At 28.4% G+C, this 52,033-nt stretch carries 51 protein-coding genes, 1 tRNA gene and 1 pseudogene; 24 read left to right on the top strand and 29 right to left on the bottom strand.

What is annotated here, in order from left to right; all coding sequences use genetic code 11:
- The 7 genes from BM335_RS15780 to BM335_RS14945 all read left to right on the top strand — a co-directional run.
- The coding region (locus BM335_RS15780) for a hypothetical protein (RefSeq protein WP_218157825.1) at nucleotides 1-369 on the top strand (369 nt) is incomplete at its 5' end.
- Between the two features lie 70 nt (nucleotides 370-439).
- On the top strand, nucleotides 440-1,543 hold the full coding sequence (gene carA / locus BM335_RS14920; RefSeq protein ID WP_090230401.1) for a glutamine-hydrolyzing carbamoyl-phosphate synthase small subunit: 1,104 nt from the start codon (nucleotides 440-442) through the stop codon (nucleotides 1,541-1,543).
- A gap of 153 nt (nucleotides 1,544-1,696) precedes the next feature.
- Entirely contained in the window at nucleotides 1,697-2,986 is a 1,290-nt protein-coding gene (eno, locus tag BM335_RS14925) for a phosphopyruvate hydratase (protein WP_090230405.1), read from the top strand.
- 177 nt (nucleotides 2,987-3,163) lie between these two features.
- Nucleotides 3,164-4,450 carry a citrate synthase gene (locus BM335_RS14930; RefSeq protein WP_090230410.1) on the top strand — a complete coding sequence of 429 codons (1,287 nt, stop codon included), beginning with the start codon at nucleotides 3,164-3,166 and terminating at the stop codon, nucleotides 4,448-4,450.
- 82 nt (nucleotides 4,451-4,532) lie between these two features.
- Nucleotides 4,533-5,447, top strand: a complete 915-nt coding sequence (locus BM335_RS14935) for a dimethylarginine dimethylaminohydrolase family protein (protein WP_090230413.1) — start codon at nucleotides 4,533-4,535, stop codon at nucleotides 5,445-5,447.
- Nucleotides 5,448-5,451: 4 nt separating this feature from the next.
- The gene (ctlX, locus tag BM335_RS14940; RefSeq protein WP_090230417.1) at nucleotides 5,452-6,390 is read left to right on the top strand and encodes a citrulline utilization hydrolase CtlX; all 939 of its coding nucleotides are present in this window, start codon (nucleotides 5,452-5,454) and stop codon (nucleotides 6,388-6,390) included.
- A 27-nt stretch (nucleotides 6,391-6,417) separates the two neighbouring features.
- Complete coding sequence (locus BM335_RS14945; RefSeq protein WP_090230419.1) at nucleotides 6,418-6,834, top strand: RrF2 family transcriptional regulator; 417 nt, start codon at nucleotides 6,418-6,420, stop codon at nucleotides 6,832-6,834.
- A 19-nt stretch (nucleotides 6,835-6,853) separates the two neighbouring features.
- Here BM335_RS14945 and BM335_RS14950 read toward each other — a convergent pair whose 3' ends face one another.
- From BM335_RS14950 to BM335_RS14975, 6 genes are all read right to left on the bottom strand, one after another.
- Nucleotides 6,854-7,045, bottom strand: coding sequence for a hypothetical protein (locus tag BM335_RS14950; RefSeq protein WP_090230423.1), 192 nt, complete (start codon nucleotides 7,043-7,045; stop codon nucleotides 6,854-6,856).
- 391 nt (nucleotides 7,046-7,436) lie between these two features.
- Nucleotides 7,437-9,245, bottom strand: coding sequence for a hypothetical protein (locus tag BM335_RS14955; protein WP_090230428.1), 1,809 nt, complete (start codon nucleotides 9,243-9,245; stop codon nucleotides 7,437-7,439).
- Between the two features lie 158 nt (nucleotides 9,246-9,403).
- Entirely contained in the window at nucleotides 9,404-10,126 is a 723-nt protein-coding gene (locus tag BM335_RS14960; RefSeq protein WP_090230433.1) for a head GIN domain-containing protein, read from the bottom strand.
- Between the two features lie 96 nt (nucleotides 10,127-10,222).
- Complete coding sequence (locus BM335_RS14965) at nucleotides 10,223-11,971, bottom strand: PspC domain-containing protein (protein WP_090230438.1); 1,749 nt, start codon at nucleotides 11,969-11,971, stop codon at nucleotides 10,223-10,225.
- Nucleotides 11,968-12,309 (bottom strand): PadR family transcriptional regulator, encoded by a 342-nt coding sequence (locus BM335_RS14970; protein WP_090230443.1) that lies wholly within the window; start codon nucleotides 12,307-12,309, stop codon nucleotides 11,968-11,970. Before BM335_RS14970 ends, BM335_RS14965 begins: the two co-directional genes overlap by 4 nt.
- 25 nt (nucleotides 12,310-12,334) lie before the next feature.
- Nucleotides 12,335-12,706, bottom strand: coding sequence for a DUF4870 domain-containing protein (locus BM335_RS14975; protein ID WP_090230448.1), 372 nt, complete (start codon nucleotides 12,704-12,706; stop codon nucleotides 12,335-12,337).
- Nucleotides 12,707-12,963: 257 nt separating this feature from the next.
- Between BM335_RS14975 and BM335_RS14980 the strand changes: the two genes are divergently transcribed.
- The 4 genes from BM335_RS14980 (at nucleotide 12,964) to BM335_RS14995 (ending at nucleotide 18,109) form a co-directional block, all read left to right on the top strand.
- Complete coding sequence (locus BM335_RS14980; RefSeq protein ID WP_090230452.1) at nucleotides 12,964-15,672, top strand: ATP-binding protein; 2,709 nt, start codon at nucleotides 12,964-12,966, stop codon at nucleotides 15,670-15,672.
- Nucleotides 15,673-15,676: 4 nt separating this feature from the next.
- Nucleotides 15,677-16,780 (top strand): hybrid sensor histidine kinase/response regulator, encoded by a 1,104-nt coding sequence (locus BM335_RS14985; protein ID WP_090230455.1) that lies wholly within the window; start codon nucleotides 15,677-15,679, stop codon nucleotides 16,778-16,780.
- 65 nt (nucleotides 16,781-16,845) lie between these two features.
- Nucleotides 16,846-17,298: a DUF4442 domain-containing protein gene (locus BM335_RS14990; protein WP_090230459.1), complete on the top strand. Its 453-nt coding sequence runs from the start codon at nucleotides 16,846-16,848 to the stop codon at nucleotides 17,296-17,298.
- Nucleotides 17,299-17,308: 10 nt separating this feature from the next.
- Entirely contained in the window at nucleotides 17,309-18,109 is an 801-nt protein-coding gene (locus BM335_RS14995; RefSeq protein ID WP_090230464.1) for a TIGR00266 family protein, read from the top strand.
- A 55-nt stretch (nucleotides 18,110-18,164) separates the two neighbouring features.
- Here the strand turns inward: BM335_RS14995 and BM335_RS15000 are convergent, their stop codons facing one another.
- The 4 genes from BM335_RS15000 to BM335_RS15015 all read right to left on the bottom strand — a co-directional run bounded on the left by BM335_RS15000 (nucleotide 18,165) and on the right by BM335_RS15015 (nucleotide 21,451).
- Nucleotides 18,165-18,803, bottom strand: a complete 639-nt coding sequence (locus BM335_RS15000; RefSeq protein ID WP_090230469.1) for a hypothetical protein — start codon at nucleotides 18,801-18,803, stop codon at nucleotides 18,165-18,167.
- A gap of 3 nt (nucleotides 18,804-18,806) precedes the next feature.
- A complete protein-coding gene (locus BM335_RS15005; RefSeq protein WP_090230598.1) occupies nucleotides 18,807-19,301 on the bottom strand; it encodes an RNA polymerase sigma factor in 495 nt (164 codons plus the stop codon).
- Between the two features lie 96 nt (nucleotides 19,302-19,397).
- Nucleotides 19,398-20,096 carry a DUF4369 domain-containing protein gene (locus BM335_RS15010; protein WP_090230476.1) on the bottom strand — a complete coding sequence of 233 codons (699 nt, stop codon included), beginning with the start codon at nucleotides 20,094-20,096 and terminating at the stop codon, nucleotides 19,398-19,400.
- Nucleotides 20,097-20,149: 53 nt separating this feature from the next.
- Nucleotides 20,150-21,451 carry a DUF819 family protein gene (locus tag BM335_RS15015; protein ID WP_090230486.1) on the bottom strand — a complete coding sequence of 434 codons (1,302 nt, stop codon included), beginning with the start codon at nucleotides 21,449-21,451 and terminating at the stop codon, nucleotides 20,150-20,152.
- Between the two features lie 102 nt (nucleotides 21,452-21,553).
- Here BM335_RS15015 and BM335_RS15020 point away from each other — a divergent pair, with 102 nt between their 5' ends.
- Together BM335_RS15020 and BM335_RS15025 are read left to right on the top strand one after the other, a co-directional pair.
- Entirely contained in the window at nucleotides 21,554-23,755 is a 2,202-nt protein-coding gene (locus BM335_RS15020; RefSeq protein WP_090230491.1) for a S46 family peptidase, read from the top strand.
- A gap of 15 nt (nucleotides 23,756-23,770) precedes the next feature.
- Nucleotides 23,771-25,948: a S46 family peptidase gene (locus tag BM335_RS15025; protein ID WP_090230496.1), complete on the top strand. Its 2,178-nt coding sequence runs from the start codon at nucleotides 23,771-23,773 to the stop codon at nucleotides 25,946-25,948.
- A 70-nt stretch (nucleotides 25,949-26,018) separates the two neighbouring features.
- Here BM335_RS15025 and BM335_RS15030 read toward each other — a convergent pair whose 3' ends face one another.
- From BM335_RS15030 to BM335_RS15050, 6 genes are all read right to left on the bottom strand, one after another.
- Complete coding sequence (locus BM335_RS15030) at nucleotides 26,019-26,933, bottom strand: aldose 1-epimerase (RefSeq protein WP_177219226.1); 915 nt, start codon at nucleotides 26,931-26,933, stop codon at nucleotides 26,019-26,021.
- A complete protein-coding gene (locus tag BM335_RS15035; protein ID WP_090230503.1) occupies nucleotides 26,926-27,105 on the bottom strand; it encodes a type II toxin-antitoxin system antitoxin in 180 nt (59 codons plus the stop codon). Before BM335_RS15035 ends, BM335_RS15030 begins: the two co-directional genes overlap by 8 nt.
- Nucleotides 27,106-27,107: 2 nt before the next feature.
- On the bottom strand, nucleotides 27,108-28,055 hold the full coding sequence (locus BM335_RS15040; RefSeq protein WP_090230508.1) for an alpha/beta hydrolase family protein: 948 nt from the start codon (nucleotides 28,053-28,055) through the stop codon (nucleotides 27,108-27,110).
- The gene (locus tag BM335_RS15940) at nucleotides 28,052-28,558 is read right to left on the bottom strand and encodes a hypothetical protein (RefSeq protein WP_245780686.1); all 507 of its coding nucleotides are present in this window, start codon (nucleotides 28,556-28,558) and stop codon (nucleotides 28,052-28,054) included. The genes BM335_RS15040 and BM335_RS15940 overlap by 4 nt, the downstream gene beginning before the upstream one ends.
- Nucleotides 28,559-28,720, bottom strand: coding sequence for a DUF4177 domain-containing protein (locus BM335_RS15785; RefSeq protein ID WP_177219227.1), 162 nt, complete (start codon nucleotides 28,718-28,720; stop codon nucleotides 28,559-28,561).
- A 76-nt stretch (nucleotides 28,721-28,796) separates the two neighbouring features.
- Nucleotides 28,797-29,657 carry an SPFH domain-containing protein gene (locus tag BM335_RS15050; RefSeq protein WP_090230512.1) on the bottom strand — a complete coding sequence of 287 codons (861 nt, stop codon included), beginning with the start codon at nucleotides 29,655-29,657 and terminating at the stop codon, nucleotides 28,797-28,799.
- Nucleotides 29,658-29,769: 112 nt separating this feature from the next.
- On the opposite strand from BM335_RS15050, the gene BM335_RS15055 reads away from it, so the two are divergent.
- Nucleotides 29,770-30,558 (top strand): S1/P1 nuclease, encoded by a 789-nt coding sequence (locus BM335_RS15055; protein ID WP_090230517.1) that lies wholly within the window; start codon nucleotides 29,770-29,772, stop codon nucleotides 30,556-30,558.
- A gap of 6 nt (nucleotides 30,559-30,564) precedes the next feature.
- On the opposite strand, the gene BM335_RS15060 is transcribed toward BM335_RS15055, so the two are convergent.
- The 4 genes from BM335_RS15060 to htpG form a co-directional block, all read right to left on the bottom strand.
- Nucleotides 30,565-31,458, bottom strand: a complete 894-nt coding sequence (locus BM335_RS15060) for an RluA family pseudouridine synthase (RefSeq protein ID WP_090230520.1) — start codon at nucleotides 31,456-31,458, stop codon at nucleotides 30,565-30,567.
- Between the two features lie 91 nt (nucleotides 31,459-31,549).
- Complete coding sequence (locus tag BM335_RS15065) at nucleotides 31,550-31,933, bottom strand: NUDIX hydrolase (protein ID WP_143102436.1); 384 nt, start codon at nucleotides 31,931-31,933, stop codon at nucleotides 31,550-31,552.
- A gap of 7 nt (nucleotides 31,934-31,940) precedes the next feature.
- A complete protein-coding gene (locus tag BM335_RS15070) occupies nucleotides 31,941-32,618 on the bottom strand; it encodes a hypothetical protein (RefSeq protein ID WP_143102437.1) in 678 nt (225 codons plus the stop codon).
- A 142-nt stretch (nucleotides 32,619-32,760) separates the two neighbouring features.
- Nucleotides 32,761-34,650, bottom strand: coding sequence for a molecular chaperone HtpG (gene htpG / locus BM335_RS15075; protein ID WP_090230536.1), 1,890 nt, complete (start codon nucleotides 34,648-34,650; stop codon nucleotides 32,761-32,763).
- 138 nt (nucleotides 34,651-34,788) lie between these two features.
- On the opposite strand from htpG, the gene BM335_RS15080 reads away from it, so the two are divergent.
- Together BM335_RS15080 and BM335_RS15085 are read left to right on the top strand one after the other, a co-directional pair.
- Nucleotides 34,789-35,481: a nitroreductase family protein gene (locus BM335_RS15080; protein ID WP_090230539.1), complete on the top strand. Its 693-nt coding sequence runs from the start codon at nucleotides 34,789-34,791 to the stop codon at nucleotides 35,479-35,481.
- Between the two features lie 115 nt (nucleotides 35,482-35,596).
- Entirely contained in the window at nucleotides 35,597-36,604 is a 1,008-nt protein-coding gene (locus BM335_RS15085) for a 3-oxoacyl-ACP synthase III family protein (RefSeq protein WP_090230543.1), read from the top strand.
- A gap of 209 nt (nucleotides 36,605-36,813) precedes the next feature.
- On the opposite strand, the gene BM335_RS15090 is transcribed toward BM335_RS15085, so the two are convergent.
- Nucleotides 36,814-39,186 (bottom strand): TonB-dependent receptor, encoded by a 2,373-nt coding sequence (locus BM335_RS15090; RefSeq protein ID WP_090230547.1) that lies wholly within the window; start codon nucleotides 39,184-39,186, stop codon nucleotides 36,814-36,816.
- A gap of 130 nt (nucleotides 39,187-39,316) precedes the next feature.
- Here BM335_RS15090 and BM335_RS15095 point away from each other — a divergent pair, with 130 nt between their 5' ends.
- Complete coding sequence (locus BM335_RS15095; protein ID WP_090230550.1) at nucleotides 39,317-39,679, top strand: CoA-binding protein; 363 nt, start codon at nucleotides 39,317-39,319, stop codon at nucleotides 39,677-39,679.
- A gap of 35 nt (nucleotides 39,680-39,714) precedes the next feature.
- Here the strand turns inward: BM335_RS15095 and BM335_RS15100 are convergent, their stop codons facing one another.
- Together BM335_RS15100 and BM335_RS15105 are read right to left on the bottom strand one after the other, a co-directional pair.
- On the bottom strand, nucleotides 39,715-40,008 hold the full coding sequence (locus BM335_RS15100) for a chaperone modulator CbpM (protein ID WP_177219228.1): 294 nt from the start codon (nucleotides 40,006-40,008) through the stop codon (nucleotides 39,715-39,717).
- Nucleotides 40,005-40,898 carry a J domain-containing protein gene (locus BM335_RS15105; protein WP_090230557.1) on the bottom strand — a complete coding sequence of 298 codons (894 nt, stop codon included), beginning with the start codon at nucleotides 40,896-40,898 and terminating at the stop codon, nucleotides 40,005-40,007. Before BM335_RS15105 ends, BM335_RS15100 begins: the two co-directional genes overlap by 4 nt.
- Before the next feature lie 234 nt (nucleotides 40,899-41,132).
- Here BM335_RS15105 and BM335_RS15110 point away from each other — a divergent pair, with 234 nt between their 5' ends.
- Nucleotides 41,133-41,855, top strand: a complete 723-nt coding sequence (locus BM335_RS15110) for a hypothetical protein (RefSeq protein WP_090230562.1) — start codon at nucleotides 41,133-41,135, stop codon at nucleotides 41,853-41,855.
- Nucleotides 41,856-41,862: 7 nt separating this feature from the next.
- On the opposite strand, the gene BM335_RS15115 is transcribed toward BM335_RS15110, so the two are convergent.
- From BM335_RS15115 to pyrR, 5 genes are read right to left on the bottom strand one after another with little or no spacing between them, the layout of a single operon-like run.
- Entirely contained in the window at nucleotides 41,863-42,780 is a 918-nt protein-coding gene (locus tag BM335_RS15115; RefSeq protein ID WP_090230566.1) for a ribonuclease Z, read from the bottom strand.
- Entirely contained in the window at nucleotides 42,777-43,136 is a 360-nt protein-coding gene (locus tag BM335_RS15120) for a T9SS type A sorting domain-containing protein (protein ID WP_090230570.1), read from the bottom strand. Before BM335_RS15120 ends, BM335_RS15115 begins: the two co-directional genes overlap by 4 nt.
- 16 nt (nucleotides 43,137-43,152) lie before the next feature.
- Nucleotides 43,153-43,485, bottom strand: a complete 333-nt coding sequence (locus BM335_RS15125) for a hypothetical protein (RefSeq protein WP_090230573.1) — start codon at nucleotides 43,483-43,485, stop codon at nucleotides 43,153-43,155.
- Nucleotide 43,486: 1 nt separating this feature from the next.
- A complete protein-coding gene (locus tag BM335_RS15130; RefSeq protein WP_090230578.1) occupies nucleotides 43,487-44,419 on the bottom strand; it encodes an aspartate carbamoyltransferase catalytic subunit in 933 nt (310 codons plus the stop codon).
- A gap of 4 nt (nucleotides 44,420-44,423) precedes the next feature.
- Nucleotides 44,424-44,963 (bottom strand): bifunctional pyr operon transcriptional regulator/uracil phosphoribosyltransferase PyrR, encoded by a 540-nt coding sequence (gene pyrR / locus BM335_RS15135; RefSeq protein WP_090230604.1) that lies wholly within the window; start codon nucleotides 44,961-44,963, stop codon nucleotides 44,424-44,426.
- Between the two features lie 188 nt (nucleotides 44,964-45,151).
- Between pyrR and BM335_RS15140 the strand changes: the two genes are divergently transcribed.
- The 6 genes from BM335_RS15140 to BM335_RS15165 all read left to right on the top strand — a co-directional run bounded on the left by BM335_RS15140 (nucleotide 45,152) and on the right by BM335_RS15165 (nucleotide 51,666).
- A complete protein-coding gene (locus tag BM335_RS15140) occupies nucleotides 45,152-46,486 on the top strand; it encodes a tetratricopeptide repeat protein (RefSeq protein WP_245780687.1) in 1,335 nt (444 codons plus the stop codon).
- A 46-nt stretch (nucleotides 46,487-46,532) separates the two neighbouring features.
- Complete coding sequence (locus tag BM335_RS15145; RefSeq protein ID WP_090230585.1) at nucleotides 46,533-47,465, top strand: polyprenyl-phosphate transporter; 933 nt, start codon at nucleotides 46,533-46,535, stop codon at nucleotides 47,463-47,465.
- Between the two features lie 3 nt (nucleotides 47,466-47,468).
- Nucleotides 47,469-48,491 (top strand): DUF368 domain-containing protein, encoded by a 1,023-nt coding sequence (locus tag BM335_RS15150; protein ID WP_090230588.1) that lies wholly within the window; start codon nucleotides 47,469-47,471, stop codon nucleotides 48,489-48,491.
- Nucleotides 48,484-49,233, top strand: a complete 750-nt coding sequence (locus BM335_RS15155) for a shikimate dehydrogenase family protein (RefSeq protein ID WP_177219229.1) — start codon at nucleotides 48,484-48,486, stop codon at nucleotides 49,231-49,233. The genes BM335_RS15150 and BM335_RS15155 overlap by 8 nt, the downstream gene beginning before the upstream one ends.
- A gap of 107 nt (nucleotides 49,234-49,340) precedes the next feature.
- A complete protein-coding gene (locus BM335_RS15160; protein ID WP_090230593.1) occupies nucleotides 49,341-51,347 on the top strand; it encodes a DUF349 domain-containing protein in 2,007 nt (668 codons plus the stop codon).
- Between the two features lie 244 nt (nucleotides 51,348-51,591).
- A tRNA-Val gene (locus BM335_RS15165) sits at nucleotides 51,592-51,666 on the top strand.
- 53 nt (nucleotides 51,667-51,719) lie between these two features.
- Here the strand turns inward: BM335_RS15165 and BM335_RS15790 are convergent.
- Nucleotides 51,720-52,033 (bottom strand): annotated as a pseudogene (locus BM335_RS15790) (hypothetical protein); the annotation flags it as partial.

Raw genomic sequence — 52,033 nt, forward strand, 5'->3', positions numbered from 1 at the left:
TTAGATAAAGTTTTTATTTTAGGAAAAACTTTTATAAATATAAATAACAAATATTATCAAAGTTTAGATAGTAGCAACCCAGAAAATGGATTTTTAAAAGAATATTATATTAAAGAAATTAAACCCGAAGTTCATGTAATTTCCAACAAAGTTTTAAAACCCGGTGAAAAGAAATTAATGCATAAATATTATATGTATTTAAATAATACACTAACAGAAATAAATTTAAAAAAGAAAGATATTTTAAATGTGTTTAATTTAAAAAAAGAAGAAATTATCAATTTTGTAAAAAAGAATAAATTATCTTATCATAATGAAGAAGATGTACTTAAAATCTATACGTTTTATAACAGTTTATTAATTAATTAGATTTTATTTTATAGAAACAAAAATTATATAATAATTATACTATTTTTGCAAAAAAAGAATAAAAAGTAATATGAAATATATACAACGTAAGAAAGCTATTTTACTTTTAGAAGACGGAACTATTTTTGAAGGAAAATCAATTGGAATGGATGGTACAGCATTTGGTGAAATATGCTATAATACGGGAATGACCGGTTATCAAGAAATTTTTACCGATCCATCTTATTTCGGACAATTGATGTTAACTACCAATGCACATATTGGAAATTATGGAATAAATAATGATGAAATTGAATCTGATTCTATAAAAATTTCAGGATTGGTTTGTAAAAACTTTAGCTTTAATTACTCAAGAGTTGATGCGCATGATTCTTTAGAGAATTACTTTAAACAACAAAATTTAATGGCCATTTCTGATATTGATACAAGAGCTGTTGTAAGCTATATTAGAGATAAAGGAGCTATGAATGCCATTATATCAACCGATTTAAATATTGATAGTTTAAAAGAAAAATTACAATCAGTTCCAAATATGGAAGGCTTAGAATTGGCATCAAAAGTATCAACTAAAGAACCTTACTTTTTTGGAGATGAAAATGCTACTTACAAAATTTCAGCATTAGATATTGGTATAAAAAAGAACATTTTAAGAAATTTAGCTAACAGAGATTGTTATATTAAAGTATTTCCTTACAATACTACTTTTGATGAAATGAATGCTTTTAATCCAGATGGTTTCTTTTTATCAAATGGCCCAGGTGACCCAACGCCTTTAAAAAGTGCTCAAGAAGTTGCAAAAGAAATTATTAAAAGAGATTTACCTTTGTTCGGAATTTGCTTAGGACATCAAGTAATTGCATTAGCTAATGGTATTCCTACGTATAAAATGCACAATGGGCACAGAGGAATTAATCATCCAGTTAAAAATTTAATCACAGGAAAAGGCGAAGTTACTTCTCAAAATCACGGATTTGTGGTAAATAGAGAGGAATTAGAAAAGCATGATGAATTTGAATTGACACACATCCATTTAAATGACAATACAGTTGCTGGAATGCGTATGAAGAACAAGAATTGTTTCTCGGTTCAATACCATCCTGAAGCAAGTCCAGGACCGCATGATTCTTCATATCTTTTTGATGAGTTTATTGAAAACATTAAAAAATCTAAATAATTAAATATAAAGCTATTAACCTTAAAGTTAATAGCTTTTTTTTAAACTACCACATCCGAAAACGTTATCGTATAAAAGGGAAAATTAAGCATGAAAAATCACCTTAATTTTGTAAATTTGAACAAGAAAAATAATTAATAAAAATATAATAAAATGAGTATAATTTTAAGTGTGCATGCACGTCAAATATTTGATTCAAGAGGAAATCCAACTGTAGAAGTTGATGTAATTACAGAAAATGGAGTGTTAGGTAGAGCAGCAGTTCCTTCAGGAGCTTCTACAGGAGAACATGAAGCAATGGAATTGCGTGATGGTGGAAAAGATTATATGGGTAAAGGAGTTTTAAAAGCGGTAAAAAATGTAAACGAAATTATTGCAGAAGAACTTTTAGGTACTTCGGTATTTGAACAAAACTATATCGATCAAATGATGATTGAGTTAGATGGTACAAAAAATAAATCTAAATTAGGAGCTAATGCAATTTTAGGTGTTTCATTAGCAGTAGCAAAAGCAGCTGCAAATGAATTAGAAATGCCATTATATCGTTACGTTGGTGGTGTAAGTGGTAACACATTACCTGTGCCAATGATGAATATTATTAATGGTGGTTCTCACTCTGATGCTCCTATTGCATTTCAAGAATTTATGATTATGCCAGTAATGGCAAACAACTTCACTGAAGCCTTAAAAATGGGAAGTGAAATTTTTCATAATTTAAAAAAATTAATTCACGATAGAGGTTTAAGTACTGCTGTTGGAGACGAAGGTGGGTTTGCTCCAACTTTTGATGGAACTGAAGATGCAATTGAAACAGTTTTAAAAGCAATTGAAAATGCAGGTTACAAACCAGGAGAACAAGTAAAATTAGCGTTAGACTGTGCATCCGCAGAATTTTATGTTGATGGAAAATATGATTACACTAAATTTGAAGGAGATAAAGGTGTGATTAGAACATCAGCAGAACAAGCAGATTATTTAGCTGAATTATGTGCTAAATACCCAATTATTTCAATTGAAGATGGTATGGATGAAAATGACTGGGAAGGTTGGAAATATTTAACTGAAAAAGTTGGAGATAAAGTTCAATTAGTTGGTGACGATTTATTTGTAACTAACGTAGAGCGTTTATCACGTGGAATTGAAAACGGTATTGCAAACTCAATTTTAATTAAAGTAAACCAAATAGGAACTTTAACTGAAACAATTGCAGCTGTAAATATGGCACATAATGCAGGTTATACATCAGTAATGTCTCACCGTTCAGGAGAAACAGAAGATAATACAATTGCAGATTTAGCAGTAGCATTAAACTGTGGACAAATTAAAACAGGTTCAGCTTCTCGTTCAGATAGAATGGCAAAATATAACCAATTATTAAGAATTGAAGAAGAGTTAGGAAGCGTTGCTTACTACCCACAAGCGAAAGCTTTTAAGGTTCTTTAATTGTAAACAAATAAATATTATAAAAAGCCGAGTTTTTACTCGGCTTTTTTGCATTTGTAACAATATATACATAATTAGCAAAACATTCCTTAAAATACTTTTAGAATAGTAGGAAAATCATTAAATTCGCTTCAATTAAACTAAAAATTCTTAAATTAATTTATATATAATTGAACTATGTCAAATATCGCGATATTAGAAGTAGACGGAAAGAGGTACGAGTTTCCAATGTTAAAAGGATCGGAAAACGAAATTACCATTGATATTAACAATTTAAGATCTGTAACTGGAGGTATAACAACCTTAGATCCCGGATTTAAAAATACAAGTTCTTGTGAAAGTGCTATCACATTTTTAGATGGAGAAAAAGGGATTTTACGTTACAGAGGTTATTCTATTGAAGAGTTAGCTGAAAAATCTGACTTTTTAGAAGTTGCTTATTTGCTAATATTTGGTGAATTACCTACAACTTCTCAAAAACTTCAATTTCATAAAGATATTAAGAAAACAGCGTTAGTAGATGAAGATGTAAAGAAAATTTTAGATGGTTTTCCTAGATCAGCGCATCCGATGGGAGTACTTTCTGCTTTAACAAGTGCTTTAACTGCATTTAATCCAACAAGTGTTAATGTTAGTTCAGAGCAAGATATGTATAGAGCTGTTTGTAAAATTCTTGGAAAATTTCCTGTTTTAGTTGCTTGGGCATATAGAAAAGAAGAAGGTTTACCATTAGCTTATGGTGATAATTCTTTAGGTTATGTTGAGAATTTTATTAAAATGATGTTTGAATTACCTAATGAAGAATATAAAATGAATCCTATTGTAGTTAATGCATTGGATAAATTATTAATTCTTCATGCGGATCACGAACAAAACTGTTCTACCTCAACAGTAAGAGTTGTTGGATCTTCTCATGCCGGTTTGTTTGCGTCAATTTCTGCTGGTATTTCAGCACTTTGGGGACCGCTTCACGGTGGTGCTAATCAAGCTGTTATTGAAATGTTAGAAGCAATTAAAGCTGACGGAGGTGATTATCAAAAATATATAGCAAAGGCAAAAGATAAAGATGATCCATTCCGTTTAATGGGATTTGGACATAGAGTTTATAAAAATTTCGATCCAAGAGCAAATATTATAAAAGTTGCTGCTGAGGAAGTTTTAAATGATTTAGGAGTAGATGACCCAGTTTTAGATATTGCAAGAGGATTAGCTCAAGAAGCGTTAAGTGATGATTATTTTAAATCACGTAATTTATATCCAAACGTAGATTTTTATTCAGGTATTATTTATAGAGCCTTAGGTATTCCTGTACCAATGTTTACTGCAATGTTTGCATTAGGAAGACTACCAGGTTGGATTGCACAATGGAAAGAAATGCGCTTAAGAAAAGAGCCTATTAGCAGACCAAGACAATTATATACAGGAGCTCCATTAAGAGCCTTTGTAGAAGAAAGTAAAAGATAACAAATATTTGTTTTTAAAATATTGATAAAACCTCCTATTAATTTATGAGGTTTTATTATTTTTACGACAAAATATTATTGATATGATAAAACTTAATGTTCAAAATGAAACTACTCGTTTAAGAGCAGTTGTATTAGGAACTGCAAAAAGTAATGGGCCTATTCCTACTATAGAAGAGGCGTATGATCCTAAATCTTTAGAACATATAAAGGCAGGTACTTATCCTTTAGAGAAGGATATGATAGCTGAAATGGAAGCATTTAATAAAGTATTTGAAAAATACAATGTTAAAGTTTATCGTCCAGAGGTTATTCCAAATTATAACCAAATATTTTCTAGAGATATTGCTTTTGTTATAGAAGACAAATTATTTAAATCAAATATTTTACCCGATAGAGAGAAAGAAATTGAAGCAATTCAATATGTGTTGAATGAAATAGATGAAAATAAAATTATAAAAACTACCGATGATATACATTTTGAAGGAGGCGATGTAATGCTTTGGAATGACCATATTTTTGTAGGTACATATAAAGGCCAAGATTACGAAAAGTTTATAACTGCTCGCACCAATATGAAAGGTGTTAATTTTATCAAGCAGTTATTTCCAAATAAAATTGTAAAAGAGTTCGATTTAGTAAAATCGAATACTATTGCAAAAGAAAATGCATTGCATTTAGATTGTTGTTTTCAGCCTGTTGGAACAAATAAAGCCATTATTCATAAAGAAGGTTTTAGAGATATAAATGACTATAATTATTTAGTGAATTTATTTGGTATGGAAAATTTATTTCATATCACAAAAGATGAAATGTATCAAATGTTTTCAAATGTTTTTTCTATTTCACCAGAAGTAGTTGTTTCAGAAAGAAATTTTACACGTTTAAACAATTGGTTACAATCACAAGGTTTTATTGTAGAAGAAATTCCTTATGCTGAAATTAGTAAACAAGAAGGGCTTTTAAGATGCTCTACAATGCCTTTAATTAGAGATTAAATTTATGAAACAAATTACAAATACAGTATTAATGGTTCGCCCAGTTTCATTTAGAATGAATGAGCAAACAGCAGTTAATAATTACTACCAAAAAGTTATTGACTCTTTAACTCCTGAAACGGTTCAGTTTAAAGCAGTACAGGAATTTGATGCTTTTGTTGAAAAATTGAAAAATATTGGTGTAAATGTTATTGTTGTAAATGATACCAAAAATACAGATACTCCAGATGCTATTTTTCCAAATAACTGGATTTCATTTCACGAAAGTGGTGATGTTGCAATTTATCCAATGTTTGCTGAAAATAGAAGATTAGAACGCAGAGAAGATATTTTAGATATTTTAGAAGAACAAGGTTTTGAAATAACCAATGTAGTTGATTATACATCTGCTGAAGATGAACAAATTTATTTAGAAGGAACAGGTAGTTTATTGTTGGATAGAGAGAACTCAAAAGCCTATTGTGCACTTTCACCCAGAGCTGATGAAGATTTATTTATTGAATTTTGTGAAGATTTTGAATTTACTCCAGTTTCATTCATATCTAATCAAACAGTAAATGGGAAACGTTTACCAATTTATCATACCAATGTAATGATGTGTTTGGCAGAAACGTTTTCAGTAATTTGCTTGGATAGTATAGATGCTAAAGAAGATAAAAAGAATGTTATAAAACATTTAAAAGAAGATAAAAAAGAAATTATTACCATTACAGAAGCGCAAGTGAATAATTTTGCAGGAAATATGTTACAAGTGTTGGGTGCTAATAACCAAAAATATATAGTAATGTCAACTTCTGCATATAACTGTTTAACAAAACAGCAAATAAATAGTATTCAAAAACATTGTGAAATTTTGCATAGTTCTTTAGATACTATAGAAGCTTGTGGAGGCGGAAGTGCTCGTTGTATGATGGCGGAAGTTTTTTTACCAAAAAGGGGGTAAAATAAATTGTAAATTGTAAATTTAAAAATGCTTTCAAAAAAAACAAAATATGGTTTAAAAGCACTTAGCTATTTAGCTAAGCAAAAGCCTCTTGATCCCATTTTAATATCTGAAATTTCAGAATCAGAAAATATTTCAAAAAAATTTTTAGAAAGTATTTTATTGGTTTTAAAAAAAAATGGAATTCTATCCTCAAAAAAAGGAAAAGGAGGAGGCTATTACTTACTTAAAAAGCCAAATGAAATTAAAATTTCAACAATAATTAGAATTTTAGAAGGCCCAATAGCTATGTTGCCTTGTGTTAGTTTAAATTACTACGAAAAATGTGATGATTGCAAAAGTGAAGAACGTTGTAGTTTAAATAGATTAATGGTAGAAGTTAGAGATAATACCTTAAAAATTTTAGAAAATAAAACGCTGGAAGACTTTCATTGTGGATCATAACACATTTTTGAAGTTTTTATTAAACATACAAGTTACATTCTTCACAATCTTTTATTTCACCATAATAAGTTTCTCTGTATTTATGTAAAGTGTTTATAGGTAAACCTAATAAATAGGTTTTAATATAAGTTACATTGGTTACTAATCTCCCCATTTTAGGTGAAAATCTGTTTTCTTTTTTTCTTGTTCTTTTTACGTATAGTAGTTTCATAATTTTTTAAATAATAATAGTTTTAAATACCAAATAATTGATATTAAATGATTGAAATAATAGTACGTTTAATACTTGTACTATTTTATTAAGTTGTTAAATAAGTTGTAATGTAAACTAAGGTTATTAGTTTAATGGATGTTAGAATTTTGCAGGCGGTATAAATTTTTTCGATTGATTTCGAAAAACTAAGAAATTAAATGTGAAAATTCGTTGATTTTTATTTGAAATAAAATTTATCATAAGCAACAAAGTTACATAAATTTTAAGTTTTATAAAATTTACATCAGTATTATTTTATTTTAAATAGGGTAAGCGGAACCTTAAAAGTGTTTAATTTAAGAACAAAAGTATAATAAAAAAAGGGCCTTTTTAAAAGCCCTTTTTTGTTTTATGCAGTTGTTAAAACAGGTATTTCAATATTAAATAACCTTTGTTTTAGCTTTTCTAGTTCAACTAACAAATGATCTTTATTGTTTTCAAAAGCTTCTTTGGTTGTTGAGAAAAGTTCATTATAATAGTTAATACCATCATTTAAATTATTTTGAAAATTTGTTAAATACTTTTCTTGTTTTACAGATAGTGAATCTTTTACTTCTTCAACTTTATTTGAAAAATAATCAACATACATTGCTAATTCTTTAATAAACATATGAGGTCTGTTTTGGAAAGAAATAACATTACTTTTTCCATAAATGTGACTTACCATTTCTTTTAAAGATACTTCTTTTGAAAAATATGCCATATTTGGACCAGGACAAATAGCAATACCTTCATCGGCTCCTTTTTTATCCATATCATAATTTAAAAAAGCGGCATTGGATAACCCTTCGCACAAGCAAGTTTTGTCCGTAATTTTTGCTAACTTTTTTGAGTAATCATTTTCATTTAAACCTTCTAATTTTAATTCTTCAATTTTATGTGATTGAAACTTTTTAGATGCTGTACAAATAGCAATGTCTGTATATTCTGTATTTGAAGTTAAAAACTTTTTAGGACAAGAACTTCCCGGATTATTAGCATCAATTCGTTTGTTTTTAATAATCTCGTTAGTACTACCTTTTAAACTATTAAAAGGAACACCTAAAGGTGAAACGTTACTTAAATATAAATCATCTTCTGTTGCGTTAGCTAACGTATTTATAGTTTTACTATCAACAGTTGTAGCTTCAGGAACTAATAAAAATGGTGAACCCCAGCCAACAGAATCAATATTATAATTTTCTAATAAAAATTCGTGTTCTTCATGAGTACCAACGCCTCCCTGAACTGTAATTCCTAAATTTAAAGGTTTGGCAGGAATAGCTTTATTTTTGCTTTTTAAAGCATCAATTAAAATACTAGAAACTTCATCAATTAAGTTTTCTTTATTATTTTTGAATTCTTCTAAAATAGGTCCCATTAAATAGCCGTCTGAAGCAAATGCATGACCGCCACAATTTAAACCAGATTCTATTCTGTATTCAGAAACCCATAAACCTTTTTTAGCTAAAAATTTTCCCTGAATAATGGCAGATCTGTAATCGCTTACTTTTAAAATTATTTTCTTTTTTAAATAACCATCTTCGGTAGGGAAGAAGTCGTTAAAATTTTCAAAATAAGCATATAATCTTGGGTTCATTCCTGCAGAAAGAACAACAGATGAAGTTAAATTACTATTTGCAAAACCTCTTAAAGCTGCGTGCGCATCATTATATTCACTAGGTAGGGCTTCTTTTTTATTGTAATTCACTTTATCTAGTTTGGTCATAATGTTTACATCAATATTTCCTGGAACTAAATTTTGTTGAATCCAATTTTGAACATCTTCCTTTAAAGTGTTATTATGAATTGCTTCGATAAAGTTTTGTTTTAATTCAGAAAAATCTGGAAGCATATCCATATATTTTTCAAACTCACTAGTTTTATCTTCAAAACTTTTTTTAAGGTTTTCAAATTTTTGTTTTACTATAGTGTCTACGGTATTTAAGTATGAAGTTATTCTTTTTGCTCTATAATCTTCAACTTTTGTTGAAATTGCTTGATATGGTAATTCAAATTTTTTCGAATAATATTCGTTCATTTTTTCGATTAAAATATCATCTACAATTGAAATAACTGATGATATACCATATTTTGCAATTTTAATTGGACTATCTATAGTAAATGCTAACCCCATTACTGGTACATGAAATGTATGGGGATTTTTTTTATGTTGCATACTATAATTTTTAAAAATTAAATTTAGCTACAAATCTAACTAACTTAAAGCTAAAAACGCTGATAGTTATCAATTATTAACAAATAATTTGGCATTGTAAAAAAAATCCAGCTCACATAAAATGAACTGGATTAACAATTTAAATATATAAATTGGAATTAGCTTCCTGATACACTACCTCCAGAAGAGGTATCTTTATTTACTTCGGTAGGATTTCCTTCATAGTCAATATCTCCACCGCTACTTGCTTTTGCTATTAGTTTTCCTGATACATTTAAATCTATATTTGCACCACTACTAACTTTTGCAGTTGCGTTAATAGTTTCAAGTTTGTCAGCATCTATTGAACTTCCGCTACTTGCCATTGCTGAAAATTCTTTTGATTTTCCGTAGATATTGATAGTAGCTCCGCTAGATGATGAACTTGAAATTTCATCGGCATTTACATACATTTTTATTGCACTTCCACTACTTGAATCTAACTCAAGTATGGTAGTTTCAATAGTGTTTTCAGTTTTAACTGATGCGCCACTAGAGGTTTCTATTTTTGAAATATCACTAGTAGTTAAATATACTTTTCTGCTTGCAGCTTTATAAACATTTTTATCAAAATAAATATTTAGTTTGTTGTTTTTTACTTCAGTTCTTAAAATATCAATTATATTTTCATCGGCTTCAACTTTAAGTTCTGTTGAATTGCCTTGAGTTATATAAACTTGTATACCTTGCTGCACCTTTATTTCACTAAAGTTAGAGCTAATTGTTCTGTCTTCAGAAACAACATCGCCATTTCCTTTAATTCCGGTTAAGCCATCCATAAAACAAGATGTTGTTGTTACTAGTAGCAGTAAAAAGGTGGTTAATTTTATAAGTGTTTTCATAATATAGTTTGTTTTTGTTGCTTCAAAAATATTTTGAAACTTTCAGCTTTTACAATTTAATTTACTGAGTTGTTAAATTTTGTTGATGAAATGTAACTACTCAATTGTCATTCCGGTTTCATCAATATTAACTTCAGCATTTTTATTGTTGTCGTTTACTTTAATTTTTAGGCCGTTTTCATCTAATTTTAAATTAAAACTTCCATTTTTTTCTTTGTAATCATCGCCAAAAATTGCTTCATTACAATTTAAACATTCCAAGCCATTTTCTGTCATTTTGTAGTAATTTTTAGGCATATCTCTATCGTGTATATTTTGAATATTGTCTACATCATTTAAAAAACTTCTTGTTGAATTATCTAAATAAATAATAGTATTTACGGGTAAATAAATTGTGATATCTACAGATTGATCTTTAAATTTATTTTTAAAGTTAGATAAAAAATAACCATTTAAAAGTAAATTTTTATCATTTAAATTAAATTGATATTCAATAGATTCTGCATCTTTATTAGCTGTTAATCTGTTGTTTCCTTCTGATTCTTTTCTAATTTTAACAAATGCATTTTCTTTGTCTGTTGTTTTAATATCTACATAAACTCTGGTTGAATATAATTTTTGCACATCTTTATCATACACACTTTCGTAACCGTAGTTTCTTCTTAATTCTTTTCTGTTAGACAAGTTTTCATCACCTACCATTTTAATTTTAAGAGTGTCAGTTGGCGTTAATACTATATCTTCTGTTTGGTTGTAAACACCATCATAAGCTTTTTGTGTAGCAAAGTTAATTCCTGCAAAACCTAAACCTAATAAAGCAATTATCCAAACACCTAAAAGTGATAATTTGGTTGTTGTGCTAAAAGATTTTACGTTGTTTGAAAGTATTCTTAATCCTAGCATAAAAAGTACAAAAAATGGAATTCCGACTGCTAAAAAGGTAAATACTAACAATAACCAAGTTGGTATTACAGAATCAAAGAAAAATGGAGGATAATGTACATAATCGTTTCCAAAACCTAGCATTTCAATACTTCCCCAAGAGAATGCTCCAAAAATTAAGGCAATTAATGTAATTGCTGCTATAAAAATTAGCAAGGCACCAATTAATTTACCAAAAATATTGAATATAGTAATTAGTATTTTTCCTAATGTATCAATAATTTCTTGTATGCCACTTTTTGCTCTGTTTTCTACATTTCTTTTAAATTCTGGGTTTTTTACTCTTTCAGTTGCGCTGTTTACACCATCTTTCACACGTGATGAAACATCTTGAAATTCTTCTCTAATTTTACGTTCGATATTGCTAATATTTACGGGTTCACCTTTCATTTGTAATTTTTCAGCTGTAGTTTCAGCTACCGGAATTAAGATCCAAAGAATAATGTATATTAAAATTCCTGTTCCAAAAAAGAATACTAAAATAAGCCATAAAATTCTCACCCAAAGAGCATCAATCCCAAAGTAATGAGCTAAACCTGCGCAAACACCACCTAAAAATTTATCTTCATTATCTCTAAATAATTTTTTTGATGATGATGTTGGTCTGTAACTTTGTTGATCTTCAAAAAGTTCTTCATCTACCAAATAATCTTCAGGTTTTCCCATTATTTTGGTAATTTCATCAATATCGCTCTCGTTTATTACTTGGCGTTCATTAACAATTCTTTCAGATAATAATTCACCAATTCTAAGTTCAATATCATTTAATATTTCGTCTCTTCCTTGAGGGTCATCACTTAAAGATTTTCTAATGGCATCTAAATAACGTTTCAGTTTTTGATAAGCTAATTCATCAATATGAAAGAAGATACCTCCTAAATTTATATTTATTGTTTTATTCATTTTTCAGTTGATTTATTGTTGGTTACTAAGTTTACAGCTTCAACAAGCTCGCTCCAAGTAGTGTTTAATTCGTTTAAAAATATTTTTCCGGTTTCTGTTAAATCGTAATATTTTCTTGGTGGTCCAGATGTGGATTCTTCCCATCTATATTCTAATAAACCTGCATTTTTTAGTCTGGTTAATAAAGGATATACAGTTCCTTCAACAACTAACAATTTTGCATCTTTAAGTTGCGATAAAATTTCAGAAGTGTATGCGTCGCCATGTTGTAAAATGGAAAGTATGCAATATTCTAAAACTCCTTTTCGCATTTGCGCTTTCGTGTTTTCTATCTTCATAAGTTGATATTTTATTTTTCAAATGCTATTTAACAAATTCTATGGTATATGGATAATTATAATATTCTCCATTGGTTGCTTTTATGCTTGCAGAAATTATTAATACTATTTTTAATATAATAGCAGGTATAATTCCAAGTAACACCGCAATTAATCCTAACCCTAAAGTTAATATGGTAATAGGAATAATTAAAATTGCAAGTAAAAAACAATAAAGCATAATACTTAATTGAAAATTTACAGCAGCTTTACCATGAGAGTCAATATAAGTGCTTTCATTTTTTTTAGCTATCCATAAAACTAATGGCGCTATTATATTTCCTAATGGAAAAACCCAACCAGCAAATCCACTTAAATGTGTTAGTGTGCTATAATTTTTGTCGTTTTGAGTGATCATAATTTTATGGTTTTACTATTCTACTATGCAAATATATGTATAAAAGATAGTAATATGCAAAACATAGTACTGTATTTTAACATTTTATTAACAAAAAATCTAATATTGTGAGTTTTAATTTTAAATAATTGTGTGTAAATAAACTGTTATGATAATGTTATTATTTGTATATTTGGTGTGAAAATATGAACAAATGGTTTAAAAATGTGTATGTAAGGTTATTTTGTTTGTTTTTAATCGTTTAAGCCCCAATAAATATGATACAAAGATTAGATGAAGATGTTTTGGTTGATAAATTAACAAAGTTTGAGTTATTAGAGGTTGTTAAAAACCAAAAAGAACAAATGAACGAGTTAAAGCAAGAGTATACCAAATATAAAAATTGGTTTGAAAACTCAATTGATGGTTTTTATAGAAGTTCAGTAGATGGTTATTTTATTGATGTGAATCTAGCATTGGTAAAAATGCTAGGTTATCAATCAAAAGAAGAACTTTTGCAGGTAGATATTATTTCTCAAATTTATTTTAATACAGAAGAAAGACAGGAAATAATTAAACAAGACGAAAGTGATAGCAGAAAAATTCATAAAGTTAGAAAAAAAGATGGAACAGCTATTTGGGTAGAAGATTATGTTAGAAAAGAGATAGATGATGATGGAAATGTTTTATTTTTTGAAGGAATAATAAGAAATGTTTCAGAAATTGTAGAAGCAAAGAAAATTCAAAAAGTACTTTTAAAAATTTCTCAGCAAGGTTATAAATCAGAAGATCTAAAAGATTTAAATGAATTTATAAGAATTGAATTAGGTAAATTAATTGATACTACTAATTTTTATATTGCCTTTTATAATGAACAAGAACAAACCCTAAATATACCATTTATGACTGGTGAAGATTTTGAGGGTGATTTTCCAGCAGAAAAATCAATGACGGGTTTTTTAATTAAAAAAAATGAGCCTGTTCTTATAAAATCAAAAGAATTCAAAAAATTAATAGAATCCGGTGAAATCGAATTGTTAGGTACGTTTCCAAAAGTTTGGTTAGGTGTTCCATTAAGGGTTAAAAATAAAGTAATTGGAGCCATTGTTGTTCAAAGTTATGATGATGAGAATGCTTATAGCCTGGAAGATATAGAACTGTTAAATTTCATTTCTTCACAAATAAGTATTATCGTACAACGCAAAAAAGTGATCCAAGAAAATACAATTTCAAAAGAGATTTTAAGAAAAGTATTGGATAATATCCCTATAAAAGTTTTTTGGAAAGATTTAGATTCTAAGTTTTTAGGTGTCAATGCCGCTTCAATAAATGAAAAGCACTTTAAGGATGAAAATGAGGTAATTGGAAAATCAGATTTTGACTTTTACGATAAAAAATGGGCGCAAAAATATCGTAATGATGAATTGGAAATTATGCAAAGTGGTGTACCTAAATTAAATTATATTGAAACTCAGGTTGTAGATGGGAAAGAGCTTTTATATAAGTCAAGTAAATTGCCTTTTTATGATGCAAAAAACAATGTGATGGGAATAGTAGGTACTTCAGAAGATATTACCGAAAAAGTTGAATATGAACATAAATTAAAAAAAGCTACTGAAGAAGCTATAAGTGCAAATCTATCAAAATCAACATTTTTGGCAAATATGAGCCATGAAATTCGCACGCCGATGAACGCAATTTTGGGGTATTCTCAACTTTTACAAGAAGATGATAATTTAACCAATGAACAACAAGAAAATTTAAAAACAATAAATAAAAGTGGAGCACATTTACTAGCACTAATTAATGATATTTTAGATATGTCTAAAATTGAAGCAGGAAGAATTAATGTTAACTTAACAGACTTTGATTTTATTGAAGTACTTAAAGAAATTGAGCAACTTTTAAAAAATAAAGCTACAAGTAAAAATTTAGAATTAGATTTTAAAGTTGGTTTAGATGTTCCAAAAATAATGCTAGCCGATGAATCTAAAATAAAACAAGTCATAATTAACTTAATTGGAAATGCTATAAAATTTACAAACAAGGGCTTTGTACGTATAATAGTTGAAAATTTAGATAACCAAACTTTAAAAGTACAAGTAAAAGACAGCGGTTGCGGAATTGCTGTTGACGATCAACAAGTTATATTTAAACCTTTTGAACAAGCAAAAAAAGGAGGAGAGGTTATTGGCGGAACTGGATTAGGCTTGGCTATTAGTAAAAAGTTTTCAAAATTAATGGGAGGTGATATTACCCTTGAGAGTGAGCAAGGCAAAGGATCTACATTTACATTTACCTTTAAATACCAACTAGGTAAAAAGATTGAAGCTACAGAAGAAATTATTGCAAAAAAAGCAATCTCATTAGAGCCAGAAATGCAAGGTTTAAAACTTGCAATTGTTGATGACAGGTTTGAAAATAGAGATATTTTATATAAAAAATTAAAACCTCTAGGTTTCAAAATTAAAATGGCTGAAAATGGCGTTGAAGCCGTTGAATTATATGAAAATTGGAAACCTGATGTTATTTTAATGGACATTGTTATGCCAATTATGGATGGCGTTGAAGCAACAAGAGAAATTTTAAAAATTGCAAATGGAAAACATAATGTAAAAATATTTGTTGTAAGTGCAAGCGCTTTAGACTCTGAACAAAAAGAAGTTATGAAAATTGGAGCGACTGTTTTTATTAAAAAACCAGTAATTTTTGATAATTTAATATTTGAACTTGAAGAAAAGGGAAATCTTAAATTCTTATACAAAAATAACAATGTTAATACAAGTTTTAAAGAAGAAGCAAATCCATCAGACATACCTACATCGTTCAAAGAAAAATTTATTGAAGCAGCCGAAGAAGGAGATTTTTCTTTATTGCAAGAGTTATTACTGAAATTAGAAAAGGAATCGAAAAAATCCTTTAAATATATTGATGAGTGTATTAATGAAATGGAATTCGAAAACTTAATAAAATGGTTAAAATCTTAAAATTATGGATACTAAAAATTATACTATACTTATAGTTGATGATAATCCTAATAATTTAAAAGTTTTAGGAGGTATTTTAAAAGCTGTTGGTTATAACTTTAGAATGGCTAAATCTGGTAAACAAGCACTTAGTATTTTAGAAAAAACCAAACCAGAATTAGTGTTGTTAGATATACAAATGCCTGAAATGGATGGTTTTGAAACATGTAAAAAAATTAAAGAAATTCCAGAAAATACAAATATTCCAATTATTTTTTTAACTGCAAATACAGATGCTGAAAGTGTTAATAAAGCATTTAAATCTGGTGGAGTTGATTATGTAACAAAGCCTTTTAATACAGATGAATTACTTATTAGAATAGAAACTCATATTAAATTAAAAATTCAGGCAGAAGAATTATTAAGACAAAATGCAGCAAAAGATAAATTCTTTTCAATTATTTCACACGATTTAAAAAATCCGTTAGCAAATATACTTGGCTTTTCAGAATTAATTAAAGAAAACTTTGATGAAATTGATCCAAAAAAACTTTTAAATTTTATTGGATATATTAATAATTCGGCAGTTTATGCTTTAGAAATTTTAGATGATTTGTTGGATTGGTCAAGAATTCAAAGAGGAAGTTTAATCTCAAGCAAACAAAATTTTAATTTAAGTAAATTACTTAAAAATAATATTGAAGGTCACAAACCACAAGCACAAGCAAAAAGCATATTTTTTGATTATAGTTTTGATAAAGATGTGTTTATACATGCCGATGAAAGAATGGTTTCAGCAATTGTTAGAAATTTAATTTCTAATGCTATTAAATTTACTCCTAAAGGAGGTTTAATATCGGTTTCTACCAAAGAAGTTATAATCAATAATAAAAAATTAATTGAAACTGAAATTAAAGATACTGGAGTTGGTATTGAAGAAAAAGATATTAATAAACTTTTTAAAATAGAACAAAATTATAATTCTAAAGGAACAAATAACGAAACTGGTACAGGTTTAGGTTTAATTTTATGTAAGGAGTTTATTAATCAAAACAACGGTACAATTAGAGTGAAAAGTAAACCAAAAGTAGGTACAAGTTTTATTTTTGATTTAGAGCCAGCATTTTAAATTAAATTCCTTAAACTATATATAAATTGTCTTCTTTTTTATAAATTAACCTCAAAATAAATAACATGGAGGTTACTGTAAAAAAAATGAATAAATTTTTAATGTTTAAATTACCATCAGCATTTATTTGTGGGGTAAAATTAAACCAACTTACAAACGAAAAAGCAGTGGTTTTGGTTAAGCATCGTTGGATTAATCAAAATCCATTTAATTCCATGTATTTTGCAGTGCAATCAATGGCTGCAGAATTAACTACTGGATCAATTGTTATCAAAAAAATTAAAGAAAGCAACAAGAATGTTTCTATGTTGGTTACAAATCACCAAGGTGCTTTTACAAAAAAAGCAGTTGGTGTTATTAAATTTATTTGTAATGATGGTGTATTAATAGATGAAGCTTTAAAAAGAACGATAGAAACTGGTGAAGGACAAAAAATTACAATGGAATCTATTGGGGTTGATGAAAGTGGAGATCAAGTTTCTGTTTACAAATTTGAATGGAGTATTAAATTAAAATAAAAATAAAAATATGAATGCACATGAAATAGATTATCAAATACACGGTGAAGAAATGCAATTTGTTGAAATTGAATTAGATCCACAAGAAGGTGTTGTAGCAGAGTCTGGAAGTTTTATGATGATGAGTGATGGAATTAAAATGGATACAATATTTGGAGATGGATCAAACCAAAATGAAGGAGTTTTAGGAAAACTTTTTTCGGCCGGAAAAAGATTGTTAACAGGCGAAAGTTTATTTATGACCATTTTTTCTAATATTGGAATTGGTAAAAAGAAAATATCATTTGCAGCACCATATCCAGGTAAAATTATTCCAATTGATTTAAGTGAATTAGATGGAAAATTTATCTGTCAAAAAGATGCTTTTTTATGTGCAGCAAAAGGGGTTTCAGTTGGTATTGAATTTTCTAAAAGATTAGGAAGAGGTTTGTTTGGAGGTGAAGGGTTTATAATGGAAAAGTTAGAAGGTGATGGAATGGTATTTGTACATGCTGGTGGAAATATGAGTAAAAAAGTTTTACAAGCGGGAGAAATACTAAAGGTTGATACAGGTTGTGTTGTTGGGTTTACTAAAAAGGTTGATTATGATATAGAGTTTGTAGGTGGTATTAGAAATACTGTTTTTGGTGGTGAAGGTTTGTTTTTTGCAACTTTAAAAGGACCAGGAATAGTGTATGTTCAATCTTTACCATTTAGTAGGTTGGCAGGAAGAGTATTAGCTTTAGCGCCTCAAACTGGTAACAAAACTAGAGGTGAAGGAAGTGTTTTAGGTGGTTTGGGTAGAATTTTAGATGGAGATAATAGAATTTAATACTTTGAAAAAATAATAAGTATAAAAAAGCCGAAGTTTAACTTCGGCTTTTTTATTAATGTTCTAAAGATGCTAATTCTTTATAATTTTTACTTAATCTTCTTAAAAATATTCCATATATAATTCTGTAATACAAACAAAGTAAACCAAGCATAACAATTAATGTTACTACTTGTACAATGAGCATAATATTTAAAAATTTATCGCCATCAATGTTTAAATTCCCTGGATTTAAAGCTTCAATTAATGTTTCAGGATTAGAAAACATTACAATATTTAAAATAATTGATAAAAGTACATAAACTATAATATTGTAATACACATAGTAGTTCACAGTTTTTCGGGTTTTTATTATTTTTTTCATTAATAAATTTGTGTTTTCACTAACACAAATAGCTTTGTAATTCTTGTAAAAAAAGTAAATAAAAACAATGACTATGATATAGTGTATAAATTGAGTAGCTAATAAAAAAGTTTTTAAGTTAAATTTCTCGTATATTTCTAAATAGCTGTCAGGTATTAATAAGTTTAATCCAGTCCAAAATAATAATTCAGCGATACTAATAATCAAAATCCATTTTACTATAGATGATGATTTTTTATGAATCATTTTATAAATATCATCATATGATATTTTTGGAAGGGTAGCTTCCTGCTTCTTCCAATCTCTTTTTAATATATCTAATTCATCCATAGGTTACGGATTTAATATTGTTTTTAAGCGAGTTTTTATTCTATTCATTTTCACGCGAGCATTCACTTCAGAAATACCGATTGTTTCAGATATTTCGCTATAATTTTTATCTTCTAAGTATAAGAATATTAAAGCTTTATCAATATCTGATAGCTGATGTATTGCTTTATACATTAGTTTTAATTGTTCATCCTCTGTATTGTCATAATCTGTAGCTTCTATTTTGTGTAAAACTGTATCAAAATCTTGTGTTGGAACACTTCTTTTAGATTTTCGGTACAATGTTATGGCGGTATTTAAACCAATTCTGTACATCCAAGTACTTAATTTAGAATCGCCTCTAAATTTCGGATATGCATTCCATAGTTGTATTGTTATCTCCTGAAATAAATCGTTGTGCGACTCTTGATCAGAAGTATAAATTCTACATACTTTATGAACAATATTCTGATTTTCTTGAAATTCAGAAATAAATTTATGTTCTAGTTCTTTATTCAAATCTGGGTTAGTTATCAATTAATAAGTATATCGTTTGTGTAATTTGTTACAACTAAATTAAAATAAAAAAGCAACTCAATTGAGTTGCTTTTTTATTTAGTTTTCATTTTGTTTTATTTCTTTAATATAAGCATCTAATTCAAGCCCATATTTAGATTTTTTAATTTTAGCGGTTAAGCTATTATTTACAGTATCTAATAACTTAATGTTGGCGTTGTACAATTCAGTTAGTGCTAAATACGGAGCAGTTTCAAAGTCAGCATTGGTAACAGCAAAGTTAGTAGTGTAATAATATTTACGCTTAATTAAGTTTTTTTCTTCTTTTAGTAATTTAGCTAATAAAGCGGTGTCATTTACTTTTTGAGCTTCAAATTTTTCTTTAAATAGATCTAATTGTTTTCCAGTAAATTTTTTTGCCATTGCATTGTGTTCTTCTAATTTTTCTTGATTTTTAGAACCTGATATTTTAGCTGATGTTGCAAATTTCTCAACTTTAGAATTGATAAAGATTTCACCTTGTTCTCCAAAAAATGTAATTTTTTCTGATTCCATTTTATCTAATGATATAAAATAAACTTCAGGAGATATTACTTCATCTGAAACAACAAATTTTCCATCTCCATTTATTTCAACTGAATCTACAGAAACTAATACTGTATCTTTAATTTTTTGTAAATAAATAGTACCTTTTTTTAATCCATCAATAGTACCATTTACAAGCATATTCTCTTTTTTATCAGCAGAACAAGAAAATAAAAGCGTAACTAAAATAACGCAACTTAATATTTTTTTCATTTTATAAAATTTAAGGGACAAATATCTTATATTTTTTTGAATTTTGGAATAAATTAAGGTGCAACAATTCGCATTAATTCTGCCGTAAACATAGCTCCATAAGTTCCAACAACATAGCCAAAAACAGCTAGTAAAACTCCAACTGTTGCTAATGATGGATGAAATGCTGCCGCTACAACTGGAGCGGATGCTGCGCCGCCAACATTTGCTTGGCTACCAATAGCTAAAAAGAAGAATGGTGCTTTTATTAATTTTGCTATAATTATAAGAAGCGCAACATGAGTTGCCATCCAAATTAAACCTACAAATAATAAACCTGGATTGTCAAAAATTTGCGTTAAATCCATTTTCATACCAATTGATGCTACTAAAATGTAAATAAAAACGCTACCAATTTTACTTGCTCCGGCGCCTTCATAACTTTTTAATTTGGTAAAAGAAAGTAATATTCCTAAAATGGTTGCAATACTAATCATCCAAAAAAACTGAGAACCAAATGATGACATTGCTGAGGTTTTATCGCTAATTATTTCAAAGTTGCTGGTTAAATAGTTAGAAATTAAATCGGCTCCAAAATGAGAAGCTCCAACGGTTACAAATGCGATTGATAAAATAACCATTAAATCAGACAAAGTTGGGTTTCTATTTGTTTTTGCAGAATAGCTAGATACTTTTTCTTTTAAAGTTTCAATTGCCGAACTATCAGCTTTTAGCCATTTGTCTATCTTTTCAGTTTTTCCAATTCCTAATAATAAAATTGCCATCCAAATATTTGCAACTACAATATCAACAATTACAAAACTCGCATAATTTTTAGTGTTAAAATGATAAATTTCTAGCATTGCAGCTTGGTTTGCTCCGCCGCCAATCCAACTTCCGGCTAAAGTGGCTAATCCTCTCCAAACAGCATCTGGGCCAGCGCCTCCAACAGTTTCAGGTGAAATTAAAGATATTAAAAGTACAGCAATTGGGCCGCCAATTATAATTCCTACAGTTCCTGTTAAAAACATAATTAAAGCTTTTGGGCCTAAATTAAAAACAGCTTTTAAATCGATACTTAAGGTCATTAAAACCAATGCTGCAGGTAATAAAAATCTACTGGCTATATAATATAATTGAGAGCCATGTTTTGTTATTTCGCCTGTTTTATTAGCAGTTTCCCATTCAGGAGCAATAATTCCTGTTGATGTAAAAATAGCAGGTAACATATATGCCATTAACAACGCAGGGACATATTTGTAAAACTTTTTCCAACTGCTATTTGTGCTTGATGATGTGTAAAAAACAAAGCCAAGCGTTAGCATTAAAATTCCAAATACAATTGTGTCTTGTGTAAAAAAGGGTGTATTATCCATATGTTTTTTTTCAATTTTGGCTAATTTAACATTATTTGTGACTTTATTCGCAAAAAATGAGTTTTTGGTTTAGTATATTTGTTAAATTAAAAAATTAACTAAATGAAATATATAAAACTCTATTTAATTGTAGCTTTAATTACAATTTCTTGTAAATCCGTTCAGGAAACAAATTCTGTTGTACAAAAGCCTGTTACTGTTGAAGTTGATACTCGTGAAATTCAAGGAGGAATGTGGATTCCATCTTTATTAGAAGGTATGAACGAAACTGAAATGATGCAACTTGGTAGTAAAATGACTGCCAAAGATATTTATGATGTAAATAATTCTAGCTTAAAAGATGCCATTGTGCATTTTAACGGAGGTTGTACTTCGGAAATTATTTCACCAAATGGATTATTATTAACAAATCATCATTGTGGATTTGGCGCAATTCAATCACACTCATCTGTTGAACATGATTATCTAGAAAATGGTTTCTGGGCAATGAATTATGATGAAGAATTAGCTAACCCAGGTATGACCGTTACTTTTATTAAAAGAATTGATGATGTAACATCTCAAGTTTTTGAAGGTGTTCTTGATTCTATGGATGAGGTTACTAAAATGAAGTTAATTAATCAAAATATTGATAAAGCTACCAAAGCTGCTCAAAAAGAATCTTGGCAAAATGCCAATGTAAAATCTTTTTACGATGGGAATCAATATTTACTTTTTGTAACAGAAATTTATAAAGATGTTCGTTTGGTAGGCGCACCACCATCATCAATAGGAAAATTTGGTGCAGATACAGATAATTGGATGTGGCCAAGACATACCGGTGATTTTTCCATGTTCAGAATTTATGCCGATGCAAATAATCGTCCGGCAGAATATTCTAAAGAAAATGTTCCTTACAAACCAAAACATTATTTGCCAATTTCTTTAGATGGTGTTGCTGAAAAAGATTTTACATTAGTATTTGGTTTTCCTGGAAGTACAGATGAGTATTTACCAGCAGTTGCAGTTGATCAAATTGTAAATGTATTAAATCCAGCAAAAATTGAGGTAAGAGACAATGCGCTAAAAATTGTTGACTCTTATATGAGAACTGATCCAGCTATTAAAATTCAATATGCATCAAAATATGCCTCAACAGCAAATTATTGGAAAAAATGGATTGGCGAAAATCAAGGAATTAAAAAATCAAATGCAATTCAAAAGAAAAGAGATTTAGAAACTGAGTTTTCTAAAATAGTAGCTGAAAAAGATTTAGTTGGTTACTCAACTTTATTAGCTGATTTTGAAAATTTATATAAAGAAATTGAAAAAGTTTCTTTAGCACGTGATTACTGGATTGAAGTAGCGTACAGAAATGTAGAATTATTAGGAATAACTTTTAGAGCATTTCAACTGGAGCAAGCATATTTACGTGGTGGAGAACAAGCGTTTGAAAATGCGCGTCAATCTATTTTAGGAAGACTAGAAGGAACTTATAAAAATTACAATGCAACTGTAGATAAACCTGTTTTTGAAAAATTAGTGAGTTTATATGCTGAAAAATCACCAAAAGAGTATTTACCATCTAATATGAAAGATGTTAATTTTGAGAAATTAACAAATGATATTTATACAACTTCAAAATTAACTTCTTATGAAGGTGCTAAAGAATTATTTTCAGGTTCAGCCGAAGAAGTAATTAAAAAACTAAATGCAGATAAAGCTTATGCTTTTGGAAAAGAATGGCACACGATGTTTTATACAACTTTAGAACCTAAATTTCAAGAATTAAACATGCAAATTGTTGCTGTTCAGAAGAAATATATGAAAGCTTTAATGGAAGTGTTCCCAAACAAACGCTTTTTCCCAGATGCAAATAGTACATTACGTGTAACGTATGGACAAGTTAGAGGGTATGAGCCAAGAGATGGTGTTTATTACAATACAACAACCTATTTAGATGGTGTTATTGAAAAATATGTTCCTGGTGATTATGAATTTAACGTTCCACAAAAGTTGTTAGATTTATATGAAGCTAAAGATTACGGACCTTATGGTGAAAACGGTAAAATGCCAGTTTGTTTTATTGGCACAAATCATACCACAGGAGGAAACTCTGGAAGTCCAGCAATTGATGCTCACGGAAATTTAATAGGTTTAAATTTTGATAGAGTTTGGGAAGGAACTATGAGTGATATGAATTACGACCCAGATATCTGTAGAAATATTATGGTAGATGTGCGTTATGTATTATTTATTGTAGATAAATTTGCCGGAGCAAAAAACTTAATAAACGAGATGACTTTAGTACATCCTAAAAAATAAATTAAACAATAGAAAATGAGATATTTTAAATTTTATGTAGCACTAGCGGTTCTTTTTATATCGCTAAATTCAATAGCGCAGGTTTCTGAAAAGGTTGATACGCGCAAAATTCAAGGTGGAATGTGGGTTCCTTCATTATTAGAAGGAATGAATGAACAAGAAATGCAATTACTTGGTAGTAAAATGACTGCCAAAGATATTTACGATGTAAATAATTCGAGCTTAAAAGATGCTATTGCGCATTTTGGTGGAGGTTGCACATCTGAAATTATTTCACCAAACGGATTATTATTAACAAATCACCACTGTGGTTATGGAGTTATTCAATCACATTCTTCAGTAGATCACGATTATTTAAAAGATGGTTTTTGGGCCATGAGTTATGAAGAAGAATTACCAAATGAAAGCTTAACAGCAACATTCATTAAAAGAATTGATGATGTAACTGCAAAAGTTTTTGAAGGTATTTCTGATGATATGGATGAAGCTGAAAAAATGAAAATTGTAAATCAAAATATTTTAAAAGTAAATAAAGAAGTTCAAAAAGAAGAATGGCAAGATTCTTATGTACGTTCTTTTTACAAAGGAAATCAATACTTATTGTTTGTAACAGAAGTATTTACAGATGTGCGTTTGGTTGGTGCGCCTCCAACATCAATTGGTAAGTTTGGTGCAGATACTGATAACTGGATGTGGCCAAGACATACAGGAGATTTCTCTATGTTTAGAGTATATGCAGATGCAAATAATCGTCCTGCTAAATATGCAAAAGAAAATGTTCCTTACAAACCAGCACATTATTTACCAATATCATTAGATGGTGTTGAAGAAAGAGATTTTACTATGGTTTTTGGTTTTCCAGGAAGAACAAATGAGTATTTACCGGCTGTTGCAGTAGATCAAATTGTAAATGTATTGAATCCTGCTAAAATTGAAGTAAGAGATAATGCATTAAAAATTATAGATTCTTATATGCGCAAAGATGCAGATATTAAAATAAAATATGCATCAAAATTTGCTTCTACAGCTAATTATTGGAAAAAATGGATTGGTGAAAATCAAGGAATTCATCAAACAAAAGCCATCGATTTTAAAAAGGCTGAAGAAAATGAGTTTTCTAAAATAGTTGAAGAAAAAGATTTAGTAGGTTATTCAACGTTGTTATCTGATTTTGAAAAATTATATAAAGAAATAGAAAGCGTTTCTTTAGCACGTGATTATTGGATTGAAATTGCTTACAGAAATGTAGAGTTATTGGGTGTAACTTTTAGAGTTTTTCAACTAGAACAAGCTTATTTAAAAGGAGGAGAACAAGCTTTTGAAAATGCCAGACAAAACATTTTAGGAGGTTTAGAAGGTACGTACAAAAATTATAGTGCAGTTGTTGATAAACCAGTTTTTGAAAAATTAGTAGCTTTATATGCTGCAAAAACTCCTGCTGAATATGTTCCTGCTAATATGAAAAATGTTGATTTTTCTAAACTAGCAAATGATATTTATGCAACTTCTAAATTAACATCTTTAGCTGGTGCAAAAGAATTATTATCAGGTAAACCAGCCGATGTAATTAAGAAAATTAACGCTGATAAAGCTTATAAATTTGGAAAAGAATTACACAGTATTTTTTATACTCAGTTAGAACCTAAATTCCAAGCGTTAAACTTACAAATTGAAGCGCTTCAAAAAGAATATATGAAAGCGTTAATGGAAGTGTTTCCAAACAAACGTTTTTTCCCAGATGCTAACAGTACGTTACGTGTAAATTATGGAATGGCACAAGGTTATAGCCCAAAAGATGGAGTAACTTACACAACAAAAACATACTTAAAAGGTGTAATGGAAAAATACATTCCTGGAGATTATGAATTTGATGTGCCACAAAAATTACAAGATTTATACTATGCAAAAGATTACGGTCAGTATGGAGAAAATGGTAAAATGCCTGTAAATATTTTATCAACAAACCATATGACGGGAGGAAACTCTGGTAGCCCAATTATTGATGCTAATGGAAATTTAATTGGGTTAGCTTTTGATACAACTTGGGAAGGAACGATGAGTGATTTATACTTTGATGCAGATATTGTACGTAGTATTATGGTTGATATTCGTTACGTATTATTTATTATAGATAAATATGCAGGTGCTAAAAACCTTATTGAAGAAATGACTTTGGTGCATCCAAAAAAATAATAGAAAACATTTTTAAAAAAAACTCCAAATGAAAATTTGGAGTTTTTTTTATATATGATTAAGCGGTTTTTTAAAACTTTAAGTTTATTTGCCAATCAAAAGATTCTTTAGGTATTAAAGTTAATAAGCCACGTTTGTTATTAAAACTATTTGGAGCACAGGTCATAGGTTCAATTGCAATACAATCTCTTGTGTTTGGTGTGTAACATTGCAAATAATTTTCATTTGATGTACAAGCAAAATCTAGGGTAATTTCATAATCTGGAGTTTTAAATATTGTTTGGTTTTTTTCAATTAAAAAGCAATCATCTAAAAAAGTATCTTCTATAGTTAAGGGTGTTTTAAATGGTATTTGAATTTCATTCTGTGGAATCATTTTTTCATTTAAGTTGTATTTTTTAGTACCATCAAAATTTAAAATGCTTTTTGATAAGTTGGTTGATTTAAAATAGGGATGCCAACCAAGTCCGAAAGGAAATTCCTCATTACTATTATTAACTACATTAAAACTAATTGCTAAATTGTTTTTTGTATACGTATATGTAATATCAATTTTGTAAGCAAAAGGAAATCCAATAGTATCTCCATTGTTAGAATAGCTTAACGTTATTTCTGCGTTTTCTTCCGTAGCTTCAGTTTTAATTATTTTAAATCTTTTGTTAAAAATGTGACCGTGTAATGAGTTGTTTAAGGCTGTTTCATTACATGCTAGCTGATAGGTTTTATTGTTAAAAGTATATTTTCCATCATCAATTCTATTAGGTGATGGGAATAAAAATGATGAGTTAAATTTGTTTTTATATAATTCTAACCCTTTTTCATCATTGGTGATTCCATCAATTATTTCAATGCTATTTTTTGTTAATTTTTGAAGTGAAGCACCTAGGTTTGGGTAAATAGTACTTTTTATATTTAAATATTTATTTGTAATAGTTACTTCATTTAAAAGTGAATTTTGGTTTTGGGTAGTTGTAATTTTAAACATTATCTTTTGTGCTATTGTTTTTTTTAGGTAATCTATTTGCATCTTTTAAGCATTGATTTAGCATCCATTCTAACTGACCGTTAGTGGAACGAAATTCATCTGCAGCCCATTTTTCAATAGCTTTTAACATGTCTTCGTTTATACGTAATGCAAATGCTTTTTTATTTGCCATAGTTATTTAAGTTCGTTAATAAATGTTGTTATAATTGTTGTTAATTCATCTTTTATTGGTAATTCTGGGTTGTTATACGAACTCATATTTTCGTTTAAATCACCTTTAATTTCTTTTAAAATATGATTCATATCTTCAATAATAAAAAGTTGAGAATTTGGTGTTGCTTTATGAAGCAGTTCGGCATCCATATTTTGCACTTGAATGTCTTTTGATCCGTTAATGATAAGTGTTGGAATTTTAAGTTTTTTAATTTCTTCTTGAGGGTTATATTTTATCCATGAAATTAAAAAAGGTTGTACAGATTTGTTGAATACAGAAACTAACATTGGATTAAAATCTTCAACAATAACTTCCTTTTTTAACGAATCTAATACTCTAACAGTTTCCTCTTTTAAAAATGGTGCTTGTTTTCCAATTTGTTCAATTAAAACTTCATCAATAGCTCTTCCAGCACCTTCTAAAGATATAAATGCATCGGCGTTGTTGGCACTTGCAATCATTCCAACTAAACTTCCTTGGCTATGTCCTGCAACTATTATTTTTGAATATTTTTTTGAATTTTTAAAATACGATATAACTGCTTTAGCATCATAAATAAATGACTCAAATTTAAGGGTGTCAACCGTTGCTAATTGTTCTTTTGAAAAGGAGAGTACACTTTTATCAAACCTATAAGAAGCAATATTGTTTTCGGCTAATTTTTCAGCTAAAAACTTTAGTGAGTTATTTTTCATTGCGGTGTTATTTCCATCTCTGTCAGTTGGTCCAGAGCCTGGAATTAAAATAACCAAAGGTGTTTTTTTGTTTGAATTTATTTTTAATAGCGTACCGTTTAAGGTTGTTGCATAAGCTGGTATTTCTTGTGCTATTTCGTTATAATTTTTTTTTTGTGAAAAAGAAAAACTGTATATAAATACAAAAATTATGAAAAGAATGTTTAGTTTCATTTTAATGTTATTTTTTGCTGATAATTATCTAAAGTTTTTTGCAAACTATCTTTTAATTGCGTTCCTAATAATATTTTTTTCCCATTTTTTAATTCTAATTGTAAACCAATATTACCTTTAGTTGTAAAGCTTTTTTCTTTTTTTTTGAAATAGCTAAATTTTATTCCCCAACCGCCATATTCACTAATGGCATTGTAATTTCTAATGTAACATTTTGAAATTAAATTCCAAGTGATTGTTTTTGAATTTAGGTGAAATGGATAAAATTGATAGTGTATTCCTATTTCATCAATACGTGTTTTCAGTTTTAAAAAAATAAAAAGTAAGGCTACAAGTAATACAATTATAATACCACTTATACTTCCAATTTTAGCGCCTATGTTTCCATTACTGATTACTTCCCAATTTTGAAAAGTTGTTATGGATACAATAGTAAATACAAAAAATAAACCAATGAATACTAATGGTTGGTTAAACTTTTGCTCTTCAATAAATATTTTCATTTATCTGTTTTTTTCTCGTTCTAATAGTGCTTTCATAAAACTACCTCCATGATGTGTTACACTATTAACAGTCCAACCTTCTCTAGCAAATTGATTTATATTGTCTTCAAAATCGGCATCTTTTCCCCAAATACCTTTTTTTATAATTTTATATTCTTTCATTTTTAGATGGTTAAATTAGAGTTGAAAATAGTATTGTTATAATAATTGATAGATATGTTAAAACTGTGATCATAGTTTAATGATTTAATGTTCCAGTATTTACAATTGGCGCTACATCTTTATCAGAACAAAGTACTACCATTAAATTGCTTACCATTGCAGCTTTACGTTCTTCGTCTAAATCAACAATATTGTCTTTACTTAGTTTATGCAGCGCCATTTCTACCATTCCAACAGCTCCTTCAACAATTTTATGACGTGCAGCAATAATTGCGGTTGCTTGTTGACGTTTTAACATAGCACTTGCAATTTCTTGTGCGTAGGCTAAATAACCTATTCTGGCTTCTAAAACTTCAATTCCAGCCATTTCTAAGCGTTCAGATAACTCTAGTTCAAGAGCTTCGCTTACTTCGTTTACACTAGCTCTTAGTGTAATTTCTTCAGCTTTTCCGTCATCTTCAAAATTATCATAAGGATATAAACTGGCAAGTTTTCTAACTGCTGCATCAGATTGTACGCGTACAAAATTTTCATAATTGTCAACATCAAAAGCAGCTTTATAGGTATCTTTTACTTTCCAAACTGCAATAGTACTTATCATAATTGGGTTTCCCAGTTTATCATTTACTTTTACACGTTCACTATCAAAATTACTTGCTCTTAATGAAATACTTTTTTTAGTATACAGTGGATTTGCCCAATAAAAACCATTCTCTTTTACAGTACCAATATATTTCCCAAAAAGTAATAGTACTTTTGATGTATTTGGATTTACTAAAAAGAAGCCTGGAATTGTAATTATTGTTAAAATTAAAAGCGCAATAAATAAGCCTAAAATTGAATATACTAAGCCGCATATTCCTCCTGCGATTAACAGAACAAGCACAAATAGCATAAAATAGCCATTTGATAATTTAATAATTTTTTCTTGAGTCATGATGTTGATTTTTAATGATATTAAAATGATATTATAAAGATATGAATTTTTTTTAAAGAAATACAAATAAATCATGGACATTATTTATATCTTAGCAAAAAAAATATTTTAAATGAAAACATATAAATTGTTGCCTATTTTATTGGCTTTTACGTTTGTTTTATCTTCAGTAAATGCTTCAAATCCTGAGTGGGGAGCAACAGGACACAGAACAATTGGAAAAATTGCAGAAGGTTATTTAACATCAAAAGCAAAACGAAAAGTTGAAGAGTTATTAAATGGTAAAAGTTTGGCATTGGTTTCTACCTTTGGAGATGATATTAAATCAGACAAAAGATATAAAGAATTTTACACTTGGCATTATATAAATATGCCGTTTGATGTAAAATATGAAGATTCTGAAAAAAATAAAGATGGAGACTTAGTGAGTGGAATTAATAAATGTAAAGAGGTTTTGTTAGATAAAAATGCTTCAAAAGAGGATAAGGCTTTTTATTTAAAAATGTTAGTACATTTAATGGGAGATTTGCATCAACCAATGCATGTTGGCAGATCAGAAGATAAAGGAGGTAATGATATACAGGTAAGATGGTTTAATGATGGAACTAATTTACACTCTGTATGGGATTCTAAAATGATAGAACATTATAATATGACTTTTACGGAGTTGGCAGACAACACTGATAAAATTTCTAAAGAACAAATTAAGTATTTACAAAAGGGTTCTATTGCTGATTGGGCAAATGAAACGCAACAATTAGCTATTAAAGTTTATGGATCTGCTGAGGTTGGAGAAAAGTTAGGTTACAATTATGTATATAATAATTTTGAATTAGTTCGTTCTCAATTGCAAGTAGGAGGGATTAGGTTGGCTGAGGTTTTAAATACTATTTTTAGCTAAATTATATTATTTATTATAGGTGTTCCAACGTCTTTTTTCACGAATTAAAAGTGAATTAAATTTATTTGGAACATCTATTTTAAAATGTAAAGGTGTAAATGTTTTTGGATGCAATAATGTAATTTCAGTTGCAGCTAAAAAAAGTCCTTTACCTTTATGTAACGTTTCTTGGTTACCATAAAGTTTATCACCTAAAATAGGATGACCAATTGACGATAAATGAATTCTTATTTGATGTGTTCTACCTGTTTTTGGAGCAACTTTTAAACAGGTTAGATTATTATATTTTAAAGACTTAACAACTTTAATAATCTCAAAACTTGTTTCAGCATTTTTATTTTCAATAGTTGTTGTAATTACCTGTTTATTAAGTACTTCTCCAATTACTATTGTACAATATTTTTTTTGAATAGTTTGGTTCATAAATTGATTTCCTAATTCAATTTGTGCAGTTTTTGTTTTGGCAATTAATAAAATCCCTGATGTTTGGTTATCCAATCTATGAACAGGCGTTGGTTTAAATAATTTATCAGTAGCAGTGCTTTCGGTTAAATTAAAAGGCAAAGCGTTAAAAATATTTTTAAAAGCATTGCTACTAACTGTAATTCCTGGGGGTTTATTAATAACAGCCAAATGTTCATCTTCAAAAATAACTTCTAAACTATATTCATATACCTTAGGTTTGTTTGATGGATTTTCAATTAACTCTATACTTTGGCCAAAGTTAATCCAACTACCTGTTTGTGCTATTTTCCCATTTAATAAAACTTGACCATTTTTTATGGCTTTTTTTATACCACTTTTTGATGGAATAAATTCTTTAAAAATTGATGGAGCATATTCTTGTAAACGAATATTTTCGATATTTTTTGGAACAATATGTGTATGGATCGATTTTATAACGTGAGATTATTAAATTAGATTCTATTACAAAGACGATTGTAAAAGTATATAGTTACGCTCTTATAACCTTCATCTTATTAATAAAATGTTAAATTAAACTTTTATAGTGTAGTAAATCAACAATTTCTTTGTAATCAAACGCTAATTGTAATTTTTGTGTTTCATTAAATGTAAACCAGTTATAATCTACAACTTCTTCTTCCTGAATTTTAATATTTCCAGTCCATTTTCCTAAAAATCGATAAAATTTTCTGCCTTGCCAATCACCAGTTTTAATAATTTCAGTAGGTAAAAAATCTAAATTACATTCTTCTTTTACTTCTCTAATTACATTTTGTTCTGCGGTTTCTCCAGGTTCAGCTCTTCCGCCTGGGCAGCCCCAATAGCCTGCGTATAATTGTGTATAATTAGAGCGTTGAAGTAATAGAATTTTTTTTCTTTGAATAATGATGCCAGAAGCAGAAAGTACCATAATTTTTTTAATAAAATAAAACACCTAATGTAGCAATTTCTCCTGTTGATAAACCCCATTCTTTGGAAGAAATAAGAGTTCCGTTTGCGTCGTAAATATTTAATTCGGCAGTATTTGGACCAGAGAGTCCTTGATTAAGTGCTTGAAAATCAATTTTATTATAACCTTTTTCAAGCGTAAGGTAATAAACGTAATAATTTCCTTTTAAACCAATATTATCACTTACAACTTGTTCGTTAATATAAATTCTAATTCTATCTCCATCAACATAACTGTAATCTCTACATTCAATTTTTACAGTTTTAGTTTTACTGTTTAAGGTTCCGAGGCTTACAGATGTTTTTAATTTTTTGTGGGTAACATCTTCGTTGTTCCAATATTTTTTTCCAGTGATATCTCTATCTTCGGGTAACGTTTCTAGCAAAAAGTTAGAATTATTTGTGGTGTTATATTTATTTAAATTATTATTTATAGCATTTGTATTAACTTTTTCTTCAATTTTAAGATCTAAATTGGTATTCGGATTTATTTTAACTTTAGAAAAATCTACTTTAAGTTGTCCATTATTTTTAGGCAAAGTAACTTCATTATCTATTTTTTTTACTTTTGAAGTGTCGTTTTGTGAAAACACTGTTAATGAAGTGAAACTTATAAGCAGAAAAAAGTATAAATATTGAAATTTCATTTTTTATTTTATTTAAACTATAGTAACAATAAAAGTGCCAATTATTAATATAACTTATTTTGGAGTCAAAAATAATAAAAAATGCTTCAAATTAATTTGAAGCATTTTATAATTGTTTGTTAAACTGTATGATATACGATGATTATTTTATCATTTGAAAACTACGTTTAATAAAATTAGTTAACTCTTCACCTTTTAAAAGGTTTTGAGATAAACGTGCCAAATCAAAAGCTTGTTTAATTAAACGTTCTTGTTTCTTTTCTGTTTTTGTATTTAAAATTTCACCAATTAATTCATTATTTGTATTCACAACAAGATTGTACATTTCTGGAAAATTGCCCATTCCCATAAAACCACCGCCACCAGTTGCTTGCATTTCTTTCATTCTACGCATAAATTCTGGTTGGGTAATTATAAACGGATTTGCATTAGAGTCCATTGCTTCTAATTGAACAGTATATGTTTCTTTTGGAATAGCGTTTTCAATAATTGGTTTTAACGTTTCTTTTTCTTCATCTGATAATTTGCTAATTTTATCTTCATTTTTGTTAATTAAATTATCAATATGATCAGCATCAACTCTTGCAAAATGGATATTTTCTTTGCTACTTTCTAATTTTTGAATTAAATGCGAAACAATTGGAGAATCTAACAATAAAACTTCGTATCCTTTTTCTTTAGCAGCATCAATATAACTGTGTTGGGTTTTTTCATCCGAAGCATATAAAATTACAACTTTATCATCTTTATCAGTTTGTGCAGGTTTTATTTTTTCAATTAATTCATCAAAAATAAAATACTCTTTGTTTACTGTTGGGTACAATGCAAATTTGTCAGATTTTTCGAAGAATTTCTCTTCAGAAAGCATTCCATACTCAATAATAATTTTAATATCGTCCCATTTTTCTTCAAAAGCTTTTCGGTCGTTTTTAAATAAACTTACCAATTTATCAGCAACTTTACGAGTGATATAACTTGATATTTTTTTAACAGCTCCATCAGCTTGTAAATATGAACGAGATACGTTTAAAGGAATGTCTGGTGAGTCAATTACACCACGTAACATTTGTAAGAAATCTGGTACAATTCCTTCTACATTATCAGTTACAAATACTTGATTTTGATATAGTTGAATTCTGTCTTTAGTTGGATCTACGTTTTTGCTGATTTTTGGGAAATATAAAATTCCTGTTAAGTTAAAAGGATAGTCTACATTTAAGTGAATGTTAAATAAAGGATCTTCAAATTGCATTGGATACAATTCTCTGTAAAACTCTTTATAATCTTCATCTTTTAAATCAGTAGGATTTTTTGTCCATGCTGGAGTTGGATTGTTTACAATATTGTCTACAGTAATTTTTTCAGGTTTTGCATCTTCTGCAGCTCCTTCTGGTAATGGTAAAGTTTTTTCTTTTGTTCCAAATTTAATTGGAATTGGCATAAATTTATTGTATTTATTTAGCAGTTGTGTTATTCTGCTTTCTTCTAAAAACTCTAAAGAATCGTCATCAATATGTAACACAATTTCAGTTCCTCTTTCAGTTTTATCTGTTTCTTCTAAAGTATATTTTGGACTTCCATCGCATTCCCAACGCACAGCTTTTGCATCATCCGCAAAAGATTTTGTGAAAATTTCTACTTTACTTGCCACCATAAATGATGAGTAAAATCCTAGTCCGAAATGACCAATTATTCCTGAATCTTCAACTTTATCTTTGTATTTTTCAACAAATTCTTCAGCACCAGAAAAGGCTACTTGGTTTATGTATTTTTCAACTTCTTCACCAGTCATACCAATTCCTTGGTCAATAATTCTAATTTCTTTTTTGTCTTTATCAACCTTAATTTCAATTATTGGAGAACCAATATCACCTTTAATTTCACCTAAAGTTGAAAGATGTTTTAATTTTAAAGTTGCATCAGTTGCATTAGAAATTAATTCACGTAAAAATATTTCGTGATCAGAGTACAAGAATTTTTTAATAATAGGAAAAATATTTTCTGCCGTTACATTTATATTTCCAGTTGCCATATGTATAATTTTTTTTAATTTATTATTAATGAATTTATATAGTCAAATAGAATACCAAACAAAAAATTATGACAAACTGACATAATGTTGTTTCATTATAGTTTTATTTTTTAACTTTATTAATAAATTTTAAAAATCATGCACACAGATGATTCTATTTTAGTTGATGGATTTAAACATATTAAATATCATCAGCATAATTTTTCTGAAAATGAAATGCGCGTAAATTCTGAAACGTATTTTAACAATATTAGTCAAAGAAGGTCAGTACGTAATTTTTCTAATAAGGCTTTTTCAATTGATATTATTGAAAATTTAATTAAAACTGCTTCGTCAGCACCTTCTGGAGCCAATAAACAACCTTGGACTTTTTGTGTTGTAAAAAATGCTAAAATAAAAAAGCGAATTAGAGAAGCTGCGGAAGAAGAAGAACGAAAAAGTTATAGTGAAAGAATGAATGATGAATGGTTAAACGATTTAAAACATTTAGGAACGGATGCAAATAAGCCTTTTTTAGAAATAGCACCTTATTTAATAGTTGTTTTTAAAAAACCTTTTGAATATGATAAACAAGGCAACAAGCATCAAAACTATTATGTAAATGAATCTGTTGGTTTAGCTTGTGGGTTTTTAATTTCAGCCATTCATAATGCAGGTTTGGTAACGTTAACACACACACCAAGTCCAATGCGTTTTTTAGAAAAAATATTAAATAGGCCAGATAATGAACGCGCTTTTTTATTGTTACCAGTTGGGTATGCATCTGAAGATGCATATGTTCCTGATATTCAGAAGAAAAATTTGAATGAGGTTATGAAAATTTATGAATAATTTTATACAAAAATTTGTAAATACTTACTAATTATTAGATGATTCATTTATAGTTGTATTACATTGTAGTTTTTAGTATGTTTGATATATTAAATTAAAACCAAAATAAAAAAATATGTATAATTCTAAAATAACTGGACTTGGTTTCTATGTGCCTGATAATGTGGTTACAAATGAAGATTTGACCAAATTTATGGATACTAGTGATGAATGGATTCAGGAAAGAACAGGCATAAAAGAACGAAGATGGATTAAGGATGGAAGTGAGGATACTTCTGCAGTTATGGGAGCAAAAGCTTCTAGAATAGCCATTGAGCGTGCTGGATTAACTTCAAAAGATATAGATTTTATTGTTTTTGCAACTTTAAGTCCTGATTATTATTTTCCAGGATGTGGTGTACAAATTCAAAATATGTTAGACATGCGAACTGTTGGAGCTTTGGATGTTAGAAACCAATGCTCAGGTTTTATTTATGCGCTTTCTGTTGCCGATCAATTTATTAAAACAGGAATGTATAAAAATATATTAGTTGTAGGTTCTGAATTTCATTCAGGAGGTTTAGATAAAACAACTAGAGGTAGAGGCGTATCTGTAATTTTTGGCGATGGAGCAGGTGCTGTTGTTTTGTCAAGAACTGAAGATAATACGAAAGGAATACTATCATCTCATTTATTTTCTGAAGGCGCACATGCAGAGGAATTAACTGTTTTAGCACCAAGTATTAGACATTGGGTTCCTGAAATTTTAGAGGCAAATGATGAAAATGATGAATCGTATTTTCCATATATGAACGGAACTTTTGTGTTTAAACACGCAGTTGTTCGTTTTTCAGAAGCAATAATGGCAGGATTAGAAACTAATAATTTACAAGTTTCAGATATTAATATGTTAATCCCACATCAAGCTAATTTGCGAATTTCTCAATTTATTCAAAAGAAATTTAGGTTACAAGATGATCAGATTTATAATAATATTATGAAATATGGTAATACAACTGCTGCATCTGTAGTAATTGCATTAACTGAAGCTTGGGAAAAAGGTAAAATTAAAGACAATGATTTGGTTGTTTTAGCTGCTTTTGGTAGTGGATTTACTTGGGGAAGTGTAATAATGCGTTGGTAAATTATTAAATAGTATAAAATTTAAAAGCCTCTAAAATGCAAGTTTAGAGGCTTTTTTTTAAAAAGATGTTTTTTAACTAATTCAAACAATTAAAGTATCTTTTTATTTTAATATTTTTTTGCTCGTGTTTTAATAACAGCGAAACTATTGTTTTATTTTGTGCAACTTGTTAATATTTAGTTAACTAAGTGTCAACAATAATTTATTTTTTATAAAAATCCACCACCACCTTGCGCTTCGTTATTGTCTCTAGATTTTCTGGCTCTGGCTTTGCTTTTTCCACCTCCAAATCTATAATTAAAGCCTATATAGGCATTTTGACTTTCCCAAAAGAATTCACCAGCTTGTGGATAAGGTTTTTCACTTTCAAAATTAAAACTCATAGTATTAAAAATATCGCTAATTCTTGCAGATATGGTTCCTTTGTTATCTAAAACATTTAAACTTGCTCCAAAATCTAATTTCCACATTGGTTTAACATTCCATTGAATAGATTCTTGAGAACCACGGTACATACCGAATAATTGTAGTCTTAAATTTTCAGAAACTTTGTAGTTGTTATTAATTCTTGCGTTCCATATTGTGCTATTAACCTCTATGTTTTCGTTTCCAACTACTCCTTTATCTTTTTGGTTGTACAAATCAAAACTTGCATTTGCAGACCACCAATTAGTTAATTTATAGTTTGATGAAATTTCTAAACCATAAGAATTGTTATCTTCAGTATTATCAAAAGATAATATTACGCGGTTAACATCACTTGGGTCTTCAAATAAAACTCGGGTAATATTATCGTTAATATTTCTGTAGAAAGTACCAATTGTAAAAGACCCTTTGTTTACTTGTTTGGTATAATTTACTTCAAAAGAATTTGTAAACTGAGGTTTTAATTCAGGATTACCAAAAGATGAAACTGTTGGAGTACTCCATTCTCTAATTGGATTTACTTGTTGCAAGTTTGGTCTGTCAACTCTTCTGCTATAACTTAATTGGTATTGGTTTTTTTCACTTGGATTGTAGGTTAAAAACGCTGATGGATACAGTGTAACATAATCATCTTCATAAATTTTAGTGTTCTCTTGCACCGCATCAACGTTAAATATTTCTAATCTAGCGCCTAATTGTAGTGAAAGTTTGTTGAATTTTTGACTATAAGTTGCATACAATGAATTGATTGTTCTGTTGTATTCATAGTCGGAATTTGCAAAAAATGTGCTTTGATAAATATTGTCTGTATTGTTAATTCTAACTTCAGCGCCAAGTTCTAGTTTTATAGTTTCAGAAATTGGATTTACATAATCTAAATTTATAGTTGTGCTTGTTGCTTTATTGTTAGATTTATCGGTATATGATGAGAAATTTGCAGGAGTTCCTGTGTATGTATTGTAAACTGAATTTTCATCGTTTTGTGAATTTTCATAATTGGTTTCAAGTTCTAAATTATGTCCTTCTTTATTAAACTCAATTTTATAATTAAGGTTATAAGTTTGTGATTTGTTGTCTGATTTTGGAGAAAAATCTTGAATAATATTATCAAAATCATTGTTATTATAAATTACTTGCGTATTTCCGGTTGCGCTTCCATCATAAATGTTTTGAGTTGTAAAGAAGGAAATAGTATTTTTTTCATTTAAATAATAATCTAAACCAGTTTTAATTAAATGTGATTCATTTTTATTGATGTTATTAAACGTTTGACTACTGTTATTGTCAAATCTTTCTATAGTACCATCATTAGAATATTTTCCATTATTAGTACCATAATTGGCAAATATATTTACTTTTCCTGTTTTTAAATTTACATCTAATGAACCATTATAGCGTGTATTATCACCAATTGTTAAACCTGTATTTACAGAGCCATTAAATCCTAAATTAGCATTTTTGTGTAAAACAATATTTATAATTCCGCTCATTCCTTCTGGGTTGTATTTTGCAGAAGGATTTGTGATTAACTCAACACTTTTTATTGATGAAGATGGAATTTGTTTTAATAATTGTGCAGTACTAATGTTTGATGGTTTTCCGTCAATTAAAACTCTCACATTATCATTTCCACGTAAACTAATATTGCCAGTTTGGCTATCAACAGAAACTGATTGAACATTGTTTAGTAACTCAGATGCTGTTGAACCTGTTGCTGTTAAATCTTTTCCAACATTAATTACTTTTCTGTCTATTTTTTGTGTAACAGTTGATGTTTCAGCTACAACTAAAACTTCATTTAATTGTGCAGCTTCTTCGGTTAGTAAAATGGTTCCTAAATCTATTTTATAATTTAATCGAGTAACCTTAATTTTTTTAATCTCAGTTTTATAACCAATAAATTGGATTTCAACGGTATTTTCTCCTTCAGAAATTTGCTTAATTGTAAAATCGCCATTTTCATCAGTAATTCCACCTGTAACAGCTTTATTTAAACCATCTTTAATTACTATTGAAACATAAGGTAATGCCGTTTTTGTTTGTGCATCAAGTATTTTACCATTTATTTCTCCAGTTTTTGGATTAGAGTTTGATGGTATTTGAGCAAAAGTTGTTATTGAAATTAGAAGCCCTAATAGGAGTGATAATTTTCTCATTTTTTTTAATTTTGATTCAGTTTTTGGTTTTAGTAATAAAAAAAAACTCTTGTAAGGTTTGTTTTGTATAACAGACTAAACACTTTAAATAATGTTACTAAGTTTCATAAACTTTAACTAATTTTAACAAATGAAAAAAAATACATTAGTGCTTGGCGCATCGGAAAATCCTAGTAGATATTCAAATATTGCAATAAAAAGACTTTTAAATAAAGGGATAGAAGTAAAGGCAATTGGAATGAGAGTTGGGAATGTTGAGGGTGTGAAAATTGAAGATTATAAGAAAGATTTTTCTGATATAGATACTGTTACGCTTTATTTAAGTGCTAAAAACCAAGTTGAATATTATAACTATATATTAGGTTTAAAGCCTAGACGAGTAATTTTTAATCCAGGAACGGAAAATAGAGAATTGGAAGAACTGTTAACTAATAATAACATTGCATTTGAAAATGCTTGTACCTTAGTTTTGTTGAGTTTAAATCAATATTGAGAACTAAAACCTGCTAGATTTAATTTAAATTTTTTTTAGTTTTCATATAATTTCAATCTATTTTTCACGGAATTTAATTCATTTTCTAACTCATGAATTTTAGAAAGCATGTTAAAAACAACATCAATTCCCTCTATATTAACGCCTAATTCATGATGAATTCTGATCATTTTTTCAAGATCACTTATTTTATCTTGATGAATGTATTGTGTTTTTTCAATAGTAATAATTTCAATTAAATCAAATTCACTTAAATTACTAATAAAAGATATTTCTATGTTGTATTGATTGCATAAAAGTTTGATTGGTATAAAGTTACTTAAACTCATAATGTTCTAATTTTAGCAAGTTCATTAAATAATTCTTTTTCTTTTGCACTCAAATTTTCAGGTATTTTTATTTCATAGGTTATAAATAAATCGCCAAACATTCCTTCTTTTTTATAAACCGGAAAACCTTTACCTTTTAATTTTACTTTAGTTCCGTTTTTAGTTTCTGGTTTAACAGGTAATTTTACTTTGCCATCAAAAGTTTCAACAGTTATATCACCGCCTAAAATGGCTTTGTATAAATCTAAATCAATAGTTTTGTAAAGATTGTCTTGGTCTAGTTTAAAAGGAGTGTTATTTATAATGGAGAACTTAATATGTAAATCGCCGTTCGGTCCTCCGTTTATTCCTTGTCCTCCATAGCCTTTAATTTTTATTGTTTGACCATTTTTTACTCCAGCAGGAATGGTTAGGCGAATGTTTTTGCCATTTACAGCTAATGTTCTTTTGTGAGTGGTATAAACATCTGTTAAGTTAAGTTGTAGTTCGGCATTATAATCTTGCCCTTTAAATTGAATGTTGTTACTTCTTCTGTTAGATGCATGACCTCCAAACATAGATTCAAAAAAGGCGGAGTAATCACTTTCATTAAAACCACCAGATGTTTGTTGTTGGCTACTTCTTCTATATTGTTGTTCTTGCTCTGCTTTTTCAAAGTGCTCTGCGTGTTCCCAGTCTTTACCATATTTATCGTACTTTTTTCTATTTTCAACATTACTCAACACTTCATTAGCCTCATTAATTTCTTTAAATCTTTTTTCAGCTTCTTTGTTGTTCGGATTTAAATCTGGATGATATTTTCTAGCTAATTTTCTATACGCTTTTTTTATATCTTTTTCAGTCGCATTTTTATCAATACCTAAAATTTTATAATAATCTATAAATGCCATAACATCAATTATTTTAAGTAGTTATTAATCCAATTTTAATACTTTTAAGGATAAAATTTAAGTTTTAAAAAGGAAACGGTAATATTTAAATTTCGTGTGAAATAAACATAAAGTTACAAATAAAATTTTGTTTTGAACAGAAAACAATTATTGTTTTACATGCTGATGAATTTTAATAATTAGATAGTAAATTGCTCTTTTTTTACCAACGTTGTGAGCGCTAAATGTAAATAAATGAAAGAAAAACATTTTCCAATTGAAAACAATAATGAACAAGAATACCTTTTGTTAAAAGCGAAGATTAAAACTTTGCAAGAAGAATTGGCTATTGTTGAACAAAAAACAGCTGCTTTTGAAGCTATTTTACGAAGTCATTTAGAAAATGAACTTATTGAAGAACGTGAATTAACTGTGCTTTATAAAAAACTACAACAACAAAAAAAGGACAAGCGTTTGGCTCAAAAACAACGCGGAAAAAATTATGTTGAAAAACAAGGTTTAAAAGTTGTAAATAGGACAACTATTAATAACCTAAGTAATGATGAAAAAAATGAAAAAAAACGGTTGTATAGAGAAGCAATGTTACAAGTACATCCTGATAAATTTTCAATGAATCATGAAAAAATAGATTTAGCTACAGAAATTACCACAAAATTGATTGAAATCTACCAAACAGGAAATTTAAATGATTTAAAAAAGTTTCATTCACATATTTTTATTGGTAAAACAATTGAGAATGATAAAAATCAAACATTAGAAAAAACAGCTTTAATTGCAGATAATTATTTAAAAAATGAATTAGAGAAAATTATAAAGCAATTAGAGTTTGCAAAAGCAAAACATACGTATAAAGTTTTAACGGAGTATCAAAATCCGTTAACATTTATAAATGAGTTGAAAGACTTTTATAATGATAGGATTTTTAAGTTAAAAAAGCGCACTAGAAAGGCTAAATAAATGCGTGTTAATTTATTTCAAAAACTTTACCAGTTTCAGCCAATACAGAGTTTTTAAAAATTTCTTGGGCTTCGGTTTTAAAATCCTCAATATTTTTATAACGCCCGCTGTAATGTCCCAAAATTAATTGTTGTACATTTGCTTGTTTTGCAATATTTGCGGCTTGTTCAGAAGTGGAATGTAATGTTTTTAAGGCTAAATTTTCTTTATCTTTTAAAAACGTACTTTCATGATAAAGACAATTTACATTTTTAATAATTGGAATAATTTCAGGAAAATAAGCAGTATCACTACAAAATGCGTAACTTTTAGGTAATGAAGGGTTTAGTGTTAATATTTTATTTTTTAAAACAGTACCATTCTTTAATGTAAAGTCTCGTCCATTTTTTAAATTTTGATAATCGCACACTTCAATTTCATCATAATTTAAAATAGCGTTCATATTTAATTTACGTTCACCTTCTTTTTCTTTAAATAAAAAACCGTTGGTATACACTCTATGTTTTAAAGGAATTGTGTGTACTTCAACAGATTTATCTTCAAAAATTAATTCGCTATCGAAACTGGTTAACTCATGAAATAATAAAGGATATTGTGTCCAGGAATTAGAAAGTTTAAGCTGAAGTGTTATAGCTTCTTTAATTCCTTTTGGCCCATAAACATGCAATTCTGTTTCTCTATTTAAAAGTCTGAAAGTAGAAATTAAACCTACCAAACCAAAAAAATGATCGCCGTGTAGGTGAGAAATAAAGATGTGTTTAATTTTTGAAAACTTCACGCCAAATTTACGCAGTTGAACTTGAGTTCCTTCTCCGCAATCAATTAAAAAATGATGATTTTTTATTTCTAAAAATTGAGAAGTTGGGTGTGCGTTAATACGAGGTGTAGCTGAATGACACCCTAAAATAGTGAGTTTTAAACTCATTTAATAACTAATCTTTTTGAAATCACTTCTGTTTCTGTTTGTAAAGAGTAAATATACATTCCAGGAGATAAATTATTTCTGTTAAATATAATAGAATTATTACCTGATGAAGCGTCAATTTTTTCAAGATAAACAGTTTTACCTAATAAATTTTTAACTGTAAATTCAATAATTTGATCTTTACTTGAAATAAAGTTTATTCTAGTTTTTATTGTAAATGGGTTTGGGTAAGCGGATAATGATAAAATAGTTTCAATAGTTTGATTTTTATTAATAGCACCATTACCATTAAAATTTTGCTGGCAAAATCCAATAGTAGTAACTAATAAAAATGTTATTAAAAGTAATTTTTTCATCAATAAGCAACTAATTTTAAAATCCTAAATCTCGTTCAATAGCATCCATCTCCAAAATATCTAATGCTTCTATAAAAGTTGGTACTACATTTATTTCGTCTGGAATATCGTCTATATCAATTCCATTGCTAATTATTACAAAACTAAAACCGTTTGTTTGGTGTTTTAAACTTGTTTTCAAAAATAATAATAAATCTTTAATTTCAATGTTAATTTTTTCCGAAAAATCAATAATAAGATGTTGTTCAGATAATTGCGAGTATTTCTCATTAAAATTTGTAACAAATTCTACTACTGAATTTTCAGTAGATATAATGTGAGTATAAGATGCAGTTTTCTTAATTTTCATTTTAATTTCTTTTAATTTGTTCGGCTAACAAATAAATTACAGCCATTCTAATTGCTACACCATTTTCAACTTGATTTAGAATGATAGATTGATCAGCATCGGCAACATCACTTGTAATTTCTACGCCTCTGTTAATTGGCCCTGGATGCATTATAACAATTTTCTTGCCAATTGAGTCTAATAATGATTTATTTATTCCAAAAAGTTGCGTATACTCTCTTGTTGATGGAAAATAATTGATTGCCATTCGCTCATTCTGAACTCTTAAAACATTGGCAACATCACACCATTCTAGTGCTTTTTTAATATTTGGTTCAATGCTAACTCCTAATTCTTCAATGTATTTTGGTAATAATGTTTTTGGTCCACAAACCTTAACTTCTGCACCTTGTAGTTTTAATGCGTAAATATTTGAAAGTGCCACACGAGAATGTAAAATATCACCAACAATAACTATTTTTTTGCCAGCTACAGAACCTAATTTTTCTCTAATAGAGTAGGAATCTAAAAGTGCTTGTGTTGGATGTTCGTGTGTGCCATCACCAGCGTTTACAATTCTGGCATTTACGTGTTTCGATAAAAAGTCGCAAGCACCAACGTGTGGGTGACGCATTACAATTAAATCAACTTTCATTGATAAAATATTGTTTGCGGTATCAATTAACGTTTCTCCTTTTTTTACGGATGATTGACTTGCTGAAAAATTAATTACATCAGCCGACAATCTTTTTTCAGCTAATTCAAACGATAGTTTTGTTCGAGTACTGTTTTCAAAAAATAAATTAGCAATGGTAATATCTCTTAATGAAGGAACTTTTTTTATGGGTCTGTTTATAACTTCTTTAAAGTGGTCGGCAGTTTTAAAAATTAAATCAATATCGGCTTTATTAATATGTTTAATTCCTAAAAGGTGTTGTACGCTTAACTGATTCATGTACTTATTTATTTATAATGTAAACGGCATCTTTTCCATCTCTTTCTTTCCAATTGACGGTAACTTTTTCTTCATTGATAACATCAACTTGTCTGCCTCTATAGTCTGGTTGAATTGGTAAATGACGGCTAAATCGTCTATCAATTAATACTAATAGTTCAATATTTATAGGTCTTCCAAAAGATTGTATTGCTGTTAATGCAGCTCTAATACTTCTGCCAGAAAACAATACGTCATCAATAAAAACAACATTTTTATCTTCAACAATAAAATTAATATTAGTTTTATTGGCTTCAAGAGGGGCTTCTCTTCGCCTAAAGTCATCTCTATAAAAAGTAATATCTAATTGCCCAAATTCAATATTAGAAATATGATATTCATCTTTTAAAATAGTAACTAAACGCTCTGCTAAAAAGGTGCCTCTGGGTTGAATTCCAATTAAAACAGTGTTTTTAAAGTTATTGTGATTTTCAATTAGCTGACATGCCAATCGATGTAAAATGATATTTATTTCTTTAGAGTTAAGTAGTATTTTTTTACTCATTGTAGTACCAAACATTGTTTGGAATACAAATATAAAGCATTTTGTTAATTAATTTGTTAAAAACATTTAGAAGTTATTTTTAATTTTTTACTTTGTTCTTGTACTTTTATTGCTAAAGTAATTGTTTATTTACTACTATGCCTTTAACTCCTAGAGAAAATAATGTTTCGTTATCAAAATTTGAATCAATGCTTAAAACAAATAGCGTTTATTTTTTTGATTCGGTTGAGTTTGAGGAGATTATACATTATTATTTAGATTCTGGAAAAAATTCATTGGCAAATAAAGCCATAACTTTAGGGTTAAAGCAACATCCAAATTCTGTAATGTTAAAATTATTAAAAGCAGAATTACTTATTTTTAATGATGAAATTGACGAAGCAACCAAATTATTAAAAGAAATTCAAGCTATAGAACCAACAAATGAAGAGGTTTATATTCAACAAGCAAGTATTTTATCTAAAAATGATGACCATTTTGGTGCTATAAATGCCTTAAAAATAGCGCTGAATTATACCGATGATGAAGTTGATGTACTTTCAATGATAGGTATGGAATATTTGTATTTAGATAATTTTGACGAAGCACGCCTAAATTTTGCAAAGTGCTTAGAAGTTGATTTTGAAGATTATTCATCATTATACAACGTAATTTATTGCTTTGATATGCAAAATCAGCACCAAGAAGCAATAGTTTACATTAATAGTTATATTGATAAAGACCCATACAGTGAAGTAGCTTGGCATCAATTAGGAAGGCAACATTTTATTTTAGAACAATATGAAGAAGCTTTAAGAGCATTTGATTATGCAGTTTTAATTGATGAGTTTTTTGTTGGCGCATATTTAGAAAAAGCCAAAACTTTAGAGCAACTTAGTTTATGGGAAGAAGCTATTGAAAATTATAAAATTACTATAAAGCTTGATGATCCTACGGCTTTCGCCTTTTTAAGAATTGGAGAATGTTATGAGTGCTTAAAAAAATTTACCCAAGCAATAGAGTTTTATAAAAAAGCTGTACACGAAGACCCCTTATTAGATAAAGGTTGGATAGCCATTACTGAGTTGTATTTAAAACGTAAAAACTATAATAAAGCATTATACAACATTAATAAAGCTATAGAAATTGACGATCAAAACTCTTTGTATTGGCGTAAATTTGCTGAAATTAATTTAAAATTAAACCTTTTTGAAGAAGCCGTTGAAGCTTTTGAAAATTGTATAATTTTACAAGATTTTGATTTAATAATATGGGTTGGAATAAGTGATGTTTTATGTTTTTTAGGTGAATTTGAAGACGCGTTGGTGTATTTACAAAAAGCGAAAACCTATTTTAAAAATTTAGCAGAAATAGATTACAGATTAGCTTGCTTATATTTTAAATTTAAAAATTATAAAAAAGCTGAAACTCATTTAAAAAAGGCTTTAAAAACAGACTTTGAATATCACGTTATTATTAAAGAATTATTTCCAGAAGTTTATGAAATGGAAATTGTAAAAGAAGTCATTCATAATTTCAAATAAACTTGCTATAAAAATGTTACATTTGTCAGAAATCATATAAAGTCAAATGCAACAAAGAAATTTTTTCCAATATTTAATTATTACTTTAAAGGGTGTGGCAATGGGTGCTGCAGATGTTGTTCCTGGAGTTTCAGGAGGCACAATAGCTTTTATTTCAGGAATTTATGAAGAGCTGTTGTCAAGTATAAGTTCAGTAAATTTTAATACATTAAAAGTATTAAAAAATGAAGGAATTAAAGCTGCTTGGAAAAGAGTAAACGGAAATTTTTTAGTGGCACTTTTGCTAGGGATTTTTATCAGTGTAATATCTTTATCAAAAATAATTTCTTATTTGCTTGAAAATCAGCCAATTTTAGTCTGGTCATTCTTTTTCGGATTGGTTTTGGCAAGTATTTTATATGTTGCTAAGCAAATTACAGAATGGAATTTTATTACAGTAATATTACTTTTAATTGGAGCTATTGGAGCTTTTTATATTACCACGTTACAACCTTTGGTAAGTGAACATTCTTCACCATTATTCATATTTTTAGCAGGCGTATTAGCTATTTGCGCTATGATTTTACCGGGCATATCGGGCGCATTTATTTTAGTGCTTTTAGGCGCATATAAACCTGTTTTAGATGCTATTCATGATAAAGATTTTAAATTGTTAGCTACGTTGGCTGCAGGAGCAATAGTAGGACTATTGTCTTTTTCAAAAATATTAAATTGGCTTTTTAAACATTATAAAAATTTTACACTATCAGTTTTAACTGGATTTATTTTGGGGTCATTAAATAAAATTTGGCCTTGGAAAGAAACATTAACTTGGCGCACAAATTCACATGGTATTAAAGTACCATTTAATGAACAAAGTGTTTCACCTTTGAATTTTAATGGTGAAGCTCATATTTCTACTGCAATTTTATTGGCTTTGTTTGGCTTTGCATTAATTTTAATATTAGAAAAATTAGCGAATTCTTCATTAAAAAAATAAATTATGGCACGGGAACGTACTTTTGCTGATAAATTTTTCCTTTTTTTAAAAGGATTATCTATGGGGGCAGCAAATAAAGTTCCTGGAGTTTCTGGTGGAATGGTTTCTTTTGTGTTAGGTTTTTACGAAGAAATGATTTATTCCTTCAAAAAAATAAATTTTAAAGCTTTTAAATTATTATTCAACGGTAGGTTTAAAAGTTTTTATTATTATACAAATGCACCATTTTTAGTATTGGTTTTTAGCGGAAGTATGTTTAGTTATTTTAGTGTTTCGTTAGTTCTAGATTATTTAATTGATAATTATGAATTATATGTTTGGAGCACTTTTTTTGGAATGATTATAGGTTCCATTTATTACATCTCAAAAGATTTTAACGATTGGAATACCAAAAATACCGTTTCTATGATTACAGGTGCAATTATTGGAATTTCTATAAGTTTTATGAGTCCTGCAAAAGAAAATGATAATTTATGGTTTGTCTTTTTCTGCGGAATAATTGGAGTTTCCGGGATGACTTTACCAGGTTTGTCAGGTTCATTTATTTTAATTTTAATGGGTAATTATGTACTTTTATTGGTTGATTCCGTTGCAATGTTATTCAAAACTTTAACCGAAATTTTTACTGGTGACTTTAGCTTTATGGATAGCCAAGAGCGCATAAATTATTTAAAAATTATAGGTACATTTACTTTAGGTTCAGCATTTGGTTTGGTAACAACATCACATATTTTAGGCTGGGTTTTAAAACGTTGGCATCAAATTGTAACAGCCGTAATAATTGGTTTTATTACAGGTTCACTGGGTATTGTGTGGCCTTGGAAAAAGGAAATTTATAAAATAGTAGACAATCAAATAATGTTGGATTCAAATGGAGATAAAATAATTCAAAATTTTGAAAGATATTTTCCTAATTTTTATACATTAGAAACTTGGATAGCTATTTTATTTGTATTTGTAGGAATTACATTAATTCTTGTATTAGACAAGTTTGGAAAAGAAAGAAAAGAATATATTGATGAATAATAGATTTAAATTTGGATTAATAGGTAAAAATATTTCATATTCATTTTCACCAAAATATTTTACTGAAAAATTTAGTAAAATGGGATTGAATGACTTTAAATATTTCAATTTTGACATTCCTGAAATTGAAGAATTTCCTTTTATTTTATATCATAAAGAACACGAATTTAAAGGATTAAACGTTACAATTCCTTATAAAGAAAGTATTATGAGGTATTTAAATGAAGTTGATGATGAAGCAAAAGAAATTGGTGCAGTTAATACTATTAAAATAACTGACAATAATAAATTAATTGGTTATAATACAGATGTTTATGGGTTTCAAAAATCGATAGAACCTTTATTAAAATTACATCATAAAAAAGCATTAATTTTAGGAACTGGAGGCGCATCAAAAGCAGTTGGATTCGCCTTTAAAAAAATGGGAATAGAATTTAAATTTGTGTCAAGAAAAGTTTCTGAAAATGTATTTTTATATTCATTATTAACTAAAGAAATATTAGACGAATATACCATTATTATAAATTGTTCACCAGTGGGTACACATCCAAATGTTGATGAAGCTCCAAATATTCCTTATCAATTTATAAATCAAAAACATTTATTATTTGATTTGATTTATAATCCAGCTGAAACAAAATTTTTAAGAGAAGGGAAAAATAGGGGAGCTACAATAAAAAATGGCTATGATATGTTAGAATTACAAGCCGAGAAGTCGTGGGAAATTTGGAATTTAGAATAAATATTTATTAAAAAATTACGCAACTTTTATATTGAAATTACATCTTATAATGAAACAGTAAATAATTTGCTGTTATAAACTTAAAATTGAACCTTAAACATTTTTATATGTTAGACGAGAATACCAAAGTGCCAGAAGAAAGCAATGCTACAACGCCTCAAAATTCTGAGGAAATTCAAAAAGAAACAGTTCAGGAATCAACTATAGAAGAAACAGTTCAAGAGGAAGTGATTCAAGAATCAGCAACAGAAGAAAAAGTTTCTGAAGAAGTGCCTTCAGAAGAAATTATTAAAGCTGAAACTACTCCTGAACCCATAGAATCATCCAACAAAGCTATGGATGAAATTGATGACGAAATTGCTGCAAGTTCTGAAAAGATTGAGCACGTAAATATGGAGGATAAAGACTATTCTGCCTTAACTTTAGAAGAGTTAGTTGCAGAACTTACTATTTTAGTAAAAGAAAGTCCTGTGCAAAGCATTCAAAATAATGTAAACAGCATTAAAAATGCGTTTAACGTTAAGTTTGGTGAGGTTTTAAGAAAAGAAAAAGCTAAATTTTTAGAAGAAGGAGGTAATATTGTTGATTTTCAATATAGCGATCCTATAAAAACCACGTACAATAGTATTTTGTACGACTATAAAGTAAAAAGAAACGAGTTTTACGCAAATCAGGAAAATACACTGAAAAAAAACTTAGAAGCTAAACTTGAATTAATTGAAGATTTAAAGCATTTAATTGATAATGCTGATGGATCTACGATGTATAAAATATTTAAAGACATTCAAACAAAATGGCGCGAAATTGGCCCAATACCAAGAGCAAAATATAATGATACTTGGAGAACTTATCATCACCATGTTGAACGCTTTTATGATTTATTACATTTAAACAATGATTTAAGAGAGCTTGATTTTAAACATAATTTAGAAGAAAAATTAAAATTAGTTCAAAAAGCTGAAGAGTTAGCAGAATTAGAAGATGTAAATGAAGCTTTTAAAGAATTACAAGTAGTACATAAACTTTGGAAAGAAGAAGTTGGTCCTGTAGCAAGAGCCGATAGAGAAGAAGTTTGGAATAGATTTAGCGAAGCAACAAAAAAAATACATGACAAAAGACATGAGTTTTTTAAAGATGTTAGATCAAAATACGATGAAAATGTTGAAGCTAAAAATGAAGTGATTGCATTAATTGAAGCCATAGATACCTCAAAAAACAAATCTAGAGCAGATTGGCAAAAGAGTATTGATGAAATAGATGCATTGCGTAATAAGTTTTTTAGTATTGGTCAAACACCTAGAAATGTAAGTGATAAAATTTGGGGAAAATTTAAAGCTGCAACTAAAAAGTTTAATGTTGAAAAAAACAAATTTTTTAAAGAAGTAAAAAAAGACCATCTAGATAATTTAAATGCTAAAAAAGCATTAATTGAAAAAGCAATTGCTTTAAAAGATAGTGAAGATTGGGAGTCAGCAACCGAAATAATGAAAAAAATTCAAGCCGATTGGAAAAAGATTGGTCATGTGCCTAGAAAATACTCTGATAAACTTTGGAAAGAATTTAAAGATGCTTGTAACCATTATTTTGATAGACTTCACAAAAGACAAGATGCTGGAAATAAAGAACAGCTAGAGGTTTTTAATGAAAAGAAAGATATTTTAAAGAATTTGAAAGAAGATGTTGAAGATGATGACAAAGATTTAACCTTAGATGACATAAAAGAATATGTGAATGATTGGAGAAACTTAGGAAGGGTTCCTTTTGAAATGAGACATATTGAAGTGAAATTTAATAAACTTATTGATAAAGTAGTTGAAACTAATGACGATATTGACAAGGAAGAAGTTGAAATGATAAAGTTTAAAATTCTTGTGAATGGTTACTTAGAGCAAAAGAATTATAGAAAACTAGATTCAGAACAACTTTTTGTAAGAAAAAGAATTGATGAATCTGTAAAAGAAATACAACAATTAGAAAACAATTTAGGTTTTATTTCAAATATTAAAGAAGACAATCCTTTAGTTAAAAATGTTAGAAATAACATAAATGAATACAAAGAAAAGTTAGAAATTTGGAAAGCTAAACTAGATTATTTAAGACAGTTGGAGTATTAAAATAATATTTATAGTGACAATAAATAAAAAGGAGTTTTTGAATAAGAACTCCTTTTTTTATAAAATTTAATTAAATATTTATTTAAAATACAGCTAAACTTATATTTTTTTAATTTAAAATATTGATTTTTAGCTTGTTGATTTCTTCTCGGTTTTTTTATTTTAAATTGTAAAATATTTTATAAAATATTATGTAAAAATCTTTGATAATTAGAAAATGTAATTATATATTTGCATCCGCTTAGGGCAATTAGCTCAGTTGGTTCAGAGCACCTCGTTTACACCGAGGGGGTCGGGGGTTCGAATCCCTCATTGCCCACAAACAAAAAAGCTTCCAAATTTGGAAGCTTTTTTCATTTTATAAATGTTTTATTAATCCGTTACAAAGTTCCAAATTTGCCCAATTGTTTGACCGCCTTTATTGTCTTTCACAACAACTTTCCAGTAATAATTGGTTGAAGCGTTCACAGACACGGTTAAAGAATTTGCCGAGATATTATCCCCTAGTTTTGCTGTTGGCGGATTGGATGTTCCAACATATACATCATAGGTTAACGCATCAGAAGTATCCACATCACTAGCGGTCCATTCTAATGTAGCTGTAGCTGTTTGTACAGTTGCATTTAATACTGGTTTTACAAGTACTGGTGCAAAAGGTAAATGATTGGTTACTCCTGTTCCTTCTG

The sequence above is a fragment of the Lutibacter maritimus genome (genome assembly GCF_900116115.1).
GTDB lineage: Bacteria > Bacteroidota > Bacteroidia > Flavobacteriales > Flavobacteriaceae > Lutibacter > Lutibacter maritimus.

Bases quoted from the DNA above. Each gene is read 5' to 3' on its own strand.
- BM335_RS15050 (WP_090230512.1), bottom strand. From the start codon at position 29,657: ATGACTCAAGAAAAAATTATTAAATTATCAAATGGCTATTTTATGCTA.
- BM335_RS15145 (WP_090230585.1), top strand. From the start codon at position 46,533: ATGCAACAAAGAAATTTTTTCCAATATTTAATTATTACTTTAAAGGGT.
- eno (WP_090230405.1), top strand. From the start codon at position 1,697: ATGAGTATAATTTTAAGTGTGCATGCACGTCAAATATTTGATTCAAGA.
- BM335_RS14995 (WP_090230464.1), top strand. From the start codon at position 17,309: ATGAATGCACATGAAATAGATTATCAAATACACGGTGAAGAAATGCAA.
- BM335_RS15070 (WP_143102437.1), bottom strand. From the start codon at position 32,618: ATGAAATTTCAATATTTATACTTTTTTCTGCTTATAAGTTTCACTTCA.
- htpG (WP_090230536.1), bottom strand. From the start codon at position 34,650: ATGGCAACTGGAAATATAAATGTAACGGCAGAAAATATTTTTCCTATT.
- BM335_RS15110 (WP_090230562.1), top strand. From the start codon at position 41,133: ATGAAAGAAAAACATTTTCCAATTGAAAACAATAATGAACAAGAATAC.
- BM335_RS14980 (WP_090230452.1), top strand. From the start codon at position 12,964: ATGATACAAAGATTAGATGAAGATGTTTTGGTTGATAAATTAACAAAG.
- BM335_RS15095 (WP_090230550.1), top strand. From the start codon at position 39,317: ATGAAAAAAAATACATTAGTGCTTGGCGCATCGGAAAATCCTAGTAGA.
- BM335_RS15115 (WP_090230566.1), bottom strand. From the start codon at position 42,780: ATGAGTTTAAAACTCACTATTTTAGGGTGTCATTCAGCTACACCTCGT.
- BM335_RS14935 (WP_090230413.1), top strand. From the start codon at position 4,533: ATGATAAAACTTAATGTTCAAAATGAAACTACTCGTTTAAGAGCAGTT.
- BM335_RS15035 (WP_090230503.1), bottom strand. From the start codon at position 27,105: ATGGCAAATAAAAAAGCATTTGCATTACGTATAAACGAAGACATGTTA.
- BM335_RS15125 (WP_090230573.1), bottom strand. From the start codon at position 43,485: ATGAAAATTAAGAAAACTGCATCTTATACTCACATTATATCTACTGAA.
- pyrR (WP_090230604.1), bottom strand. From the start codon at position 44,963: ATGAGTAAAAAAATACTACTTAACTCTAAAGAAATAAATATCATTTTA.
- BM335_RS14955 (WP_090230428.1), bottom strand. From the start codon at position 9,245: ATGCAACATAAAAAAAATCCCCATACATTTCATGTACCAGTAATGGGG.
- BM335_RS15785 (WP_177219227.1), bottom strand. From the start codon at position 28,720: ATGAAAGAATATAAAATTATAAAAAAAGGTATTTGGGGAAAAGATGCC.
- BM335_RS15105 (WP_090230557.1), bottom strand. From the start codon at position 40,898: ATGGCATTTATAGATTATTATAAAATTTTAGGTATTGATAAAAATGCG.
- BM335_RS15040 (WP_090230508.1), bottom strand. From the start codon at position 28,055: ATGAAACTAAACATTCTTTTCATAATTTTTGTATTTATATACAGTTTT.
- BM335_RS15015 (WP_090230486.1), bottom strand. From the start codon at position 21,451: ATGGATAATACACCCTTTTTTACACAAGACACAATTGTATTTGGAATT.
- BM335_RS15065 (WP_143102436.1), bottom strand. From the start codon at position 31,933: ATGGTACTTTCTGCTTCTGGCATCATTATTCAAAGAAAAAAAATTCTA.
- BM335_RS15030 (WP_177219226.1), bottom strand. From the start codon at position 26,933: ATGTTTAAAATTACAACTACCCAAAACCAAAATTCACTTTTAAATGAA.
- BM335_RS14990 (WP_090230459.1), top strand. From the start codon at position 16,846: ATGGAGGTTACTGTAAAAAAAATGAATAAATTTTTAATGTTTAAATTA.
- BM335_RS15000 (WP_090230469.1), bottom strand. From the start codon at position 18,803: ATGGATGAATTAGATATATTAAAAAGAGATTGGAAGAAGCAGGAAGCT.
- BM335_RS15020 (WP_090230491.1), top strand. From the start codon at position 21,554: ATGAAATATATAAAACTCTATTTAATTGTAGCTTTAATTACAATTTCT.
- BM335_RS15150 (WP_090230588.1), top strand. From the start codon at position 47,469: ATGGCACGGGAACGTACTTTTGCTGATAAATTTTTCCTTTTTTTAAAA.
- BM335_RS15160 (WP_090230593.1), top strand. From the start codon at position 49,341: ATGTTAGACGAGAATACCAAAGTGCCAGAAGAAAGCAATGCTACAACG.
- BM335_RS15140 (WP_245780687.1), top strand. From the start codon at position 45,152: ATGCTTAAAACAAATAGCGTTTATTTTTTTGATTCGGTTGAGTTTGAG.
- BM335_RS14970 (WP_090230443.1), bottom strand. From the start codon at position 12,309: ATGAAGATAGAAAACACGAAAGCGCAAATGCGAAAAGGAGTTTTAGAA.
- BM335_RS15025 (WP_090230496.1), top strand. From the start codon at position 23,771: ATGAGATATTTTAAATTTTATGTAGCACTAGCGGTTCTTTTTATATCG.
- BM335_RS15055 (WP_090230517.1), top strand. From the start codon at position 29,770: ATGAAAACATATAAATTGTTGCCTATTTTATTGGCTTTTACGTTTGTT.
- BM335_RS14960 (WP_090230433.1), bottom strand. From the start codon at position 10,126: ATGAAAACACTTATAAAATTAACCACCTTTTTACTGCTACTAGTAACA.
- carA (WP_090230401.1), top strand. From the start codon at position 440: ATGAAATATATACAACGTAAGAAAGCTATTTTACTTTTAGAAGACGGA.
- BM335_RS15155 (WP_177219229.1), top strand. From the start codon at position 48,484: ATGAATAATAGATTTAAATTTGGATTAATAGGTAAAAATATTTCATAT.
- BM335_RS14965 (WP_090230438.1), bottom strand. From the start codon at position 11,971: ATGAATAAAACAATAAATATAAATTTAGGAGGTATCTTCTTTCATATT.
- BM335_RS14985 (WP_090230455.1), top strand. From the start codon at position 15,677: ATGGATACTAAAAATTATACTATACTTATAGTTGATGATAATCCTAAT.
- BM335_RS14945 (WP_090230419.1), top strand. From the start codon at position 6,418: ATGCTTTCAAAAAAAACAAAATATGGTTTAAAAGCACTTAGCTATTTA.
- BM335_RS14950 (WP_090230423.1), bottom strand. From the start codon at position 7,045: ATGAAACTACTATACGTAAAAAGAACAAGAAAAAAAGAAAACAGATTT.
- BM335_RS14930 (WP_090230410.1), top strand. From the start codon at position 3,164: ATGTCAAATATCGCGATATTAGAAGTAGACGGAAAGAGGTACGAGTTT.
- BM335_RS15080 (WP_090230539.1), top strand. From the start codon at position 34,789: ATGCACACAGATGATTCTATTTTAGTTGATGGATTTAAACATATTAAA.
- BM335_RS15010 (WP_090230476.1), bottom strand. From the start codon at position 20,096: ATGAAAAAAATATTAAGTTGCGTTATTTTAGTTACGCTTTTATTTTCT.
- BM335_RS15940 (WP_245780686.1), bottom strand. From the start codon at position 28,558: ATGAAAATATTTATTGAAGAGCAAAAGTTTAACCAACCATTAGTATTC.
- BM335_RS15085 (WP_090230543.1), top strand. From the start codon at position 35,597: ATGTATAATTCTAAAATAACTGGACTTGGTTTCTATGTGCCTGATAAT.
- BM335_RS15090 (WP_090230547.1), bottom strand. From the start codon at position 39,186: ATGAGAAAATTATCACTCCTATTAGGGCTTCTAATTTCAATAACAACT.
- BM335_RS15100 (WP_177219228.1), bottom strand. From the start codon at position 40,008: ATGAGTTTAAGTAACTTTATACCAATCAAACTTTTATGCAATCAATAC.
- ctlX (WP_090230417.1), top strand. From the start codon at position 5,452: ATGAAACAAATTACAAATACAGTATTAATGGTTCGCCCAGTTTCATTT.
- BM335_RS15120 (WP_090230570.1), bottom strand. From the start codon at position 43,136: ATGAAAAAATTACTTTTAATAACATTTTTATTAGTTACTACTATTGGA.
- BM335_RS14975 (WP_090230448.1), bottom strand. From the start codon at position 12,706: ATGATCACTCAAAACGACAAAAATTATAGCACACTAACACATTTAAGT.
- BM335_RS15130 (WP_090230578.1), bottom strand. From the start codon at position 44,419: ATGAATCAGTTAAGCGTACAACACCTTTTAGGAATTAAACATATTAAT.